Raw genomic sequence first — 57,671 nt, forward strand, 5'->3', positions numbered from 1 at the left:
ATCTATTGACATCTACGGTGTTCGTGAAAGCATTCACAAGCAACCGTGCGGAAACATTCGAGTCGCACAAGTGAACGGACCACAAACCCGAAGGGCACAGCCATGTGTGCCCTAGCAAAGGAGCAGAGGAATGGACTGGCGCCACAAGGCCATCTGTCGCGACGAGGACCCCGAGCTGTTCTTCCCGGTGGGTAACAGTGGTCCGGCGCTCGCGCAGATTGCCGATGCCAAGCTGGTCTGCGCTCGCTGCCCGGTCACTGCCGATTGCCTGTCCTGGGCCCTGAAATCCGGACAGGATGCCGGCGTGTGGGGTGGTATGAGCGAAGACGAGCGGCGTGCGCTGAAGCGTCGCAACGCCCGCACCCGTACCCGCACCGTCGTCTAACTGCAGACGACAGGCGTTAAGGCCGAGCCCCCAGCCCCCGGCCATAACGCAATTCGGCCCGGCACCACCACAGGTGCCGGGCTTCAGTGTGTTTGGGCCAACTCTCGGAACTCTCAGGGGCTCCGCCCCCGAACCCCCGGAACTCTCGGGGGCTCCGCCTCCCGGGGCTCCTGAGGGCTCCACCCCCGGACCCCGAATAAGAACTCTGAGAATTCGTTGAGAACAATTCCCGCTCAACGGGATTTTGTTTCGAACGAATGATCGGACGCAGTATTTCAGCGCGCGGACCGGCGGCCCAAGGGAACTCGCAGAACGGCGTCGGTGCCGACGTCGGCGCCCGGATGCAATCCGATCGAGCCGCCTAGCTCGGCGGTAACCAGAGTCCGGACAATTTGCAGGCCCAACCGGTCGGAGGCTTCCAGGCTGAAACCGTCCGGGAGGCCGCGGCCGTCATCGCTGATGATCACGTCGAGCCAGCGCGCGGAACGTTCGGAGCGAATGGTGACGGTGCCGTTCTCGCCGGGATCGAATGCGTGCTCGATGGCGTTCTGCACCAATTCGGTGAGGACCATGACCAGCGGGGTCGCGCGTTCGGCGGAGAAGACGCCGAGGGAACCGGCGCGGCGCACCTTGATGCGGGCGGTGTGCACGGTGGCGACATCGGCCATTATCGGCAGCAGGCGGTCGACCACCTCGTCGAGATCGACTTCCTCGTCCACCGACATCGACAGCATTTCGTGCACCGATGCGATGGAGGTGACGCGGCGGACCGATTCGGTCAGCGCCAGGCGGGCCTCTTCGTTCTCGGTGCGGCGGGCCTGCAGCCGCAGCAGCGCGGCCACGGTCTGCAGGTTGTTCTTCACGCGATGGTGGATCTCGCGAATGGTCGCGTCCTTGGAGAGCAGGGCGCGGTCGCGGCGCTTGACCTCGGTGACATCGCGGACCAGGACGGCGGCGCCGCCGAGTTCACCGTGCGGGCGCAGCACCAGGGTGCGCAGCAGCACGGTCGCGCCGCGCGCCTCGACTTCCATTCGGCGACCGGCCTTTCCGGCCAGCGCCGCCTGAATGTCGCCGACCACTTCCTGCGCGTCGAACGGGTCGGTGATGAGCGAGCGGGTGGTCAGCGCCAGGTCCTGGGCGACCAGATCGTTCTGCAGGCCCATCCGGTGATAGGCCGAGAGCGCATTGGGGCTGGCGTAGACGACCAGGCCATCGGTGTCCAGGCGGATGAAACCGTCGCCGGCGCGCGGGCTGGAGTGCGAACCGGTGCGATCCTCCAGGGCCGGGAAGGTGCCGTCGGAGACCATCTGGCACAGGTCGTCGGCGCAGGACATGTACGCGATCTCCAGGCTGGAGCGCATCTTGCGCCGCTGCAGATCGGTGTCGCGGCCGAGAATGGCGATCACATCGCCGCCGATGCGCACCGGAATGGCTTCGCGCAGTGCGTGAACCGGATGCGGATGGTAGACGCCGGTGGTCTCCACATCGGAATCCGAGCGCACGATCTCACCGGTGAGCAGCGCCTCGAAGATATCGGGATGGGAATCCTTGGTGGCCAGCGAGCCGACCAGGTCCTCCGGGTGCACGGTGGGCGCGGTGGTGGGGCGGCACTGCGAGACGCACACGATATTCGCGCCCTCGGCGATCGGCCCGGTGCCCACCCACAGGGTCAGGTCGGCGAAGGACAGATCGGCCAGCAGCTGCCAGTCGCCCACGACTCGCTGCAGATGATCGACGGCCGCACCCGGTAGATCGGTGTGCTCGGCCAGTAGATCGCTCAGTGTCGACATTCACCCACGCTCCTTGCACCGCATCACGCGTAATCCTCGCACGCCGCAAAACGGTTGGCGGAATCGCGCGGTTCCGGACGCGGGTGTGCGCCACCTCTCAGCTGATGACGGCGATCAGATCGCCCTTCTGGAGCACGTCGCCGGGCTTGACATTAATGGATGTGACGGTGCCCTCGGTCTCGGCGACGACCGGAATCTCCATCTTCATCGACTCCAGCATGATCAGCTCATCGTTGATCTCGACGTGGTCGCCGACGGAGACGCTGATCTTCTGCACGGTCGACACCATCTCCGCGAGGACTTCCTCAGCCACTGACTCTCCTAGTTGCGTTGCCCTGGTCCGCTGAAGTTACACCCAACCACACATGAAAGAATGGCCTCCAATCAGAAGGGAGACTACCTATGGGTAAGCGTGGACGTAAGAAGCGTGGCCGCAAGAAGAGCGCAGCCAACCACGGCAAGCGGCCGAATTCCTGAGCTGTTCGCTGAGCTCGAAAAGCATTGAGCGGCATGGCTTCCCCCTCCGGGGAAACCATGCCGCTCTGGCATTTCCGGGCCTAGTCGGCCGATTCGACGCGGCTCTCCACCTGGGTGTAGGTGGTCCGGATCTCCATGGTCAGCCGCTGGCGCAGCGACTCCGGAGCGCGCTCCCCGCCGCACTTGCGGTTGAGCAGCGACTTGAGCTTCTCCTCCAGGCCGTAGGCCTCGATGCAGGGCGAGCAACGGTTGATGTGCTCCTGCAGCCGGGCCTTGGCCGTCTCGTCGCACTCGTTGTCCAGGAGCAGCCAGACGTCGGCCAGCACCGACGAGCAGTCCAATTCCATATCGTCGCTCACTGGGTTACCTCCTGACGCGCGGCGCTGCCCGACCGGTTGAATCCACGTTCCCGCGCCACATCGGCGAGCAGGCCCTTGAGCTGCTTGCGCCCGCGGTGCAGACGGGACATGACGGTACCGATGGGAGTCCCCATGATGTCGGCGATTTCCTTGTAGGGGAAGCCCTCCACGTCGGCGTAGTACACCGCCATCCGGAATTCCTCGGGAAGTTCCTGCAGAGCGGCCTTGATGTCGTCGTCCGGCAGCGCCTCCAGGGCTTCCATCTCCGCCGAGCGCAGACCCGTGGAGGTGTGCTCGGCGGTGGAGGCCAACTGCCAGTCGGTGATCTCGTCGGTCGGATACTGCGCGGGCTGGCGCTGCTTCTTCCGATACGAGTTGATGTAGGTGTTGGTGAGGATCCGGTACAGCCAGGCGCGCAGGTTGGTGCCCTCCCGGAAGGAGCGGAACCCCTGGTAGGCCTTGGCGAAGGTCTCCTGCACCAGATCCTCGGCATCGGCCGGATTGCGGGTCATGCGCAATGCCGCGCCGTACAGCTGGTCGAGCAGCGGCAGTGCGTCGCGCTCGAACCGCCGGGCCAGGTCGGCGTCGGAGTCGGCGCTTCTGGCGCCGGTCTCGTCCGCTTCGTCGTGTTCCACGGCCAGATCGTCGCTGTCGATGCCCTCGTCGATATTCGAGTCGTCATCGCGATCGACCACCATGTCGTCGTCGCTCGTCACGCTAATCCCTTCGATCGCGGTAGCAATTGAATCTACCGTGCGAGGGGTGAGCGCCAGGAAACCGGCATCGAGCGCCGTGAGAGATGGCCCGGTCCGCACCGGGGGATCGAGGACCAGAACGGTCACGGACTCCTCCTTCGATGAATGAGTGTGGCGCTCGCTCACCGTGGGCCATTCGGTTTCGGCGAAACGCGTAATGCGTGCAACAGGCCGACCCGTCGCCCTGTTCCCGCCTTTGTCCAACTCTCGGAACTCTCAGGGGCCTCGCACCCGAACGCCCAGGTGATCTTGGGGGCCGCGCCCCGAAACCCCCGCGAGAAGATCAGCGCGGGTGGCTAAGGTGAGGCGCATGGCGGCTGCTTCGACTCCCGCGATCAAGGCATTGGTACAGGCCAAGGTCGATCACCGGGTACACGCGTATACCCATGACCCGCGCAGCGATTCGTATGGCATGGAGGCCGTGGACGCGCTGGCCGAGCAGCTCGGGCTGACCGGCGAGCAGATCTTCAAGACGCTGGTGATCGAGTTGAGCTCGGGCGGGCTGGCGGTGGCGGTGCTGCCGGTGCCGACCACGCTGTCGTTGAAGGCGGCGGCCGCGGCGCTGGGCGGCGGGAAGGCCGCCATGGCGGACAAGGCCAAGGCCGAGCGCACGACGGGCTATGTGCTGGGCGGGATTTCGCCGCTGGGACAGAAGAAGCGGCTGCCGACGGTGGTCGACGAATCGGCGTTGCAGTGGGATCGGGTGCTGTGCAGCGCGGGGAAGCGGGGGCTGGAGATCGAGCTCGCGCCGGCGGATCTGGTGCGGTTGACGGGTGCGGTCACGGCGTCCGTCGCGGTGAGCTGAGCCACCTTTCCGGAAAAACTGTTTGCCTTCTAGCAACTATCTCCACATACTTGCACGGTACAACTAGTTGATTAGTGCAAGCAGTTGATAGATGCAAGGAGGTGGTCGGCTGTGTCCGATGACCCCGTCACCGATGAGTTGCTCGATATCGTCGGCTTTCAGATGACCCGGCTGAGCAGGCTGCGCGACCGCACCAACGCCCAGGTCGCGGCCACCACCAATGGCGAGATCGAACCGGCGGCCTTCGCCATCCTGTTCCAGTTGCTCCATTGCGGGCCCATGCGCTCCGGCGCGCTCGCCGATTCGCTCTACTCCGACGCCTCCACCATCAGCCGCCAGGTGGCGAGCCTGGTCAAGCGCGGGGTGCTGGAGCGCCGGGCCGATCCGGCCGACGGGCGCGTCAGCGTGCTGGCGGTGACCGAGCTGGGCCGCACCGCGGCCGCCGAGATCCGCGCCCTGCGCAATCAGGCGCTGCGCACGATCTTCGACCAGTGGGCGCCCGCCGAGCGGGACGCCTTCGCGGGACTGTTCGAGCGCTTCGTGGACGACTACGAGGCCGGCCGCCAGGCCATGCTCACCGAGCTGGCGTCCCGATCCCTTCTTTTCCCGAAACCTGAATCCGCAGAGAGTAATTCGTGACCACGACCGCAGAAAACACAGAGGCAGAGGCGAATCCCGCAGGTTTCACCCACAAGCAGATCATGGTCGTGCTGAGCGGCCTGCTGCTCGGCATGCTGCTGGGCGCGCTGGACCAGACGATCGTGTCGACCTCCATCCGCACCATTGCCGATGACCTGCACGGGTATTCGATGCAGGCGTGGGTGACCACCGCGTATCTGATCACCGCCACGCTGGCCACTCCCCTCTACGGCAAGCTCTCGGACATGTACGGCCGCAAGCCGTTCTATCTGGCGGCCATCACGCTGTTCGTGGCCGGTTCGCTCCTGTGCACGCTGGCGCAGTCGATGTACCAGCTGGCGGCCTTCCGGGCCTTCCAGGGCCTGGGCGCGGGCGGTCTGATGTCGCTGGCGCTGACCATCCTCGGCGATATGGTCGGCCCCCGGGAGCGGGCCCGCTACCAGGGCTACTTCCTGGCCGTGTTCGGCACCTCCAGCGTGGTCGGGCCGGTGCTGGGCGGCGTGCTGGCCGGGCAGGACCAGATCCTGGGCATCTCCGGATGGCGCTGGGTGTTCCTGGTGAACGTGCCGCTGGGCATCATCGCGCTGGCCGTGGTGTCGAAGGTGCTGAAACTGCCGAAGGTCGCGCGCGCCAAGCAGGCCGTGGACTGGTTCGGCGTGCTCACCATCGCGCTCGGCATCGTGCCGCTGCTGGTGGTGGCCGAGCAGGGCCGCGAATGGGGTTGGGGCAGCGCCAATTCCATCACCTGCTACGTGGTGGGCGGACTCGGCCTGATCGGTTTCGTGGCCGTGGAGGCGAAACAGGGTGACGCCGCGCTGATTCCACTGCGCATGTTCAAGAACTCCACCTTCGCGCTCGGCGTGGTCATCTCGGTCGTGGTGGGCGCGGCCATGTTCGGCGGCATCACGCTACTGCCGCAGTACCTGCAGGTGGTGCGGGGCGCGAGCCCGACCCTGGCCGGCATGCAGATGCTGCCGCTGGTGGTGGGCATGATGGTGGCCTCGGTCTTCGCCGGTCAGCTCATCGCGCGCACCGGGCGCTATCGGCTGTTCCCGCCGCTGGGCGCGGGCCTGCTGGTGCTCGGGCTGTTCCTGCTGCACTTCGTGCACGTGGACACGCCGCTGTGGGTGACCATGTCGTTCATGCTCATCACCGGGCTGGGCCTGGGCAATCTCATGCAGCCGCTGACCCTGGCCATCCAGAACGCGCTGCCGCCGCAGGACATGGGCGTCTCGACCGCGGCCGCCACCTTCTTCCGGCAGATCGGCGGCACGCTGGGCGTGGCGGTGTTCCTGTCCATCCTGTTCGCGCAGGTCTCGCCGAACATCAGCACCGAGCTGCAGGCCGCGGCGACGCAGCCGGAGTTCAAAGCCGCTGTCGCGCAAGGCGTGCACAGCGCCAATCCGGTGGACGCGGCGCTGGCCACCGGCCTGGCGCACCAGGACACCTCGGCGGCGGCGCAGGTGCTCGAGGACAGCTCCGTCATCCAGCAGCTGAATCCGACGCTGGCGCAACCGTTCAAGGCCGGTTTCGCCGACGCCATGGACACCGTGTTCCTGTCGGCGGCCGGGGTCGCGCTCATCGCCATGGTGCTGGTGCTGTTCTGGAAGGAGGTGCCGCTGCGCACCGCGGGCGGTATCCAGGCCCGGCGCGAGGCCGTGGTGGAGGCCGATACCGAGGCCATCGGCTAGGCGAGGCGGCCGCGGTGGTCGTCGTCGGTCAGTGCGTGGGCCGCGTGGTGAAGCGGGAGTCGCGCCAGTGGCCCAGATCGAAGTACAGCGTGGTCATGGTGTCCCACAGGACCGGCCACGGCTGCTTCGGCCCCTTGCAGGTCCAGACGGCGACCATGCGGTCGATGCCGGGGATGCCCATGGGGTCGTCGAGTTGCACCACGCGTTCGACCTCGGCGAAACGGGAACGCAGATCGGGTTCGGCGGTGTCCAGGCCGACGAAGACGACCGTGGTGACCGAATCCGGTGGCGGGCCGAAGAATCCGAAGCCGCGGCTGGGGCTGTAGGTGGCGGGCAGGTCGTACTTGCCGCCGAACTGCTCGACCGCGCCGCCCTGCCAGTAGCCCTGGGTCATGATGGCGGAGTGCGCCTTTTCCTCGGGCGTCAGCGTCTGGTAGCCGGTGTCGACCGCCGCGACCATGCGGTCCCAGTTGGTGGTTCCCCAGAACGCCGACCGGATACCGAGATCGATGGGGGTCTCGGTCACGCTGCGCCAGCTGGGCGGCAGCGGCAGCAGGGTGAGCGTGCCGATATAGGTGACCACCGTGAGCGCGACGATCGGAATCATGGCGCGGTTCATCCACCGTTTCCGGGGGTACTGCCACAGGCCGACCGCCCCGATGGCGAACATGGCGGGGAAGAAGCCCGTCGGGTAGTAGGGCCGGCCGTGCGTGATGACCACGAACGCGGTCATGAGCAGCAGCGCCAGCGCGATGAAGCGATACGGTTTCAGCGATTCCTGCTTGACCACCGCGTAGAAGCCGACCGCGATCAGCAGGCAGCCGGTGAACCCGGCGAAACCGAGCCACTGCGGGAAGAATCCCGGCGGACCGTAGCCCGTGGCGTCCTGTTCCGCTCCGATGATCGGGCCCATCGCCAGCTGCGGCCAGTTGTGCTGCGACTGCCAATACAGAATCGGCAGCACGGACAGGCCGAGAATGCCGGTGCCCACCCACAGCGCGGGGCGGCGCAGGATCTCCCGCGGACCGCACAGGATGACGGCCAGCCCCAGGCACGCCCACACCAGCGGGATCATCCACTTCACCTGCATGTCCAGCGCCGCGACCACACCCGCCACCACGAGCAGCCAATCCTGGCGGGTGCGCACCCAGCGGATGAGCAGCCAGGTGATCACGGCCGTGAGCGTGGCGTCGAAGGAGAAGGTGCTCAGCGCGCACTGGGTCACCAGCAGATAGGACGTCCCGTAGGTGAACGCGGCGAGCAGCTGAACCCGCCGATTGCCCCGCAGTTCGTAGGCGATCAACGCCGACACCACGATCGCGCCCACGGCCATCACGACGGCCGGAATCCGCACCGCCGTCACCGATCCCGGCGCCAGCACATCCGCGATGTGGGCGAACAACGCCACCACGACACCCTGATCGGCGTACGTGTAGTCGAGCCGCCGTCCGGCGGAAAGGAAATAGAGCTCATCACCGAAGAACTCGTACCGCCCCGCCGTGACCGTCAGCACTATCAACGAGAGCGCGGACATGATCGCGACGCCACGAAAAGCGAACGGCGGATGAGTATCCGATAGGTCTGCCGGCTCGGTACGAACCGCAACGACCGCTGTCATGAACTGCCCCTGACACTTTCCGACAGACGCGTCCGACGCCCCACTCCCATTGGTGGCATCGCATCTGTTCGCCGACGAACTGATTCCTCCCCGGCAGCGAACTTGATGAGCGCGAGAGCTCGCGATCCTGCTCGGATTATGCGGATTCAGACATTAATGCCTGCCACCACGCTTCGCAAATGCAGAACCCGCCTTCCAGCACTGACCAATTCAATGACGGATTCAATGACCTATGCACCGACAGATTCGATGACCGATACACGAACGAGCCACGCCGCGTTCGAATTCGGCGACTGTTCTTTACCCGTTCACCCACGTCATCCCCGGCGGCAAGCAGCCGATTCGATGACCGATTCGATGACGGATCCGATCAAGCGGTCGTGTGATAACGCTTGTCACCGAAACAAAGCTCCACCAATACATTGGCAGTTAGGAACACAGACCATCATGGAAATTCTCGGATTCCTCGTCGATCTGTTCGGCAAGGGCGCCCACCTGCTGGCCGCGGGATCGGCCTATGCGAGCACTGAGCATCGCTGACGGGGCTCGCGCACCGGCCCCTCGCAGGGGCCGGTCGCAACCGCGGGCTACGCCCGCGCGTCCATCTTGGCGATCAGACGATGACCGAGGCCCTGGAAGGGTTTCTCGATCGCGTAGTAGGTCAAGGTAGCGAGCGCGATCGAGCCGACCATCCAGGTGCCCCAGGTGAGCCAGGTCGCAGGTATTCCGGCGACCGACTCCGTCCAGGGGGAGATGGCCTGCAGTACGAGGGCATGCATGAGGTACAGCGAGTAGCTGATTCGGCCCAGGAACAGCAGCGGGCGCGGGAAAGCGTACCGGCGCAACAGCAACGCCGCCCCGAACAGCAGGTAGGCGCCGATAATGGTGATGGCCTCCTTCTTCCAGGTGACCACGGCGCCGGTGTGCGGATCCAGATAGGGCTGCTGGAGGAGCTTGAGCGCGAAGAGCAGGCATACGGCGAACCCGAATACTCCCCAGCCGAGCTTGGCGCCGATCTCCCCCGCTGTCATTCGGTAGAGCACCGTGCCGACGAACATCGTGGCGAAGATGGCGGTGGTGTATCCGGACGGTCCGGGCTGGTTGAGCACCAGCGGGACCACGATCGATGCGAGCAGCACGGCGGCGACGGCCGCGCGCCCGGTGGCCGCCCGGCGCGCGAAGAACACCGCGATGGCCACGGTCACAACCACGACCAGCACGCGACCGGAAAGGTTCGCGTCAGGCCCGTTGACCATCCTGACCGGCAGGAGCAGCCCGGCAGGCAGGATCAAGCCGAGGGCGAGGAAAGCCAGCGGCACCGATCGGCGGTTCAGTCCGGCGAGGAACAGCAGCGAAACCATCATGTAGAACACCAGCTCATAGGTGAGCGTCCACGCGGCGCCGATGACCTGGGTATCCGGCGCGCCGAGGAAGAACTGCGCCATGGTGGCATTCGTGACCAGGTTCAGCACGGGATCGGCCGCGAAGCCCGACTGCAGGCTGAATCGGCCTACGGCATAGAGGGCCATCGCCGCGACCAAGCTGCCCCAGAAGAGCGGGTACAAGCGGAAGAATCGGCCCACCCAGAACGCGCCCAGCGATCGCCCGCGTTCCAAAGACGCCGGAATGATGAAGCCGCTGACCATAAAGAAGACGAAGACCCCGAACATACCGGCCCCGAAATACGATGCCGAGAACCGCGCGTACTCGGGCCACAGCCGCTCCGAGCAATGCCCGATCACCACCGCCAGTGCCGCCACACCGCGGAGCGCGTCCAGAAACTCGAACCGGCCACGGTGGGTGCGTACTTTTTCCTCGACCGGTGCGGCCGGATCGGCAACGACGTTATCTGGTTTCGTCACACCGTACCGCCGAGAATTCGACCTGGATCCACTGAACACATAGCTGGTGATCGTAACCCCGGTCACGATGCCGACAAGCAATCGATATTTTTCCGTCCGTTCACAACGATTCAAAGCCGGTCGCTATCACCATGGCTCGCAGCGCGTTTGCAGGCGCCGATGATGCACACTAATCTCTCCCGAAGTTGCACAATCCGGAAAGTCTTTTGGGGGAAGTCCTGATGATCGGCGGGACATAGTGTTCGCGCGCTGGGGCAGCCTCGTGTACCGACAACGGTTCGGGGTGCTCGGCATTGTCGTCGCCGGATTGCTCACGCTGGGCGTGTACGGGTTCGGGCTGGGGAATCATCTCGGTTCCGGGGGGCTCGATGACGCCGGGTCGGAATCCGCACAGGCCGCATGGCTGATCGGGGCGTCATTCCCGCAGAGCCACGATGCGGACATTATCGCGATCTATACGGCGCCCGAGGAAGGGACCGTTGATGATTCCGAGCTCAGCCGAAAGGTCATCGACAGCCTGAACAGCTTGCCGCGCAAGTACGCCGGGCAGATCGCGGGGATCAACGGAGCCTACTGGACCACCGAGACGGGCAGGGCCAGCGGGCCGCAATTCGCTACGCCCGATAAGAAGTACGCGGTCGCGTCGATCGCGATCCGCGGTGACAGCGAATACGCGATGCTGTACAACTACCGGCTGGTCAAAGACGCCTTCGATATCCCGGGTGTGACCGTGCAGGTCGGCGGGTTGAAACCGGTGGCGGGGGCGCTCAACGACACCATGGCCGAGGACATCCGGCGTATGGAACTGCTCGCCTTTCCCGTGGTGGCGGTGCTGCTGTTCTTCATCTTCGGCGGCCTGGTCGCCGCCGCGTTGCCGTTGATCGTGGGCGGGCTGACGATGGTCGGCGCGAACGGGATCATCCGCTTCCTGACCAAGTACTTCGAAGTCAATTCGTTTGTCCAGCCGGTTGTTTCGATGATCGGCTTGGGGTTGGCCATCGACTATGGGCTGTTCATCGTCAGTCGTTTCCGGGAAGAGCTCGCCGAGGGGTACGACACACAGGCGGCGGTGCGGCGCGCGGTGATGACCGCCGGGCGCACGGTTGTGTTCTCCGCGACGATGATCGTCACGAGCGCCGGCGGCATGCTGTTGTTTCCGCAGAGCTTTCTCAAATCGATTGCCTATGGCGCTATTTCGGCGGTGTCACTGGCGGCGCTGACCGCGATCACGGTGCTGCCCGCGATGCTGGCCGTGCTCGGTCCGCGGGTGGACATGCTGGGGATCAAGCGGTTGCGCAAGACCAAGACGGCGGAGGAGGTCGAGAACGGGTTCTGGGGCAGGTGCACGCGCTGGGTGATGCAGCGGCCGTTGAAGATCGGCGGCACGCTGACCGTTGTGCTGCTGTTGCTGATCCTGCCGGTGCGGGATCTGGCCTTCGGGGGGTTCAGCGAGCGGTATCTGCCGCCGGACAATGAGACTCGGCTCGCGCAGCAGCAGATCGATACGGCGTTTCCGGGGCGCCGGGCCGACCCGATCGAACTGGTCATCGTCGCCGCCGACAGCACGAAGGTCGGCGCGGTCTGGAATCAGGCGAACGACGCACCGGGGCTGTCCGGGAAATTCGGTATGCCACAACGGTCCGCCACCCAGCCGGCCGTCTACCGGACCAGTGCGCTGCTGACCGACTCCCGCCGCGCCGACGCCACCATCGACTATTTGCGGTCGATCGAGACCGCCGACGGGGTGAGCCTGTTCGTCGGCGGGGTGCCCGCGGTCCAGAAGGACAGCATCGACGCCCTGCTGGACCGGATGCCGCTGATGATCGCGCTGGTCCTGCTCGTGACGACGCTGCTGATGTTCCTGACCTTCGGCTCGCTGATCCTGCCGATCAAGGCGGCGATCATGAGCGCCCTCGGGCTCGGCTCCACCCTGGGCATCCTGACCTGGATCTTCATCGGCGGCCACGGCGCCGGGCTGATGAACTTCACGCCACAGCCGATCCAGGCGACGGTGCTGATCCTGATCATCGCCCTCGTCTACGGCCTGTCCACTGACTACGAGGTCTTCCTGATCTCGCGCATGGTCGAGGCCCGCGCGCAGGGCGCCTCCACCACGGAGGCGGTCCGCATCGGGACCGCGCACACCGGCCGCATCATCACCGCGGCCGCGCTGATCCTGCTCGTGGTCACCGGCGCCTTCGCCTTCTCGGATCTGGTGCTCATGCAGTACATCGCATTCGGCATGGTGGCCGCCCTGCTCATCGACGCCACCGTGATCCGCATGCTGCTGGTGCCGGCGACGATGAAACTGCTCGGTGACGACTGCTGGTGGGCGCCGGGCTGGATGCAGAAGATCCAGCGGAAGATCGGCTTCGGCGAACTGGTCCTCGACGACGAACGGCCCGGCAACCGCCCCATCGTCGACCTCGTGAAAACCACCCCGATCACCGATCCGGTGACCATGCAGATCCCGGTCTTCACCGAATCGCGGTCCGCTCGCTGAGCGCGGGGCCGACGGCAACAATCCGGCGTACATCGCCGCGCACGCGGGCGCGAATCCACGGTTCGCGCCCGCATGTGTGCATTACTGGACTGCGTGCGTACCGACCGGATTCGTTCGACCCGAGGATGTGATGCGGTTATGTCCCCCCATCTGCGTATTCGAACCATCGTGGTCGCCGGTTCCGCCGCGCTGCTGCTGGCGCTGGGGTCCGGCCCGCTGACCGTCACCGCGGCCTCGGCCGCGCCCATCGTCGATATGCCGGCGCAGGCCCCGCAGTATCCGCTAGCCCCGAATCCGGGCACGCCCGGGCAGCCGCCGAAGGAGGACAAGACCGCCGAGAAGGCGGAGTCGCTCGGCAGCGGCATCATGACCAAGGCCATCGACACCACCGCCGGCCTGCTCAAATGCGGGCTGGGATTCGCGCTGCCGTCGATGAAATGCAATATCTGATCGGTCGAATCGAGTGCGCGGGCCGGGCCTAGATCAAGCTGATCTGCCCGGCCTGTTCGTCTGCCGAGCCCAACAGCTCCGGGCCGTTGTTCTTGGCGCTGTTCACCAGCGACGGCACCTCGCGCACGACGATATCCGCGATATCGGCGGGCGCGGGCGTCTCCAATAGCTCGGCGGGCGCCGGATGATCGGGATCCAACCAGGCCTCCCAGTGCGCCCGCGGCATGGGCAGCGGCATGCGGTCGTGGATCTTGGTGAGCTCGCCGACGGCATCGGTGGTGAGAATCGTGCAGGAGAGCAAGGGTTTGGCCGCATCGCCCTGATCGCGGTCGCGCCACACCGACCACAGACCGGCCATATAGAGGCGCTCGCCGTCGCCCCGGGACATGAAATAGGGCTTCTTGACGGCCTTTCCGAGCGCGTCCTGCTCGGTCACCCACTCGTACCAGCCGTCCATGGGCACCAGGCAGCGCCGCTTCTTCACCGCGTCGCGGAAGGAGGCGGTGGTGGCGGCCTTGTCGGCGCGGGCATTGAACAGCGGTTTGCCCTTGACCGGCACACCCGGTTCGGACGCCTTGGTCCACGGCGGGATCAGACCCCACCGCATGGCCCGCAGCCGCAGCGTCGCCGGGTCCTCCGGATGGTCGCGATCGTGTCGTTCCACCACCGTGAGCACCTGATTCGTGGGCGCCACGTTGTAGTTGGGGTCGAAGCCCTTGTCGCCGGTCTCGTCGATGGCATCGAGCTCGGCGGCCAGCGTGGCGGGATTCGTCGTTGTCGCGTATCTGCCGCACATGCCGACCATGCTGCCACCGGCAACCGACAGTTGCGAGGCGGCGGCGCGCGGGAGGGACCGGCAAAGGATCTGATGGCGATTGACTTCAGTTGTGACCTGTGAGACGTTCGTCCCATCACACTCTCATTAGGGGACTGCCGCCATCATGTCTGCTTCCGACACCGCCTCGATCGACCACGCCGCCACGCTGACATCCGTCAACCCGGCCACCGGCGAGGCCCTCGCCAGTTACCAGATCGATGACGAGGACGCGGTCCGCGCCGCCGTGGCCAAGGCGCGCACCGCCGCCGCCACCTGGGGCGCGCTGACCTACGCCGAGCGCAAGAAGCATCTGCTGCGCTGGAGCAGCAAACTGGTCGCCAAGTCGGACGAACTGTGCGAGCTCATTCACGCCGAGAACGGCAAACCCGTCGACGACGCCTTCCTCGAGCTCATGCTGGCGCTCGAGCACATCAAGTGGGCGGCCTCCAATGCCGAGAAGGTGCTCAAGCCCAAGAAGATCGCGCCCGGTGCGCTGATGGCCAACTTCTCCGCGCATCTCGAACAGCGGCCGCTGGGCGTCATCGGCATCATCGGGCCGTGGAACTACCCGGTCTACACGCCGAACGGCTCCATTGCCTACGCGCTCGCCGCCGGCAATGCCGTGGTGTTCAAGCCGAGTGAATTCTCCACCGGCATCGGCAATTTCGTGGCCAAGTGCTTCGCCGAGGCGAATCCGGAACTGCCGGACGGCGTCTTCGTCACCGTCAACGGCTTCGGCGCCACGGGCGCGGCCCTGGTCCGCGCGGGCGTGGACAAGGTGGCGTTCACCGGCTCCGCCGCGACCGGTAAGAAGATCATGGCCGCGGCCGCCGACACGCTCACCCCGGTGCTGCTGGAATGCGGCGGCAAGGACGCGGTCATCGTGGCCGCCGATGCCGATATCAAGGCCGCCGCCGATGCCGTGGCCTGGGGCGCGACCGCCAATAGCGGCCAGACCTGCGCCGGCGTCGAGCGGGTGTACGTCGACAAGTCGGTGGCCGATCAGTTCATCGCCGAGGTCAAGCGCATCCTCACCGATGTCAAGCCGGGTTCCGAGGCCGGCGCCTCCTACGGTCCGATGACCATGCCCAGCCAGATCGACATCGTGCGCCGCCATATCGAGGACGCGCTCAAGAACGGCGGCAAGGCCGTGCTGGGCGGCCCGGAATCGATCAAGGGCCCCTTCATCGAACCGGTCATCATTGTCGACGCCGACGAATCCTCCGCCGCGGTGTGCGAGGAGACCTTCGGCCCGACCGTCACCATTCGCACCGTGAACGGTGTCGACGAGGCCGTGGAGCTGGCCAACAACAGCACCTTCGGGCTGGGCTCGGCGGTCTACTCGCGCAAGCAGGGCCTGGAGATCGCCCGCCGCCTGAAGGTCGGCGCCACCTCGGTCAACTCGGTGCTGGGCTTCGCCGCCATCTCCGGGCTGCCCTTCGGCGGCAGCGGTGATTCCGGCATCGGCCGCATCCACGGCGCGCCGGGCCTGCTGGAGTTCACCCGGCCGCATTCCATTGCGGTGCAGAAGTTCACGATCCCGGGCATGGCCCTGCTGTCGTACTCGCGCACCGACCGCACCATGAAGCTGCTGCGCAAGATCGTGCCGCTGATTCACGGGCGCGCCAAGTAAGCGATGCCAGAATTGCCCGGAAAGGGGGCGTGCGCCCCCGCCGGGTATCCATCGTTTGGGAAGATGGAGCGGTGACTTTCTGGCCCGCGCCCCATGTCGAACTTCCCGTGCACGCCACCGTGACCCTGCCCGGGTCCAAATCGATCACCAACCGGGCGTTGATCCTGGCCGCCCTGGCCGACCGGCCGTCGACCCTCACCGGAGCGCTGCGCAGTCGCGACACCAACCTCATGATCGAGGCGCTCCGGGCCATGGGCGCCACCATCGAAGGGGACGGCGACACCCTCACCGTCACGCCCCCGAAGGAATTCGGCAGCGCGGTCATCGATTGCGGGCTCGCCGGCACGGTCATGCGCTTCGTGCCGCCGGTGGCGGCGCTGGCCACCGGCGATGTGGCCTTCGACGGCGACGAGCAGGCGCGGGTGCGGCCGCTGGGCACCATTCTGGAGGCGCTGCGCGGGCTCGGCGTCGACATCGACGGCAACGCACTGCCTTTCGTGGTGCACGGCACCGGATCGCTGCGCGGCGGGCCGATCACCATCGACGCCTCCGGATCCTCGCAGTTCGTCTCCGGGCTGCTGCTCTCGGCGGCGCGGTTCGAACACGGCATCACCGTGAACCACAGCGGTGCGGCGCTGCCGTCCATGCCGCATATCGAGATGACCGTGCAGATGCTGCGCGAGGCCGATGTGCGGGTGGACGCGCCGACCGATCCGCGCAAGGCGCAGACCTGGACGGTGTCGCCCGGCCCGATCCGCGCGGTGGACTGGGAGGTCGAGCCGGATCTGTCCAATGCCACCCCGTTCCTGGCGGCCGCCGCCGTCACCGGCGGCGAGGTGAGCATTCCGCACTGGCCGCGGTACACCACCCAGCCCGGTGACGTGATTCGCGAAATCCTGGTACGGATGGGCGCGGAAGCGCGCATCTTCGACGGGACGCTGACCGTGCGCGGGCCGGAGCGGCTGGCCGGTATCGATATCGATCTGCACGATGTCGGTGAGCTGACGCCCACCGTCGCGGCGCTGGCGGCGCTGGCCGATTCGCCGTCCCGGCTGCGTGGCATCGCGCATCTGCGCGGGCACGAGACCGACCGGCTCGCAGCGCTCTCCACCGAGATCAACCGGCTCGGCGGCAAGGTCACCGAGACCGAGGACGGGCTCTACATCGTGCCCGCGCCGCTGCACGGCGGGCAGTGGCACTCCTACGCCGACCACCGGATGGCCACCGCCGGCGCCATCATCGGCCTGTCCGTGCCGGGCGTCGAGATCGAGGACATCGGCACCACCGCCAAAACCCTCCCGAACTTCGTCGAACTCTGGCAGGGCATGCTGGGAGCGGACTCTGCTGATCGTGGAGACGACCACTGAGGCGGCGGGAGTACGACGAGACCGATGTCCGGGTCCGCCCGGGCAAGGGCACGCGCCCACGCACCAAGACCCGCCCCCAGCATCTGGATGCCGAAGCGGCCATGGTGGTTTCGGTCGACCGCGGCCGCTGGGGCTGCGTACTCGACGGCGATCCGGACCGGCACATCGTCGCCATGCGCGCGCGGGAGCTGGGCCGCACCCCCATTGTGGTCGGCGATCAGGTGGACGTGGTCGGCGATCTGTCCGGCAAGCCCGACACCCTGGCCCGCATCGTGCGGGTGACCGATCGCCGAACGGTGCTGCGCCGCACCGCCGATGACACCGACCCGTTCGAGCGGGTGGTCGTCGCCAATGCCGAGCAGCTGTTCATCGTGGTGGCCCTGGCCGATCCCCCGCCTCGCACCGGTTTCGTCGAGCGCGCCATGGTCGCCGCGTATGTCGGTGGCCTGCAACCGATTCTGTGCCTGACCAAGCACGATCTCGCCGCCGAGTCCGAATTCGCCTCGGCCTTCGAGGATTTGGACCTGACCATTGTCTACGGCGGTATCGAGGACCCGCTGGAGCCGGTCCTCGATCTGCTGGACGACCGCCTCACCGCCTTCATCGGCCACTCCGGCGTCGGCAAGTCCACCCTGGTGAATCGCCTTGTCCCCGACGCGGATCGCGCCGTGGGCGAGGTCTCCGGGGTCGGCAAGGGCCGCCACACCTCCACCCAGTCGGTCGCCCTCCCGCTGCCCGACGGCGGCTGGGTCATCGACACCCCGGGCGTGCGCTCCTTCGGCCTGGCGCACATCACCCCCGACGATGTCATCAGCGCCTTCTCCGACCTCGCCGAAGCCATCGAGGACTGTCCCCGCGGCTGCACCCACCTGGGCCCGCCCACCGACCCGGAGTGCGCCCTGGACAACCTGCCCGGCAAGGAGCGCCGCGTGGCCGCCATCCGGCTGCTGCTCACGGCCCTCAACTCCAACGACCCCTGGTTCCGCACCCAGACCGCACCCTGACGACCGATACGACGGCGGATTCGGCGACCGATTCCGTGGCCGATGCCCCGCGCGCCGGGCGCCGCTACCGTGCGAGCCGTTGTCGATGGAGGGGTCAGGATCTTTTGCTAGCTCGTAGAACCATTGCCGCACTGGGTATATCGGCGGCACTCGGGGTGGCGGCGGCGCCGGCCGTCGCGGCCGCGGATCCGGTGGGCCGGTGGCTGTGCGAGGTGGGCTCGTCGGCGTGCGCGGTGGCGCCGCTGCGGCCGCCGCCGGCGACCGCGCCCGGAAATCCGCCGTACGATCCACCCGTAGAAATTCGATGAATATCGAATGCCATGACTGGTTATAACCATTCATGGCATTCGGCGTTTCACCGGGTGACCGTCAAATCGGCCGGATGATCCGCATGCCGTTCTCGAAATCGATGGCGGCGAGTTCGGCGCGGCCGCTCAAGCCGAGTTTGCCGAAAATGCGGGAGAGATGGTGACCGACGGTGCGGGGGCTGAGCAGCAGTTCCGCGCCGATCTCACGATTGGTCATACCCTGCGCGGCCAGCAGGGCCACGCGTAATTCCTGAGTGGTCAGCAGCGAGCCGTTCTCGGCCACGGCGGGGCGCTTGCCGGTCAGGTCCAGTTCCAGGCGGGCGCGGGTGGCCCACTGGTCGGCGCCGGCGCGCTCGAAGGCTTCCACGGCGGCGCGCAGCTGTTCGGCCGCGTGGCCGCGACGGCGGTTGCGGCGCAGCCATTTGCCGTAGTGCAGTTGGATGCGGGCGTGGCGGACCGGGCCGTGGCGGACATCACCGACGGCGAGGGCGCGGCGGAAGTAGTGATCGGTGCGATCGTCGGCGCCGAGCAGCGCGCGGCAGGCGTAGGCGTCCGCGATCGCCCAGGTGGCCCGGGAGTGCACGGCCCAATCGCGAATGAGCTCGTAGTATTCGGCCGCCTCGTCGAACCGGCCGACCCGGCAGGCGGCGTCCACCATGTCCAGCGCGGCGAGCCGGGCATAGGTGGGATGGCGGGCCTCGTGACCGGGCTGCATCAGCGCGCGCAGCCGCAGATGCGCGGTCTCCACATTGCCGGTGCCCAGGGCCAAAAAGCCGAGCTGCCAATAGGACTGGGCGATCAGCACATTCGCGCCGCTGGGCCGGGCCAGCGCGAGCGCGCGATCCACGCTCTCGGCGACGGTGTCGGCATCACCGCGCAGCGCGGCCAGCCGGGCCCGCAGATTCCAGCACTGGGCCAGCATGTTCCGCACGCCCCCGGAGTGGGCCAGCTCGAACGCCTCGGCCAGGGTTTCCTCGCCGGCCGCCCAGCGGCCGTTCGCGAATTGCAGGGTGGCCAGCTGGGGCAGCAGGCAGACCGCGCCCGGGGAGGTCTCGGCGGTGTGCCAGCGCGCGGCCTGGGTGTAGGGCTCGAGCGCCCGATCCGCCATGCCCCACATCAGCACCAGCGCGGCGGGCGGGAGCAACCGCTGGGCGGTGCGCGGATCGGGCTCGGTATGGAAGGCCGCGAAATCGGGGCGGTCGATATCGTCGTGACCGGCCGCCCAGCGGGCGCGGCGGGCCAGGGTGCGCAGGCTCACCGCGCTGGCCGGATCGACGATCTCGGCATCGCGCAACAGGATCCGGCTCGCGCGCTCGGGTTCGCCGGTCACCAGTTCCAGGCGGCCCGCCAGACCGCCGCTGGCGACGGCCAGCCGGTCGGCGGGCACACGTTCGGCGGCGCGGTCCAGCAGCCGGCAGGCCGACTCGATATCGCCGCCCTCCCAGGCCTGCCGGGCGGCCGCGGCCAAGCGGAGCCCGGCGGCCGCCGGGTCCGGGGTGATGGCGGCGGCCCGGCGCAACATGGCCGCGGCGGTCGCCGGATCGGTCTCGGCGCGCTCCGCGCCCGCCGCCAGGGCGGCCGCCAATTCCGCGTCGGGACGATCGGCCGCGATGGCGCGATGCCAGTTGGCGCGGTCGGCGTCCGCCGGGCAGGTGAGCGCCGCGGCCACGGCGAGGTGCACCCGCCGCCGCTGCGCCGGGGTCGCGGCGTCGTAGACGGCCGTGCACAGCAGGCGGTGCCGCATCTCGACCCGGCCGTCGCCGACCTCCAGCCAGCCCGCCGATTCCGCCTGTTCCCAGGCGGATTCGGGAATATCGAGGGCGGTGGCGACGGTGGCGACGACGCCGATCACCCCGCGCGCCTCGGCGGCCACCACGAGCAGCAGCGTGCGCACCGGATCCGGCAGCTCGGCGATCCGGTCCCGGAAGGCGGCGCGCAGCCGCGGTCCCAGCGGGACGGGCCCGCGGGCGATGCCCGCGAACTCCTCGGCCTCGATCGGGAGTTCGCGCAGCGCCAGCGGATTGCCGGTGGCCGCCTGCAGCGCGCGGGCGGCGCGCTGGCTCGCAATGCCCGGGTGGCCGTCCTCCAGCAACAATCGCGCATCCGCATCGGACAGACCGGTGAGCGGCCTTGCGCACAGTTGGCTCCACACCGTCGCCGCCGGATCGTCCCGCTGCGCGCACAGCAGCACCACGGGCGCGACGACGAGCCTGCGGACCGCGAAGACCAGGGCGCGGGCGGTGGCATCGTCCACCAACTGCGCATCGTCGACGATCAGCAGCACCGGGCCCTCGGCGGCCAGGGCGGACAGCAGGGCGACCAGCGCCGCCCCGACCAGGAAACCGTCGGCGGGACCGGATTCCGCGCCCAGCGCGGTGCCCAGGGCGGCGGCCTGGGGAGCGGGCAGCGCGGCCACCCGGCCGGCGACCGGCAGCAGTAGTTCGTGCAGCGCCGCGAAAGGCAGTTCCGACTCCGAACGGGAGCCGCGGCAGCGCAGTATCCGGAATTCGCCGGCACGGTCGGCGGCGGCATTGAGCAGCGCGGACTTGCCGATGCCCGGATCACCCCACAAGACGACAGCCGATCCACTTCCGGATCGCGCCGCGACGAGCATTCGATCCAGCTCGTCCTGTTCTTGTCCCCGCCCATAGAGCACTTGTTTCTCGCGCACGACGCAAGTTACCGCGTTTGTCAACCTGTAATCAATTTCAAGTCCACATCTTGGGCAATTAAATGTGCAAAGTCGCGCACATAAGTGCGCGGCGCGCCGGGTCGGCCGACGCCGCGGCCGCGACGCCGCGAGACCCCCGCCCGAGAGTGATCTACATCGCTCTGAGCAGCGGGTAAACCTACCGACAGATTCAGTGACCGATACAGCGGCCGATCCCCTTCGGCACCATGGACCGATAATGTCCGTCCAGCGGCCGACCGGCCGTCACACACGAGCTTTCCGGAGGGGGATGCCGGCGGCGCGCACCGCGGGGATTGCGCATCGAGGCAAAGAATCGCCACACAAAGTGACCCATTTCGTACCACCGCCCGGCGCTTATCGGCATCGGGCCGTATTCGCATGCGCGAAATAGTTCCGCATTCCGCTCAGTTACATTCTATTTCGATTCGCATTGCATCCCGAATAGCGCGTGATACGCATTCGAGAGCCAGCGCAATTCGGCGCGGATTTGTTTGATTCGAGTAGCGGCATTGCGCACGATGGCGCCGCCGCGACGGAGAGACACCCTGCCGCATCGAACCCACCCCTTGCACAGTAAATTAGCCAGAAGATTGCCAGCTTGGTTCTGTCCGGAATCGAGGAGCAGCGAGGGATCGCATGAGCAATGGTGACGACGACGTCGAGGGCACCCCGCTATCGGAGGACAAACCGGAAGGAACGTCCCCGGAGTCCCCCGAGGACGAAGCACCCGACGAGGACGGCGACCTGCCGCCCGGGGCGGCCGACCCGGATGACTGGCAGGACGAGTGGGATCGGGCGCGGTGGGCGCCCTGAGCACCGCCCTCGGCATTCGGCGTGCCCGGCGTTCAGTGCCGCCCGCGCAGCCGCAGCGGCGCCGCGGCGATCGCGGCGAGCAGGAACAAGGCCACCGACAGCCAGGCGAACCAGTCGCCGAAACGGGCGTACACGGTGCGGGATTCGGTCAGGGGAATATCGGCCAGGGCGGTCGCGGTCGCGGAGATGTCGGCGCGCACCGAAGTCAGGACGCGCCCGCGCGAATCGCTGGCGACGAGCTCGCCCAACTGCGCCGACCGGGCCACACCCACACCGGATTCCACACCGCGCACGACGGCCATGCGGCTGTGCAGCCAGTGATCATCGGTGAAATCGAGGGCGGGGACCAGCAGTAGCGTCGCGCCGCGGCGGTGGTTCTCGCGGACCAGGTTCGGGCGGTCCAAGTCGAAACAGACTGCCAGAGCCCAGGGTTCACCCGGGACGAGCTGGAATTCCGTACCGGGGGCGAGCTCGTCCTCCAGGCCGGGGACCAGGTAATGCTTGGCGTAGGTCGCCCCGGACGGGAAGTCGATCGCGGCGTTGACGCTGGTCCCGCCCCGGGTGAGGACCAGGCCCGCCACCACGTGGATATCGCGCCGCGCGGCCACCTCCGAGAGCGGCCCGGACAGCAGCGGCAGACTGGATTCATCGGCGCGCCAGGCCTTTTCGGGAAGCACCACGGCGCGCGCACCCTGATCGGCCAGCCGTTCGACCTCGGCGACCGCGCGGGCCACCATATCCCGCCCGTCGGCCGTATCCACCGGAACATAGTCCGGCGGTTGGGAAATCGCCGCCAGCCCGACGCGGACGTGCTCTCGGTCGTAGGGCGCGGTGAGCCGCCACACGCCGAACGCGGTCACGGCCACCAGCACCACCCCCAGCCCGCCGCCCACCCGAATCCGTTGCGCCCGTGTGGTGGCCGGAGCGGTCACGGCCGCGATGGCCGCGGGCACGAGCAGGATCAGGAAGGTCAGCCCCCAGACGCCGGTCACCGCGGCCGTCTGGATCAAGGGCAACACCTCGGCCTGCGTATAGGCGATGCTCCACCAGGCGCCGGTCGAACCCACCAGCGACAGCACGTATTCCAGCGTCACCCAGCCCGCGGGCACCACCAGCGCCGCCAGCACGGGCCGGTCCCACAGCAGCAGCACCCGCAGCAACGCCGCCAGCGCGCCGAAGACGAGCGCGGAGCCGCCGAGCAGCGCCGCGGTGAAGGCCGCCGGTTGTGCGAGCGTCACGGTGAAGTACGACCACATCTGCGCCTGACCGCCCAGCCAGGCGAGCAGCCCCGCCAGGAAGGCCGTCGCCCCGTTGACGCGCAGCGCGAGCAAGAGCACCGGGAGCGGTGCGAGAAAGGCCAACCCCGGCAGCGGATGCAACCCGGTGCCGAAATGCCAGAGCGCCGCCGACAATAGGACCGCCGCCGAGATCACCACCGCACGCCTCATCACGAGCCCACCTCTCCCTCAGCGAACCCTGACCGCCGCCGAGCCGTCCTCGATCATGGGTCCGCACAGGCGATCCGAGGACGCTACCCCGGGGTGATCTCCCACTACGACCATACGGTGAGCCGACCGTTAGGCCCCCTACATCCGTACCGGTAGCGCCCGCTTTCGGAAGTCGCTAGCCTGCCGACGTGGAAGACCATGAGCGCAAGGAGTTCTCACCGCTCCTCGACGCGGCCCTCGGCCCCGGCGCACCGGTAACGCCCGAGGTCCGCATCGGCCGCAACGACCCCGCGAACGCCCTCCCCGACTGCGTCCGCTGCGGCAGACCCGCCGCCATGTACCTGCGCGCCGTCTGGCTCTCCACCCGCGCCGTCCTGAACGGCGACACCGACGTAGACAGCCACATCCACGTCGACGCCTGCGGCACCTGCACCGGCAGCGTAGCCGGAATGATCCTGATCAACTGGGACCCCCGCTACTGGGGCGAATCCGTCAACCTCGACTAGCCACCCTCGCCTCCCCGACCCGCCCACTCGAGCTTGTCCGCCGAAGACGAACCCCCAACCGCCCTGACCGGGTTGCCAATCCGAGTTTGTCCGCCGCAGGCAAACCGTCAAATGGACGACACGTATGCCGGTGGTGCATCCACTGGCAAGGGGCAGGGGCGTCTCGATTGCACCAATGGGCTGGTGCGATCTCGAGCTGTTCTGGTCACCAGCCGGTGCAGTGATCAGCCCCTCTGCCTGTGCGTTGGTCCGCCGCAGGCGAACTGTCACTAAACGGCGGGGACGACAGCTGGTGCACTCGCCGTGTGGGTTCGGGACCGTCTCGATTTTGGACTGAGCGGAGCGGATGCGCCCAGCGGTAGTCCGAGCGCAGTTGAAGAGTTCCCACCAGCCCAATCGGTTGCCCAGCCCCGTGCGGCAATGGGCTGGTGCGATCTCGAGCTGTTCTGGTCACCAGCCAGTGCGGTGATCAGCTCGTCTGCCCGTATGTTGGTCCGCCGCAGGCGAACTGTCAATCAACTGTAGGGATGACAGTTGGTGCATCAACTGTGTGGGTTCGGGGCCGTCTCGATTTTGGACTGAGTGGAGCGTGCGTCGGAGCGGGGGAGCGAAGCGGAGGAGCTCCGGCGTGCGCGGAGGGAGGGAAAAATCGAGACCTCCAGGCCCCGAACCCCGCCGGAGCGAAGCGGAGGCAAATCAAACACAGCCACGAGCGTCCCTGATCAGAAGACCTCCCACCCTCAGTCACACCATCACACAAAAGCACTGACCCCCTGGAGCACCCAGGGGGCCAACACTCTTCAACGCCTTCAGATCACCGCCGACGCTTGGACTTCGGCGCCTTGTCCAGCTTCCCCTGAGACCGCGCAGCCTCACGCCGCTCGCGCCGCGTACCACCCCCGCCCCCCTGCTGCCCGTACTCCTCGGCGTCACTGTGCACAGCCGCCCGACCACCCTCGTCCGGCCCCGAGTAGCTCAGCCCCCGCGGCCCCGACTCGTCGATCCCCTTGGCACGCAACGCCGCCGGAGCGCCATTGCCCGCAGTAGGCGCGGCTTCCTGGGTAGGCAGCGGCCGGTTGCCGACCGGCGACTGCAGCCCCGCCCCCACATTCACACCCGCCGGCTGCGGCTGCTGCACCTCGACCTGGAGGTTGAACAGGAACCCGACCGACTCCTCCTTCAACCCGTCGAGCATGGCGGAGAACATGTCGAACCCCTCGCGCTGGTATTCCACCAGCGGGTCGCGCTGCGCCATGGCGCGCAGGCCGATGCCCTCCTTGAGGTAGTCCATCTCGTACAGGTGCTCACGCCACTTGCGGTCCAGCACCGACAGCAGGATCTGCCGTTCCAGATTGCGCATGCTGCCCTCGCCCGCGAGCCCGTCGATCTCGGCTTCCCGGCGTTCGTAGGCGGCGTGCGCGTCGTCGAGAACGGCTTCCAGCAGTTCCTCGCGCGACAGTTCGCCGAATTCGCCGTCGGCGTTCTGGCCGCTGAGTTCCCGGTAGTCCAGCCCGATGGGGTACAGCGTCTTCAGCGCCCCCCACAGCTTCTCCAGATCCCAGTCCTCGACGTACCCCTCGGCGGTCGCACCCTGCACGTAGGCGGTGATCACGTCGGTGATCATCTCCTGAACCTGCCCCTCCATATCCTCGCCGTTGAGGATGCGGGCGCGCTCGGCGTAGATGACCGTGCGCTGCTGGTTCATCACCTCGTCGTACTTCAGGACGTTCTTGCGGATCTCGAAGTTCTGCTGCTCGACCTGGGTCTGCGCGGACTTGATGGCGCGCGAGACCATCTTGGCCTCGATCGGCACGTCGTCGGGCAGGTTGAGCCGGGTCATGATGGATTCCAGCGCCGCGCCGTTGAAGCGCCGCATGAGCTCGTCGCCCAGCGACAGGTAGAACCGGGACTCACCCGGATCGCCCTGCCGGCCGGAGCGGCCGCGCAGCTGGTTGTCGATGCGCCGCGACTCGTGGCGTTCGGTGCCGAGCACATAGAGGCCGCCGGCCTCGCGCACCTCGTCGGCGTCCGCCTCGGTCTGCTCCTTCACCCGCTCCAGCGCGCCGTGCCAGGCGGCCTCGTACTCCTCGCGGGTCTCCACCGGGTCCAGGCCCTGCTTGCGCAGCAGCAGGTCGGCAATGATGTCCGGGTTGCCGCCGAGCACGATGTCGGTGCCGCGACCGGCCATATTGGTGGCCACGGTGACCGCGCCGGGCCGGCCGGCCTCGGCGACGATCTGGGCTTCCTGCTCGTGGAATTTGGCATTGAGCACCGAATGCGGGATGCCGCGCTTGGTGAGCAGCTTGGACAGGTATTCCGAGCGCTCCACCGAGGTGGTGCCGACCAGCACCGGCTGGCCCTTCTCGTGCCGCTCGGCAATGTCGTCGGCGACCGCGGAGTACTTGGCCTCTTCGGTCTTGTAGATGAGGTCGGACTGATCCTGGCGGATCATCGGCTTATTGGTCGGGATCGGCACCACGCCCAAGCCGTAGGTCTGGTGCAGCTCGGCCGCCTCGGTCTCGGCGGTACCGGTCATACCGGACAGCTTGTCGTAGAGGCGGAAGTAGTTCTGCAGCGTGATGGTGGCCAGGGTCTGGTTCTCCGGCTGGATCTCCACGCCCTCTTTGGCCTCGATGGCCTGGTGCATGCCCTCGTTGTAGCGGCGGCCCACCAGAATGCGGCCGGTGAACTCGTCGACAATGATCACTTCGCCGTCGCGGACGATGTAATCCTTGTCGCGGGTGTAGAGCTCCTTGGCCTTGATGGCATTGTTCAGGTAGCTGACCAGCGGCGAGTTGGCGGCCTCGTAGAGGTTGTCGATGCCGAGCTGATCCTCGACGAATTCGACGCCGGCCTCGTGCACGCCGATGGTGCGCTTCTTGATGTCGACCTCGTAGTGCAGGTCCTTCTTCAGCAGCGGCGCGATGCGCGCGAACTCGGCGTACCACTTCGAGGAGGCGTCCGCCGGGCCCGAGATGATGAGCGGGGTGCGGGCCTCGTCGATGAGGATGGAGTCGACCTCGTCGACCACGGCGAAGTTGTGCCCGCGCTGGACCAGATCGTCCAGCGAGTGGGTCATATTGTCGCGCAGGTAGTCGAAGCCGAACTCATTGTTGGTGCCGTAGGTGATGTCGGCGTTGTAGGCCGCGCGGCGCTCGGCCGGGGTCATGCCCGACAGGATGACGCCCACCTCGAGACCGAGGAAGCGGTGCACGCGGCCCATCCACTCGGCGTCGCGCTTGGCCAGGTAGTCGTTGACGGTCACGACGTGCACGCCGTCGCCGCTGAGGGCGTTCAGGTAGGCGGGCAGCACACAGGTGAGGGTCTTGCCCTCACCGGTCTTCATCTCCGCCACATTGCCGATGTGCAGGGCGGCGCCGCCCATGATCTGCACCTTGTAGTGCTTCTGGTTGAGCACTCGCCAGGACGCTTCCCGCGCGGTCGCGAAGGCCTCCAGCACCAGCTCGTCGAGGGATTCGCCCTCGGCGTAGCGCTGTTTGAACTCATCGGTCTTGGCCTGGAGTTCGGCGTCGGTCAGCGCCGACCACTCGTCCTCCAGGGCGATGACTTCATCCGCCAGGTTCGCAAGCCGCTTGACCGTGCGACCTTCACCAATCCGTAGCAACCTCGAAAGCGTCAGCGCAGGCACGGGTCTTGTCGTTCCTCTGGTCGGTGGTCGTCTGGGCGCCCGCCTCCGGCGGGAAAGGCGCACGCGGGCGCGCACGCATTGCCATGGTAATGCGCATGGCTGTGTAGCAGCTGTGTAGGCGTGGGTGAATTGCGTTCAGCCCCGGACAGCCTTCGTGAGCTGCGGCGATTCGCTCATGAATCGCATTGTTGGAGAAGGTGTTTCAGACCCGTCTGGCGTACCATGGACAAGGTCCGGCGTGCGGAGGCTTGCGCCCGCACACCCGGGCCGGGATCGCCGACGATGGCGCGCGGCGGGCAGTGGCGCCCGGACGGTTCCCCCTGGTGATCGGATTGCGATAGCTTGCTCACAATCGGCGCGCGACGCCGGACGCCGACGCCTCGGCAGGGGAAAAGCATGCGGGCGCAGGCAGGACAAGGGAGTACGGGGCAGCGTGATCACCAGACTGACGCCGCAGGACGCGTCGTTCTACCGGCTCGAGTCGAGCAGCAACCCGATGCACATCGGATCCCTGGCCATCCTGCGCAATCCCGTGCCGACCGGGAATTCCGGCAAGGCGCCACTGGACTACGACGGCCTCGTCGACCTCGTCGAATCGCGGCTGCCGCTGGTGCCGCTGTACCGGCGCAAGGTGCGCGAGATCCCGTTCGCCCTGGGCCGGCCGGTCTGGGTGGACGACGCGCATTTCGACATCACCTATCACATCCGGCGCTCGGCGCTGCCGGAACCGGGCACCGATGATCAGCTGCTGGATCTGGTCGCCCGGCTGGCCTCGCGCCCGCTCGACCACACACGGCCGCTGTGGGAGATGTACCTGGTGGAGGGCCTGTCCGAGGGGCGCACGGCCGTCTTCACCAAGACGCATTCGGCGCTGGTGGACGGCGACAGCGCGCTGGAGATCGGGCATGTGATCCTCGACACCTCGGCCGCGCCGCGCGAGGTCGCCCATGCCGCCTGGGGCGCACGGCGCGAACCCGCCGATCTGGAACTGCTGGTCGGCGCGGTGCTGCACCTGGCCACCCAGCCGCGCGAGGCCCTGGAGGTGGCGCGCCATCACAGCGCCGAGGCGTTCGCACTGTTCGACGCCACCGGCAAGGCCGTGAAGAAGATGGTGTCGATGCTGCGCACCGCCGCCATCGGCGCGCCCGACAGCCCCCTGAACACCCGGACCTCCCGCAATCGCCGGGTCGAGGTGGTGCGCACCGATCTCGAGGACTACCGCAAGATCCGCAAGCGGTTCGACTGTTCCATCAATGACGTCATCCTGGCCGTGGTCACCGGCGCGCTGCGCAATTGGCTGCTCTCCCGCGGCCAGGTGCTGACCGAGGCCGACACGCTGCGCGCCGTGGTCCCCATGTCGGTCTACGCCGACGGGGCGGAGCTGAAACCGGCCGGCGAGGTGACCTCGCTGCTGGTGGATCTGCCCGTCGGCGAACCGAATCCGGTGATCCGGCTGGCGCACATCAAGCACGCCACCGAGGTACACGTCCAGCATCAGCGCGGCGTGCGCGCGCGGACCCTGGTGCACATGGCCGGATTCGCTCCGGCGAGCCTGCACGCCATGAGCGTGCGGTCGGCGAGTACTTTTGCTGAGCACACGTTCAATCTGGTGATCACCAATGCGCCGGGTCCGCAACAGCCGATGTACATCGGCGGCGCGCGGATGCTGGAGATGTACCCGGTATCGCCGTTGCTGCGCTTTCAGGCTCTGAGTATCGGGCTCACGTCCTATGACGGACGGGTGTTCTACGGGCTCACCGCCGATCGCGATGCCATGGCCGATATCGCGGTGCTGACCGCTTCGGTGCACGAGTCGATGGAGGAGATGCTCGGTGCCTGCGTCCAGTGAGTCCGGCGTCACGAAGAAGCTGCGTGTCTACGTCCCGGCGACGGTGCCGATGCTGCGGGAGCTGGTCGCGGACCGGCAGATCCGGGCGATGAACGACACCGCGTTCGCCGTCACCCCCGCGCTGCGCGAGGCCTATGCCTCCGGTGATGACGAGGAACTCGCCGAGGTGGCCATGGCGGAGGCCGCGCGGGCGTCGCTGCGGCTGCTGGCCGATGAGCAGGCCGCAGCTGAGAATGCCGCCGAGTCCGGTTCCGAGGACGACGGCGAGGCGCCGGTGCGGCGGCCGATCTTCCGGCGGGCGGTCATCGCGGCCGATGTGGACGGTGCGACGCTGCGGCCGGATCTCGATGATGCGGTGGTGCGGTTGTCGGCTCCGATCGCCTATGACCGGATCGCGTCGGTGCACGTCGACCTGGCCGAGGCCGAGCCGGAAGTGGCCAAGGCCGTGGATGTGATCGATGCCGCCGATCTCGGTGACTCGGATGCCGAATTCGTGCTGGGGGATGCCGAGGATCACCAGCTCGCCTGGTATGCGGCGCAGGAACTGCCGTTCCTGCTCGACCTGCTGTAAGCAGTAAGGGAGATGGGGGCCAAGCCCCCAAACCCCCGGAGAGAGGGAGAGGGGGCTAAGCCCCCAAACCCCCTTAAGGAGGGGAGAGGGCTGTGCCCCAACCCCCTAACCCCGGACCCTTACTACGGCGCCGTAACCTACGATGCCGTAACCTTGCGGGGACGACCTCGCCGCAATCGACAGGAAAGCTCCGCAATCATGGGTTTGAAAGCTGGTGGATTCTCCGTGCGTGGGCTCAAGGAATGGCTGGAGGCTCCGGTCACCGAGAGCGCCATCGCGGGCCGCACGAAGCTCAACGCGCTGCGCGGGGCCGCGGCTCGGATCACCACTCCCCTGCTGCCGGATGACTATCTACACCTGGTGAATCCGCTGTGGTCGGCGCGTGAGCTGCGCGGGCGGATCGTGGATGTGCGCAAGGAGACGGCGGATTCGGTCACGCTGGTGATCAAGCCGGGGTGGGGGTTCGACTTCAAGTTCTCCCCGGGGCAGTACATCGGCATCGGCGTGCTCGTGGACGGCCGCTGGCACTGGCGGTCGTATTCGCTGACCTGCCCGCCGGATTGGACCGATCCCGAGCATCGCAGCAAGCGGCTCATCTCGATCGCCGTGAAGGCCATGCCGGAGGGTTTCCTGTCCAGCCATCTGGTCAACGGCGTGCCGGTGGGCAGCGTGGTGCGCCTGGCCGCGCCGCAGGGCGGGTTCGTGCTGCCGGAGCCGCCGCCGGCGCAGGTGCTGTTCCTGACGGCCGGTTCGGGCATCACGCCCGTCATGGCCATGCTGCGCACCATGGATCGGCGCGGCGTGGTGCCGGATGTGCGGCACATTCACTCCGCGCGCACCCCGGACGACGTCATGTTCGGCGACGAGTTGCGCGAATTGCACGACAAGCACCCGAGTTTCACCGCGGACCTGCATCTCACCGGTGAGCACGGCAAGTTCGCGCTCGCCGATCTGGATGAGCGCGTGCCGGATTGGCGCGAACGCGAGACCTGGGCGTGCGGTCCGGCCGCCATGCTGGACGAGATCGAAAAGCACTGGGCGGCTGCCGGAGTCGCGGACAAGCTGCACGTTGAGCGGTTCGAGATCGAGCGCAATGCCTCCGCCGAGGGCGGTACCGTCACCTTCGGCCGCACCGGCCGCAGCGTGGAAGTGGACGGCGCCACCACGCTGTTGCAGGCGGGTGAGAGCGCGGGCGTGCAGATGCCGTTCGGCTGCCGCATGGGCATCTGCCAGACCTGCGTGCTCACCGTCACCGACGGTCACGTCCGCGATCTGCGCAATGGCAATGAGCATCGCGCCGGTGACAAAGTGCAGACCTGCATCTCCGCGGCCGCCGGCGATTGCACCCTCGACGTGTGACGCGCGGACCGTGTGCGGCCGTCGCGCCGCCGAACGGCTACCCTCGATAGCAATCGAGCCTGAAGCGGTCGCCATTCGGAACCGCGCATCCGCCGTTCGGCGCGAGGCAGATCAACCACGGAAGGATCGCCGGTGGCCATCACCGACATCAAGGCTTTCGCTCATTTGACGGCGGCCGATATCGAGACCCTCGGTCAGGAGCTCGACACCATTCGCCGTGATGTGGAGTCGTCACTCGGCGAACGCGATGCCAAGTACATCCGCCGCACCATCGCCGCCCAGCGCATTCTCGAGGCGGCCGGGCGCGCCACCCTGTTCGGTTCCAGGAATCGCTGGGCCTGGCTGGCCGGCACCGCCCTGCTCTCGGTCGCCAAGATCATCGAGAACATGGAGCTCGGGCACAACATCAGCCACGGGCAGTGGGATTGGATGAACGACCCAGAGATCCACTCCACCACCTGGGAGTGGGATATGACGGGCACCTCGGCGCAGTGGAAGGCCGCGCACAACTACTCGCACCACACCTACACCAATATCCTCGACATGGACGAGGATCTGGGCTTCGGCATCCTGCGCATGACGCGCGACGAGGAATGGAAGCCGATCAACCTGGCCCAGCCGTTGGCGAATCTGATTCTGGCAGCGACCTTCGAGTGGGGCATCGCGCTGCACGATCTGTCGGCGATGAAGGATCAGATGGGGGTGCCGCGCAACCAGATCTTCTCCGAGCCCAACAAGGACTTCTGGAAGAAGGCCGGCCGTCAGGTCGCCAAGGATTTCGTGATCTTCCCGGCGCTCACCGGACCGGCGTGGAAGTCCACGCTGAAGGCCAATGCCACCGCGAACCTGATCCGCAATATGTGGGCCTACGCGGTCATCTTCTGCGGGCACTTCCCCGACGGCGCGGAGAAGTTCACCGTCGAGCAGTTCGAGAACGAGACGCACGGCGAGTGGTACCTGCGGCAGATGCTGGGCAGCGCCAATTTCAAGGCGGGTCCGGTCATGGGATTCATGAGCGGCAATCTCAGCTACCAGATCGAGCACCACCTGTTCCCGGATATTCCGAGCAATCGGTACCCCGAGGTGTCGGTGAAGGTGCGCGAGCTGTGCGACAAGTACGACCTGCCCTACACCACCGGCTCGCTGGGCAAGCAGTACCTGCTGGCGTTCCGCACGATTCACAAGCTGGCACTGCCGGACAAGTTCCTCAAGCGCACCTCCGACGATGCTCCGGAGACCTCCTCGGAGCGCAAGTTCGCCGGTATCACGCTGCCGACCATGCCCTCGCTGGCCAATGGCAGCGAGTGGATCGCCGAGCACAGCGAGTGGCTGTCCGAGCATCACTGGCCCGGCGTGGACCCGGTGACGGGCAAGCGGCGCGGGCTGCGCTCGGCGCTGCAGGAGGCCAAGGTGGCGCTCAAGGAGAAAGCCCAGCACGAGCAGGAAGTGCTGCGCGAGGCCAGGGTGGCGCTGCAGGAAAAGGCAAGGCAGGAAAAGGCTTTGCTGAAATCGAAGGCCAAGCGGGAGCGGTCGCTGCTGCGCGTGCTGGGTCGCAAGCTCTAACAGATTCGCATATCGAACGCAATGCGGTGTTCGACACGTTAGGGATTCATTCGTAGGTAACCTACGGAACCGTAACCTACGGTAGTGTAACCAGCATGGCGATCTCGGATGTCAAGGAATACGCGCACCTCACCCCGGAGGATGTCGAGGCCATCGGTGCAGAGCTCGACGCCATCCGCCGCGAAATCGAATCCTCCCGGGGCGAAGCCGACGCCCGCTACATCCGACGCGTGATCCGCCTACAGCGCGCGCTCGAAATCAGCGGGCGCGGCGTGCTCTTCTTCAGCCTGTTCCCGCCCGCGTGGCTCGCGGGCGTCGCCCTGCTCGGCACGGCCAAGATCATCGAGAACATGGAGATCGGCCACAATGTCATGCACGGCCAGTGGGACTGGATGAACGATCCGGAGATCCACTCCACCTCCTGGGAATGGGACAACGCCGGCCCGGCCGAGCACTGGAAGATCACCCACAACTTCCTGCACCACAAGTACACCAATGTGCTGGGCATGGACGACGACATCGGCTACGGCCTGCTGCGCGTCACCCGCGATCAGCGGTGGACGCCGTTCTACCTGGGCCAGCCGGTGTACAACCTGCTGCTGCAGATGTTCTTCGAATACGGCGTCGCCATCCAGCACCTGGAGCTGGGCAAGGTCGCCAAGAAGAAGTGGGCCAAGGACAGCCCGGAGTGGCAGCAGTTCGACGCCGACCGCAAGCTGGTGCTGAAGAAGATCGGCAAGCAGGTCGGCAAGGACTACCTGCTCTTCCCGCTGCTCACCGGTCCCGCCTTCTTCGGCACGCTGACCGCCAACTTCGCCGCCAATGTGGTGCGCAATGTGTGGACCAATGCCGTCATCTTCTGCGGCCACTTCCCCGACGGCGCGGAGAAGTTCACCCGCAGCGATGTGGACAGCGAGACCCAGGGCGAGTGGTACCTGCGTCAGATGCTGGGCAGCGCCAATATCTCCGGCGGCAAGCTCATGCACTTCATGACCGGCAATCTGAGCCACCAGATCGAGCACCACCTGTTCCCGGATCTGCCGTCCAACCGCCTCGCCGAGATCGCGGTGCGGGTGCGGGCCATGTGCGACAAGTACGACCTGCCGTACACCACCGGCTCGCTGCCGGTGCAGTACGCCAAGGCGTGGCGCACCATCATGAAGCTGTCGCTGCCCAACAAGTACCTGCGCCGCAGCACCCACGACGCCCCGGAAACCAAGTCGGAGAAGGTCTTCGGCGGCGCGACCGTCATCGATCCGGCGACCGGCAAGCGCCGCGGCCTGCGCACCGCGCTGGCCGCGGGCCGCAAGAAGCTCACCCGCCGCCGCGAACCGGCGCTGGTCGGCTGACACCGCTCCGAAACGCCCCCGCCGATCCTTCGGCGGGGGCGTTTTCGCGACCTGGTTGACTGGTCCCCGTGTGTTCCGAAGACCCGATCGCCCCAGCTGAATGTCCGAGCGTCTACGACGCCATCCGCCTGCGTCGCGACGTGCGGGCCGAGTTCACCGGGGAGATCGTGCCCGACGACACCCTGCTGCGGATTCTCGACGCGGCCCATCGCGCGCCCAGCGTGGGGAATTCCATGCCCTGGGATTTCGTCGTGGTCCGCGACCGGGCCGTGCTGGAGAAGTTCGCCGGGCATGTCGCGGACAAGCGCCGCGAATTCCACGACTCCCTGCCGGCCGATCGCGCTGCCACCTTCGACCCCATCAAGATCGAGGGCATTACCGAGTCCGGCACCGGCATCGTGGTGACCCATGACCAGACCCGCGGCGGCGCGCACGTGCTGGGCCGCGCCTCGGTGCCCGAAACCGGCATCTACTCAACGATTCTCGCCATCCAGAACCTGTGGCTGGCCGCCACCGCCGAGGGCATCGGCGTGGGCTGGGTGAGCTTCTACGACACCCCGTTCCTGGCCGAGCTGATCGGCGCGCCCGCGGAGGTGAAACCGGTGGCCTGGCTGTGCGTCGGCCCCGTCCACGAATTCCAGTCCGTGCCGGATCTGGAGCGCTTCGGCTGGCGGACGCGGCGGCCCCTGGAAGCCGCGATCCACTGGGAGAGCTACATCGCGCGCGACTGAACTCGCGAACTCACCACTGCCGGCCGACGATTCGCACGTCCTCCAGCATGACCACCGGATCGTTGAAACCGGCCCGCCCGGTAATGCTGATCGTGCCGGTGAAGATATCGCCCTGGGTGATCGGCTCGGCCGTCGGTCGCACGACCTCCGCCCGCGCACCGTCGATGGTGTAGAACTCGGACGGCTCATCGGTGACGTACACCAGGGTCCAGGCGGCGGCATCGGAGTAGACCAGCCCGTGCACCCGGAATCGCTCGCCGACATGCTCGCGATAATCCTGTAGCACCAGCTTCATATCCGGATCGGTCGGCACTGTCGTATCAGCCATGGCCACGGCGCTACCGGCGGCGCCGAGCGCGATCGCCGCACCCACGGTGGCGATTGCCTTCTTGCCGAACATATCTCGCACCCGTTCTGATCGATTCTCCGTTACCGAAGACTTCCCGAATCACGATCACCGAAACCCCGATCCGCCCGGGCGAATCGGAGTTCCGGCGGGTGCGCGGTGATCAGTGCTGCGGTGCGGTGGCGTACCCGACGCCCGCGCCGATGGCCGCGCCCGCGGCCGCACCGGCGGCGGCGCCACCGGCGGCGCCGATGGCGACCGGAATCGCTTCGCCCGCAGCGAATCCGAGAGCGGCGCCGACCGGAGCGCCGAGAGCGGCGCCACCGATGCTGACCGGAATGGAGACGATGGGAGCCCCGGCCTCGACCGGCGGCAGCGGGACCAGCACCGTGGACATTCCCACGGCCGCACCCAGCGCGCCACCGGCGGCCGCGCCGATCGGAGCGCCCACGGCAGCGCCGACCACGCCGGCGGGCAGGCCGACGACGCCACCGGCGACACCGCCCGCGACCCCACCGGTCACCGCGCCGATACCGGCGCCGATCGCGGCGTCCTGGCCCATGGTGTTCAGGGTCTCGACCGGGATACCGGTGGTGGGATCGCGCTGCACCTCGGCGGCGGGAGCGGCGGGCTGCGAGTCGACCGTCGCGGCGGAGGCGGAGCCCGCACCCGCGAGCGTCACGGCAATGGCGACGGGAACGGCAATAACAGCGGAGTAGGCAATCTTTCGAACGGACATGACGAAACGCCAGCTTTCATTTCGAGTTCTGAATCCCAATCCCGCTTTCAGACTAGGCTTGACCTGCCCAAACGCTCAAAATGAGCGCACTCAGTAAAGCGCGTGATCCACACGACAATTTCAGCCTTCCGCCGGCACGAATTCGCAGGTAGCAAACCTGTCGCACGACAGGAAGGCAATATCCGTCACATGTGATCGGAGAGTCAGACCCGCTCGAGTATGGCCGAGGCCCCGATGCCGCCGGCCGCGCAGATACCGAGCAGCGCCGTCGATTTGCCGGTCCGCGCCAGTTCGTTGGCCATGGTGGTGACCATGCGCGCGCCCGTGGCGCCGAAGGGGTGGCCGAGGGAGACGGAGCCGCCGTGCACATTCAGGACTGCCGGGTCGATCTCGCCGACCGCGGTATCGCGGTCGAGGCGGGTCTTGGCCCATTCCTCGCTGGCCAGGGCCGAGACCACGGACAGGGTCTGCGCGGCGAAGGCCTCGTGGATATCGACGAAATCGATGTCGGCCAAAGACATTCCGGCCTTGTCCAGAGCGCGGGGCATGGAGATGGCCGGGCCGATCAGCACCTGATCGCGGGGATCCACGCTGACATAGCTCCAGGACCGGAAGGCGGCGAGGGGTTCGAAGCCCAGTTCACGCGCCTTCTCCTCGCTCATGAGCAGCACCGCCGACGCGCCGTCGGTGAGCGGGCTGGCATTGCCCGCGGTGACGGTGCCGTTCTTCTCGAAAACCGGTGCGAGGGTGGCGAGTTTCTCGACGCTGGTGCCCGGCCGGACCAACGCGTCCCGGCTCACCGTCTTCCCATCAGGGGTGGTTACGGACAGCACCTCGCTGTCGAAGCGACCGGAATCGATGGCGGCGGCTGCCCGATGATGCGACCGCGCGGCGAACTCATCCTGCGCCGCCCGCGAAATCCCATGGATGCGAGCCATTTTCTCGGCCGACTCCCCCATGACCTCCCCCGTGGTGCGCTCCTCGATCTTGGGCCGTCGCGGCACCAGGTCATAGAAGGGCGCCAACTGCGCCGCCGCCGCGAGATAGTCCTTCGCCTTGGGCTTTCCCAAGGCCAGCGGAGCCGCCGCGTGCACCACCTTCTGCGGCAACTTCACCTCGGCATTACTGGTCGAGTCGCTACCACCGGCGATCATGATGTCGTACTCGCCGCGCTCGATGGCCGCCGCGGCCGAAGTCACGGCCTGCAACCCGGACGCACACGCCCGCGTCACCGTGTAGCCCTCACAGCCCGGATCGAGTTCCAGATCCAGCGCGATCTCGCGGGCGATGTTCGGTGCGGCGCTGGGCAGGATCACTCCGCCCCACACGATCGCCTGTACCTCGCCCTTCGGCAAACCGGTGCGCTCCAGCAGCCCGCGCACAGCGGTATCCGCCAGATCGATGGAATCCATCCGCGTGTAGTCGGTGAAGGCCCGGACGAACGGGGTCCGGACACCGGACACGATGACAGCACGGCGAGCGCCCCTGGTGGCCATGCGCATTCCTTTCTAGAACAAGTGGTATCACCAACTTACCGCGAAGTAAGAAAGAATGCGATACACCTTGTATCAGGAAGACGACCCAGTGATTTCGTGAGGGCCGGGTAACTCATCGGGTACGTCCAAATGCAGGCACCCATCCGACCGCCGGCACGCATGCGCGGCGCCGACGGCACTCAGGCCGGGCGCTGAAGTCTCGGGAAGGCGGGACAGCAAGCGACCGGGGCCCCTGCGGCCCCGGTCGGAAATGGTTGGAGTTGTCCGTTCCCTACGCCAGGCGGATGAGGCCGTAATCGAAGGCGTGGCGGCGGTAGACGACCGACGGTCGGTCGGTCTCCTTGTCCTGGAACAGGAAGAAATCGTGGCCGACGAGCTCCATTTGGTAGAGGGCGTCATCGACCGTCATGGGGATGGCCGGGTGGGTCTTGGTGCGCACCACATGGCCGGGACCGGCGTTCTCGTCGGCTTCCGCGGCGTGGTCGTGGGCATCGGACGTACCGTTCGACGAGGCGAAGAGGGCGTCGTCGATGAGACCGGCGGTGGCTTCCGAGACCGAGATCGGCGTCTTGTCCCCGTGATGCACGCGGCGGCGATCCTTCAGGCGGCGCAACCGGCTCTCCAGCTTCTCGACCGCCGACTCGAGGGCGGCGTAGAAGCTGTCCGCGCACGCTTCGGCCCGCACGACGGGCCCCTTGCCGCGGGCGGTGATTTCGATCCGCTGGCAGTTCTTGCGTTGACGACGGTTGCGTTCGTGGGTGAGTTCCACATCGAAGAGGTAGATGGTCGGATCGAAGCGTTCCAAGCGGGACAGCTTGTCCGCGACGTGAATTCGGAAGTGATCGGGCACTCCACCCTCACCGAGGGTTCGGCCCTTGACCACGACATCCGCGTTGGTGGCCCGAGCAGGAGTCTGCTCGTCTGACAAGTAAGCGTCGTCCAGCAGCACCGCGGTGTCTGTGTTCTTCGCTGAAGGTCGTGAAGTAGTCGTCACGCGTACCTCCCGGATCTGGCCGCACAATCCGCTCGTGCGGCGGGATTGAAACGTGTGCCGATCGAAATTCGCTCGGCACATGATGTCCGAGGCGCCACCTCCAAACGTTCGAGTTCGGGTGTCTGATCGCCACGCTAATGCGCCAGCGACCTGTCCGCCAGTGTTCACGCAAATTTCGAAGAATCAAGCGTGGCAGGTAACCAGCACGGCACGAACGGCCACCCCGGCCGCCGCCAGCGTGCGCACCGACTCGCGCATGGTGGTGCCCGTCGTGAGCACGTCATCAACCAGCACTACCTCGGCATTTGCCGCAAACCACCCGGTCGGCGGACAGTCGGGCGCCACGACGATCCGCCCGCACAGATTGTGCTGGCGGTCACCGGAGCCGAGGCCCACCGAATCCCGCACACCGGGCCGCATGCGCAACGTGCTGAACAGTCGGCAATCGGGTAGCCAACTCGCCGCGACGCCCGCCGCGCGCAACACCGGATCGCCGCCGCGCCGCCGCGCCGCGGTCCGGCGGCTGGGCGCGGGCACCAATAGCAGCGGCCGGGCGGTGTCCCGCAAATGATCCAGCCCCCTGGCCAGGGCCAGCCCCAGCGGGGCCGCCAGATCCCTGCGCCGGTGTTCCTTGGCGGCCAGCACGGCCCGCCGCGGCGCGCCCCGATAGCCCGCCAGGGCCCAGCACGGCACCCCGGGATCGGCCCGCGGGCGAATCCGGATCGGTGGACCGGAGAGCGCGCCGGCGCAGTCCGCGCACCACCCGGTTCCGCTCGCCCCGCAGCCGCCACAGTTGCGCGGCAGGATCAGATCCAGCAGCTCCCCCATGCCCTCCAGTGTGCGCGGCCGACCGGCCCGCGAGCTCACATTTCCCACGAATGGCCCGAATTGCGTGCCTCTTCCGCCTCTCCGGGACTTCGGCGCCCGGCCAAGAGCCGTTGACCGTCCCATTCGCGTGCTTACGGTGGGTGCGGACCAAATTTTGGCCGTACCCGGCGAGTTACCCGGATCTCACGAAATCAGTGGGTCACGTTGGCATTTGGAGGCGCTCAGCCGGGCAGTACCGGGACAGCGTTCCCGCCCAGCCCCGGCACCTCGCGCCAATAGCGTTCGCCGTCTTCGGCATTGCTCGCCAGCTCCAGCACCGCACGGGAGTCTGCGACGTACTGGTGTTCCGGGGAGGCGCTGACCAGGCGGACCGGGGGCGTCAGGTTGCGGCTGGTGAGTTCGGACAGCCCGGAGCCGTCGACCTGCACGGTCCGCACCGGCACCACGTTGCCCTCGCGGGCGATGACGAGGGTGTCGCCGCTGAGCCAGTCCACCGACACCACCGAGGTGCTCAGGCCGGGCGCGATGGGCAGCGGCGCGGTCAGCGCGTACTTGCCGTCGGCCTGCCGCACCACCACGGCCACGTAGATCCGCCCGCCCGCGATGATGGCGGCACGGGCCCCGGTCCGCGAGATGCGCAATTCGGTAATGGGCGTGCGCGGCGGGTCGGCCCCGGCCACCTGCGAGGTGAACAGCCCGGAGATGTCGACGTCCTCGCGCGACACATTGCCGGTGGCACGGTCGTTGACCGCCCGGATGACCTTGTCCCCGTCCACCACCGCCCAGACCGAGCCCCCGTCGGCGGTCCAGGACGGCCGCGAGATGCTGCCGCCGGTGGCCACCGGGAATCCGGTGCCGTCGTAGGTGCCGATGATGAGGGTGCGCGCCGGTTCGGGTTCGGGCCGCCCGGAGTCGGCGACGGCCGCGACCAGATTCCCGTCCGGGGTCAGCGCCACCGATTGCAGGGTGCGGGTGGAGCCGAAGAAGCCGGGCGCGGGCACGATGCCGGACTCGGCGACCTTGACCAGCGCGCCGTCGCGAATGGCGTGCAGCCCGATCTTGTTGCGGGCCAGCACCTCCGGGCTGAACTGCTCCACATCCGAGCGATTCCACCCGGTGACGGCCTTGCGCTCGTCGAGCGGCTTGCCCTCGGCATTGAGCATGTACGGCCCGATGATCTCCGCGCCCGACAGGGTCAGCACCACCTGCGCGGCGAGCAGCTCCTTGGCCTTGGGATCCAGGTTCGCCGCCCCGGCGAAGTCGATCTGCACCCCGCCCGCGCCGATGCCCACGCCCGCGGGTTCGCCATTGGCCTTGGTCACCGGACCGCGCAGCGCCACCGGGTCGGCCATGGGATTGCGCACCGCCGGGCCCAGCGCGGGCTGCGGCCCCTCACTGAGCAGCCCGAGCAGCCGCTGGGTCAGCGTGTCCTTGCGTTCGGAGACCCACCGCAGGTCCGGAACCATGGCATTGCCGGCCGCATTGGGGAAGAACAGCGAGAAGCGCTTGTACGCCTTGCCGAAGGCACTCTGCTCCACCACGACCCCGCCGGGTAGTTCGTCGACCCGCCATTCGCCGTCCACCTTGACCATCTCGATCTTGGTTTCGAAGGTGCCCTCGGTGGCGCGGTAGGAGCCGTCCGCGACCAGTTCACCGATCTTGCGGGCACGCACCACATAGCTGGCGGTGGTGTCGGTGCGCGACTCACGCAGCGTATTGGGCGTATCCACGATGGTGATGCCGGCCGAGTCGTCCCAGCGCACATTGGCCGCCGGCGAGAGATACTGCCGCGCCGCCTGATGCCGGTTGGTGGGATCGGCGGTGGCCTGGAAGAAGTCCTGCAGCAACCGATCCGGCTCCCGCCCGGTGATGGGCGGGGCCGGGTCGGCGGAGGTCGGCTGCCGGTCCAGGGTGCCGAGCGCCTGCGGCGCGGACGAATCCGGCAGGCTGGCGCACCCGGTCGGCAACACCAAGCATCCGATTACGACCAGCGCCGTTGCCAGTCGTAAGGACCTCATCCTCATGGCTTTCCGTCCCCTGGGTCGGCGAGCACGCTGTCGTCGGGAGTGTCTCTGTCCGGTGCGGGCCCTTCCCCGTTCGCTCCCGAGGCCGCGGCGCCGGGCGCGGAATCGGGTGTGGCGGGCGTGGATTCGAACTCCACGAAGGTGGCGGTCTCGGCGCCCGCACCGTCGGCGGCGGCGGGCGCGGCCTCGATGGCCGGCTGTTCGGCCACCACCGCGCCGCGCACCTTGGGCGGTTCCAGGGGCAGCGGGCTGAGGCCGAGCTTGCGGCCGCGCACCAGCGGCAGGGTCAGCCGGAAGCTGGCGCCGATGCCGACCTCGCCCCAGGCCTCCAGTTTGCCCTCGTGCAGGTTGGCGTCCTCGACGCTGATGGACAGGCCCAGGCCGGTGCCGCCGGAGCGGCGCATGCGAGACGGGTCCGAGCGCCAGAACCGGTTGAAGACCAGCTTCTCCTCGCCGGGCCGCAGGCCCACGCCCTGATCGCGCACCACGATGGCGACCGCATTGGCGTCGGCGTCGCCGCGCATGCGCATGAGCACCGGCTTGCCCTCGCTGTGGTCGATGGCATTGGCGAGCAGATTGCGCAGCACCCGCTCCACGCGCCGCGGATCCACTTCCGCGACAAGGGGTTCCTCGGGCATGTCCACCACCAGCTCGACGCCGGATTCCTTGGCCAGGTGCCGCACCGTGGAGACCGCCGCCCGCGCGCACATGCGCACATCCAGCGATTCCACTTGCAGCTCGGCCACACCCGCGTCGTGCCGGCTGATCTCGAGCAGATCGTTGAGCAGGCCCTCGAACCGGTCGAGCTCATTGACGAGCAGTTCGGCCGAGCGCGCCAGCGCGGGATCCAGGTCGTCACTGGAGCCGTGGATGAGATCGGCCGCCATGCGCACGGTCGTCAGCGGCGTGCGCAATTCGTGGCTCACATCGGAGGTGAAGCGCCGCTGCAGATTTCCGAACTCCTCGAGCTGGGTGATCTGATTCGACAGGCTCTCGGCCATCTCGTTGAACGACATGGCCAGTCGCGCCATATCGTCCTCGCCGCGCACCAGCATGCGCTCCTTGAGCCGCCCGTCGGCGAACCGGCTCGCGATGCGCGCCGCGGAACGGATGGGCAGCACCACCTGTCGCGTCACCAGCGCGGTGATGGCGGCCAGCAGCACCAGCAGCACGATGCCGCCGATGAGCATGGTGCCGCGCATGAGCCCGAGGCTGCGCTGTTCGGCGGTGAGCGGGAAGATCAGGTAGATCTCCAGCGTCGGGATATCGGCGGCCGGGCTGCCGATGATGAGCGCGGAGCCGCGGTAGCCATTGGGATCGGAGACCGTGGCGAACTGATAGCTGACCTGCCGCTCCTGCACGAAATGCCGCAGCTCCGGCGGGATTTCCTGGATCGGCCCGGCGGTCAGCTCGGCCTGCGAATCGCCGACCATGGCCAGCGCGGAGTCGTAACTGCCTGCGGCGCCGCCGGATTGGGAGCCGCCGCCCCCGGTCAGGGCGCGGCGGGCATCCTCCAGGCGAGCCAGCTGAGTACTCGAATCGTGCACGCCGGTCAGGGTGGCCTGCACGGTATTGCGGGCGCGGGTCATCTCCTCGACGGCCGCATTGATCTTCGCGTCCAGCAGCCGGTCGGTGATCTGACCGGTGAGCACGACTCCGAGAATCGTGATCACGATCAGCGACAGCGTCAGGGTGGACACGACGACGCGCAACTGCAGCGAACGTCGCCAGACGTGGCCCAGCTGCTCACCTACATTGCGAAACCAGGCCACCACTACCGCCAGCAACCGCTGAACGCGGTTTCTGGAGCCAGCGATCACGGCGGTCCGGCCTTGTAGCCAACACCTCGCACGGTCAGCACGATCTCCGGGTTCTCGGGATCCTTCTCCACCTTGGCGCGTAACCGCTGCACGTGCACATTGACCAGGCGGGTGTCGGCGGCGTGCCGGTATCCCCAGACCTGTTCGAGCAGCACCTCACGGGTGAACACCTGACGCGGCTTGCGGGCCAGCGCCACCAGCAGATCGAACTCCAAGGGAGTCAGCGAGATCTGCTGTCCGCCGCGGGTCACCTTGTGCGCCGGCACGTCGATGACGATATCCGCGATGGAGAGCAGTTCCTGCGGCTCCTCCTCGGTGCGGCGCAGGCGGGCCCGCACCCGAGCGACCAGTTCCTTCGGCTTGAACGGCTTGACGATGTAATCGTCGGCGCCGGATTCCAAACCCAGGACGACGTCGACCGTATCGGTCTTCGCCGTCAGCATCACGATGGGCACTCCCGAATCGGCTCGCAGCACCCGGCACACGTCGATGCCGTTCATGCCGGGCAGCATGAGATCCAGCAAGACCAGGTCCGGGCGCAGCTCCCGGACCGCAGTCAGCGCCTGCGTGCCGTCGCCGACGACGTGGGGGTCGAAGCCCTCGCCGCGCAAGACGATCGTGAGCATCTCTGCGAGAGCCATATCGTCGTCGACGACCAGAATCTTGGGTTTCATAAGACTATGTTGTCACCTCTCCGGCTCCAATCAGGCCGCCACGCCAACACTCGTGACCTGTCGGCGCACATCCAACCCTATCCAGCAACAATTTCCGCCATCCGAACTGCGAGTGTTGCCGGATCGTCACCGCTCCGATGCACCCACCACGGTCCGTGCCAGCCGGTTTCGGCGAGTTCACGGTAGACCTCACCGGTCCGCCGCTGTAGTCCACCGTCTTTCTCATAGGCGTCCAGGGCGCGCGTTTCGTCCGCTTCGCCGCGCAGCCGGGCCCGCTCCTCCGCCACATCAACCGGGACATCCAGGTAAATCTGGACATCCGGGACAGGCAGCCCGAAACGGCCGAACTCCAATTCCGCTACCCAGGCCGCGATTTCACCGGTCGCATGCTGATGCAGCCGCGCCGCGTTGTAGGCGGCGTTCGAGGCGACGTAACGGTCCAGTAGCACGATGTCGTTGTCCGCCAGCAATTTCGACAGCTCGTCGCGCGCGTCGGCCCGGTCGAGGGCGAACAGCAGCGCCATGGCATTCACCGAGGCGGCCAGGTCGCCGTGCTGACCGCGCAGCGCCTCGGCGGCGAGGTCGGCGTGCACCGAACGGCCGTAGCGCGGGAAGGCCAGCGTCGCGACCCGCAGTCCGCGAGCGCGCAGCACGGCGAGGACGGCCTCGGTCAGCGTGCGTTTACCCGCACCGTCGAGCCCTTCCAGCACCACCAGCGCACCCATGCCCGCGAGACTACCTGACCAGCGCGCTTGGCAAGTTTGTGCGCCCGATTCGCCCCACTTGAATTTGCCTTCGGATTGCTATAGTCCCGGCCATGACCTTCTCCCACCGGAGTTCCCAGCACGTCAGAAGGACAATCGCCCTCGCCGGCGTCGCGGTTGCCGCCCTCGGTATGACCGCCTGTGGCAATAGCTCGGACGACAAGGGTTCGACCTCGGCCACCGCCACCGCATCGGCCGATCCCGCCCGCCCGTTCGACCTGCAGGCGCATCGCGGCGGGCGCGGCATGACCATCGAGGAATCGCTGCCCGGCTTCGCCAAGGCCATCGAACTCGGCGTCACCACGCTCGAACTCGACATCGTGCTGACCAAGGACAATGTCCCGATCATCTGGCACGACCCGAAGATCCAGGAGCAGAAGTGCACCGACACCGCCCCGGCCTTCCCGGATGACCCGCAGTACCCGTATGTCGGCAAGCTCGTGCACGAGCTGACCTACGACCAGATCCACACCCTCGACTGTGGCAAGAAGCTCGCGGACTTCCCTGAGGCGCAGGAGCTTCCGGGCAACAGGATCGCCCGGTTGCCGGAGCTGTTCGAGCTGGTGAAGACCTACCCGGGCGCCTTCGAGAGCCTGCGCTACAACATCGAGACCAAGCTCGAGGCCGAAAACCCGGACCAGTCGGCCACACCCGAGGAATTCGTCGACGTCATCCTGGGCGCTGTCAGCGCTGCCGGAGCCACCGACAAGATCGAGATCCAGAGCTTCGACTGGCGCAGCCTGCCCCTGGTGAAGGCCAAGAACCCCGCCATCCCCACGGTGGCGCTGTACGACGACTCCACCTTCAAGCCGAACAGCCCCTGGCTGCAACCGATCCGCTACGAGGACCACCCGGACGATCCGCTGGGCGCGATCAAGGCTCTGGGCGCGGACATCTCGTCCCCCAGCTACGTGAACCCCTGGGACAGCGACGCGAAGGTGGGCGATCCCGGCTTCAAGCTCACCACCACCAGCGAATACATCGGCAAAGCCCACGACATGGGCATCAAGGTGATCCCCTGGACGGTCAACAACAAGGAGACCATCGCCCTCGTCCTCGACCAGGGCGTCGACGGCATCATCACCGACTACCCCAACCGGGCGCGAGAGGTCATGGAAGAGAAGGGCTACCCCCTCCCGAAGCCCTACAACAAGTAGTCCCTTCCGCCCAGCCCGACCACGCGACACACCCCGTCGCAGTTGGTCATGCGATCACCGGGAACTGGTGGCGGCATCCGCCGAGAAGAGTCCGCCACCAGTTCCCGGTCGACGGTGCTTCACATCGAGCTCATCGACCGAGGCGCGACCGAGGCAACTGAATGCCCGGGCGAGATCAGCCGTGCTCGGGGTACCCGCCCGCTGCCACGTCAGCTGTAGATGGGCAGTCCTGCGGTCTTCAGGGTGGGCAATGGCGGTGGGAGCGGAATGTCGTCGCCGTACTTGCCGTTCAGGACGCCCTGATACTCACCTTCACGCGGTCGCGTGTACAGGGTCCAATTGCCATTGCGCGGGTCGATGTTCAGCAGGGTGGTCACACCGGCTGCCGCATACCAGTTCGTCTTGTCCAGAATCGTCTTCGCACGTTCGGATGTTGAGATCACCTCTATGGCGAGAGCGACATCGGCAGGGTCGGCGAGCCATTCGTCGTCAGCAGCCCATTCCTTCGGCAGTACCGTCAGGTCGGGTGTGGAATAGTCGTCGGCACTGCCGGGCATGAGGATCGAGGAATTCTCGAACGCGCGCAAGGCCGGTCGAATGGTCGGGTCGATCTGATCCTTCATCTCGAGGATGGTTCCCGCATGCTTGCCACGGGGGGTCGGTGACATCACCAGCGTCCCTCCGATGATCTGCACCTTCATACCGGTGCTCCGCTCGATGGCTTCGGCCGCTTCCCGCAGATTGCCGGGGCGCACAGGGATATCGACGAGATGCACCGGCGTACTCCTTTACTTCCTGGTGCGGCTGGATGGTTCCAGATTAGTTCTGGTCGGACGATCCTGCCGCCGTCCAGAATAACGAGGTCCGGCCGGTCACCCAGGTGACCGGCCGGACCTCGATGCCTTCCAGGCTCTTCCGGTCAGTAGCGGTAGTGCTCCGGCTTGTACGGGCCCTCGACGTCCACGCCGATGTACTCGGCCTGGTCCTTGGTGAGCTTGGTCAGCTCGCCGCCCAGCGCCTCGACGTGGATGCGAGCGACCTTCTCGTCCAGGTGCTTCGGGAGGCGGTACACCTCGTTGTCGTACTCGTCGGGCTTGGTCCACAGCTCGATCTGGGCGATGACCTGGTTGGAGAAGCTGTTCGACATGACGAACGACGGGTGGCCGGTGGCATTGCCCAGGTTCAGCAGGCGGCCCTCGGACAGCACGATGATGGACTTGCCGGACTTGAACGTCCACAGGTCGACCTGCGGCTTGATGTTCAGGCGCTCGGCATCGGAGCGCTCCAGGGCGGCCATGTCGATCTCATTGTCGAAGTGGCCGATATTGCCCAGGATGGCCTGGTCCTTCATCGCCTTCATGTGATCGAGGGTGATGATGTCCTTGTTGCCGGTCGCGGTGACCACGATGTCGGCGTCACCGATGGCGGATTCCACGGTGACCACGTCGAAGCCGTCCATGAGCGCCTGCAGGGCGTTGATGGGGTCGATCTCGGTGACCTGGATGCGCGCGCCCTGGCCCTTGAGCGATTCCGCGCAGCCCTTGCCGACATCGCCGTAACCGCAGATGAGCACCTTCTTGCCGCCGATGAGGACGTCGGTGCCGCGGTTGATGCCGTCGACCAGGGAGTGGCGGGTGCCGTACTTGTTGTCGAACTTGGACTTGGTGACCGAGTCGTTGACATTGATGGCCGGGAAGGTCAGCTCACCCGCGGCCGCGAACTGGTAGAGCCGCAGCACGCCGGTGGTGGTCTCCTCGGTGACGCCCTGCACCGATTCGGCGATCTTGCCCCACTTGCCCTTATCGGCTTCCAGGCTGGCGCGCAGCAGGTTCAGGAACACCTTGTACTCGGCCGAGTGGGTCTCGTCCTCGGGCGGCACCACGCCGGCCTTCTCGAACTGGGCGCCGCGCAGCACCAGCATGGTGGCGTCACCGCCGTCGTCGAGGATCATGTTCGCGGGCTCGCCCGGCCAGGTGAGCATCTGCTCGGCGGCCCACCAGTACTCCTCCAGGGTCTCGCCCTTCCACGCGAACACCGGGACGCCCTTGGGCTCCTCGACGGTGCCGTGCGGGCCGACCACGATGGCCGCGGCGGCGTGATCCTGGGTGGAGAAGATATTGCAGGAGGCCCAGCGGACCTCGGCGCCGAGCGAGACCAGGGTCTCGATGAGCACGGCGGTCTGCACGGTCATGTGCAGCGACCCGGAGATGCGCGCGCCCTTGAGCGGCTGCACCTCGTGGTACTCGCGACGCAGGGCCATGAGCCCGGGCATCTCGTGCTCGGCAAGGCGAATCTCCTTGCGGCCGAACTCGGCCAGTGACAGGTCCGCCACCTTGTAATCGATCCCGTTGCGGACGTCAGGCGTCATATTGCTGGACACTGCGGTCGTCATCTGCCTCTCCTGGTCGGCTGCTTCCCCTGGAAAGGCTAGCTGCTCCGCCTCTCCGCGACATCAGCGCACGGCTGAGATGCGCTGCACCTTGGGCACGCGTGCCAGCGGTCGGGAGCCGAAACCTATTTCGGGCGTCCCCGACGAGTAACCCGGCCCTCGCGAAATCAGTTGTCGCCTACGCCGCCACCCCGTGGCGGACGAGGATCCGTTCGCGCTTGCGGGGCTGGATATTGGCGCGGCGGACGTCACCGTCGTAGTGGGCGAGCAGGCGCGGGTCCATGACGTAGCGCCACAGCGGCGGGATCAGCGCGAGCACGATCATGGTGGCGTAGCCGGCCGGGAGTTGCGGGGCCTCTTCCGACGTGCGCAGGGTCTGGTACCGGCGTCCCGGATTGGCGTGGTGGTCGCTGTGCCGCTGCAGGTGGAACAGGAAGATATTGGTGACCAGGCGGTCGCTGTTCCAGCTGTCGCGGGGCGAGCAGCGGGCCCAGTTGCCATTGGGGCGACGGCGGCGCAGCAGGCCGTAATGCTCGACGTAGTTGACGGTTTCGAGGAGGGCGGCGCCGATCGCGGCCTGCAGGAACAGGTACGGGAGGATGGCGGGACCGTAGGCGAGCAGCAGCGCGCCGAACAGGACCAGAGTCATGCTCCACGCCTGCAGAATGTGATTGTGGATACTCCACCAGCGCTTGCCCTTTCGGTGCAGGCGCTCGCCCTCCAGGTGGATGGCGGAGCGGAAGCCGCCGATGACGCTGCGGGGCAGGAATTCCCAGAGGGATTCGCCCATGCGGGCGCTGGCCGGATCCTCGGGGGTGGCGACGCGGGCGTGGTGGCCGCGATTGTGCTCCACGAAGAAGTGGCCGTAGCCCGATTGCGCCAGTGCGATTTTCGACAGCCAGCGCTCCAGGCTCTCGACGCGGTGGCCGAGTTCGTGGGCGGCATTGATGCCGATGCCGCTGACGAAGCCCAGGGTGGCGGCCAGGCCCAGTTTGTCGACGACCGAGAGGTCGTCGCCGGCCCACATCCAGGCGGCGATCCACAGCCCGACCATCTGGATGGGCAGGAACAGGTAGGTGCACCACCGGTAGTACCGGTCGTTGGAGAGCAGTTCGTAGTCCTCGTCGCGGGGGTTGCTGCCGTCCTCGCCGATGACCCAGTCCAGCACCGGAATGACGATCAGCACCAGGATCGGCCCGATCCACCAGAAGACCTCGGAGCCGGTCCGCAGGACCAGCTGCGAGGGCAACAGCGCAGCCCCCGGGGCGATCAGCCCCAACACCCACAGGTGGCGTTTCGGGTCCGGCGAACCCGACCGTTTGCCAACCATTTGCACGTTCGCCCCGCTAATTAGAAACCTCAGAACTTCGAAGCTAGATATATACAAACCCTAGGCTTGTTACGACACCGTTCGTCGCTCGAGGGTGGCAACTGTTACATCATCGGTAGGACCTGCTCGGGCAACTAGCCATGTGACCCGCGTCACCGCACCTCACGGGCAAACGGCTGGTGAATCCGAGCTCAGTGCAACCACGTATAACGAACCTGTGGCCGCCCCGTGCGACCGTAGTCGGTCCGGCGATCCACCACACCGTCTTCGGCGAGACGTTCCAGGTATCGCCACGCGGTAACCCGCGAAACGCCGACGACTCGCCCGACTTCACCGGCGGACAGTCCGGCGGCGGCCGATCGCACGGCGCGCGAGACCTCCTCCATCGTCTGCGGCGCAATGCCTTTCGGGGTGCTCGCCCGCTGCTCGGGGGTGCGCAAGGCGCCGAAGGCGCGGTCGATGTCCTGCTGCGAGACCGCCGCCTCGCCCGCCGGCAGCGCCGCGCGGTACTCGAGATAGCGCTCGAGCTTCTCCCGGAATGCCGAAAACGTGAACGGCTTCAGCAGATACAGCACCACGCCGTGCGCGACGGCGGCGCGCACCATGGCCAGATCGCGCGCGGAGGTCACCGCGATGACATCGGGGCGCGGCCGCAATCCCGCCAGCGCCGCTGCGACCGCAAGACCGCTCATATCCGGTAAACCAATGTCCATCAACACCAGATCGACGGGTTCGCCGGATTCCTGTGACCTTTTCGCCGCCGCGATGGCCTCGCGCCCGGTGTGCACCACGGCCCGCACGTCGAAACCGCTCAGCCGGTTCAGGTAGGAGCGATGCGCCTCGGCGATGAGCGGCTCGTCCTCCACGATCAAGACGCGGATCATGCCGGATCCACCCCGCGTCGCGGAAACCGCACCAGCACCGCCGATTCCGGCTCGCGCTGCGCCCGTAGCTCCCCGCCGTGCCGCGCCACCAGCCGCCGCACCAGGGCCAGTCCCAGCCCGTGGTGGTCGGTCTTGGTGGAGTAGCCGCGCTCGGTGGCCTGCTCGAATACTTCCTCCGACATTCCCGGGCCGCTGTCGGCCACCTTCACGTACAGGTCCTGATCCTCCCGTCGCACGGTCACTTCCACCCAGGCATCCTCGTCGTGGCCGACGGCCTCCAGCGCGTTGTCGATGAGATTGCCCAGCAACGTCACCATTTCGTGCGCGGTCAGCGGATCGGTGGAATCCAGCAGGGTGTCGCCGGTGACGGTCAGCTCCACACCGTATTCGGCGGCCTGCTCCACCTTGCCCAGCAGCAGGGCCACCACCGCGGGCTCGGCCACCGCGCCGGTGAGCCGGTCGATGAGGGCCTGGGACAATTCGAGTTCCGCGGTGGCGAAGTTCACCGCCTCCTTGGCGCGGCCCAACTCCACCATGGTGACCACGGTGTGCAGGCGATTGGCGGCCTCGTGCGCCTGGGCGCGCAGCGATTCCGCGAACCCGCGCACCGAATCCAATTCGCCCAGCACATCCCGTAATTCGGTGTGGTCGCGCAGGGTGAGCACGGTGCCGATGTGGCGGCCGTCGTGCTCCACCAGGTCCTGGTTCACCACCAGGACCCGGTCGGAGGTCACGTGCATCTCGTCGCGCACCACCCCGGTTCCCAAGCGCTGCAAGGAGACCGGCAGATCCGCGCGCGTCACCTTGCCCTCGGGTAATTCGAGCAGCAGCCGGGCCTGATCGTTGACGACTTCGGCCCGCTCACCGGTCCGGTCGAAGACGATCAGCCCCTCGTGCACCGAATGCAGCACGGCGTCGTGATGCTCGTACAGGGCCCGCAGCTCCCGCGGACCCATGCCGTGCGTCTGCCGTAGCAGCCTGCGGCGCAACAGGAACGAGGCCAGCGTCAGCAATGCCAGCCCGGCGGCGGCGATGGTCAGGATGCTGGGCAGCTGATCGCGCACCTGATCGCCGATGTGCGCGCGGGTCACCCCCACCGATACCAGCGCGATGATCTCGCCCGCCTCGTCGCGCACGGGCGTGACCGCGCGAATGGAGGGACCCAGTGTCCCGGTGAAGGTTTCGGTGAAGGTCTCGCCCGCCAGCGCGCGATCGATGGTGCCGCTGAACGGATGCCCGATGCGCGAGGGATCGGTGTGGGTGTAGCGCGTCCGGTCCGGGGCCATGACCACGATGAAATCGACCTCGGTCGATTTGCGGGTGCGCTCGGTCACCGGCTGCAGCTGCCCGGTCGGATCCGGACCCTGCACCGCGGCGATGGTGAACGGCGATTCGGCCACCGTCACCGCGATATCGGTGACCTGCACCCGGGTGGCGTCGTCCTGTGCCCGCCGCGCCTGCACCACCGCCAGCGCGGTGCCCGCGGCGATGACCGCCGCCAGCACCACCAGCTGGACCACGAACACCTGCCCGGCCAGGGTGCGGCGGGCCCGCGTTCTCCGTCCTATCACTTCGCCTCCGTGCACGACCGCGTCCGAACCGTTCCTCTCCGTGAACAAAACTTACGAAACAGTGACCTGCATCACTGGGCAAACCATCATTCTTCACAACCACGTGAGCGGGCTCACGGCAGTACCCGGAGGGCAATTCCCTGATGAGTGATACGACGACAGCAGAGCGGCACGACGAGCCCGCGCAACCTACCCCGAAGAAGCGCGACCGCACGCACTGGCTCTACCTGGCGGTCATCGTCGCGGTGCTGGCGGGCATTCTGGCCGGCTGGCTCGCGCCCGGCTTCGGCAAGCAGGTGGGCGAGCTCGGCACGCTGTTCGTGAATCTGATCAAGATGATGATCTCGCCGGTCATCTTCTGCACCATCGTGCTCGGCATCGGCTCGGTGCGCGCGGCCGCCAGCGTCGGCCGGGTCGGCGGCATGGCCATCGCCTACTTCCTGGCGATGTCCACCGCGGCGCTGGGCATCGGCCTGGTGGTCGGCAATCTCATCCAGCCCGGCACCGGACTGGATGTGGCCGCGCACGCCAAGGACGCCGCCAAGTACGTGAAGGACGCCGAGGGCGCGGGCGGCACCTGGGACTTCATCAAGGAGATCGTTCCCACCACGCTGTTCTCCTCGCTGACCGCCGGCAAGGTGCTGCAGACCCTGTTCGTGGCCCTGCTGGTCGGCTTCGCCATCCAGGCCATGGGCAAGACCGGCGAGCCGCTGCTGCGCGGTGTCGCGCTGCTGCAGAAGCTGGTGTTCCGCGTGCTCACCATGATCCTGTGGCTGGCCCCCATCGGCGCCTTCGGCGCCATCGCGAATGTGGTGGCCCGCACCGGACTCGACGCGGTGAAGCAGCTGGCCCTGTTGATGGTGGCCTTCTATCTCACCTGCATCGTGTTCGTCTTCGGCATCCTCGGCGTGCTGCTGCGCGCGGTCTCCGGCGTCTCGATCTTCAAGCTGTGCCGCTACCTGGCCCGCGAATACCTGCTCATCGTCGCCACCTCGTCCTCGGAATCGGCGCTGCCCCGCCTGATCGCCAAGATGGAGCACGTGGGCGTGGAGCGCACCACCGTGGGTGTGGTCGTCCCGACCGGCTATTCGTTCAATCTGGACGGCACCGCCATCTACCTGACCATGGCGACCCTGTTCGTGGCCGATGCCATGGGCAATCCGCTGACCCTGGCCGAGCAGTTCAGCCTGCTGCTGTTCATGATCCTGGCCTCCAAGGGCGCGGCCGGCGTCACCGGCGCCGGATTGGCCACGCTCGCGGGCGGATTGCAGAGCCACCGCCCGGACCTGCTCGATGGCGTCGGCCTGATCGTCGGCATCGACCGATTCATGTCCGAGGCCCGCGCCCTCACCAACTTCTCCGGTAATGCCGTCGCCACCCTGCTGATCGGCACCTGGACCAAGACCATCGACCCCACCCGGGTCCGCGCCGTGCTCGACAAGGAGATCCCCTTCGACGAGACGACCATGGTCGACGACCACCCAGTCGAATCCCCTGCCATCGACAAGGGGGAGAAGAACTTGGTTTCGGCTTGAACCCCCGGGCCGGGACCATACGACCGCCGCCGCGCAACCCCTTTGCGCGGCGGCGGTTTCCATCCGCTCGGTGAGCTCGATGCGAAACACCATCGACCGGGAACTGGTGGCGGACCCTTCTCGACGAATGCCGCCACCAGTTCCCGGTGATCGCATGACCAGCTGGGCGCGGGGTGTCGCCCACGGGTCGGCTGCCTGAGCGGAAGATCCTGTAGGGCATAGAAGTCAGGTCGGTCACCTACGTGACCGACCTGACCTCCTTCGGAAAACCCATCCGCGTGAGACCGCTACCGATCGGGTACGGAGTTCATCGCACCGAGTTCCGGCAGCTCGCCCGTCGACCACCTCGCATAGGTGTGCCGGTCGTCCACGGTGATCACATCGGCGGCTCGGACGAGTTCGGCCGGGACTTCGCCACTCTCGAAGTGGGAGACGGACGGGACGAATACGGCTTCCGCGCCGGTAGTGCCGTTGCGCCCAGCTACGTTCCGCCAAGATGGCTGTGAACCCAGCGCGCCGGCGAGCACGATGCGCAGGAGGGAGATCTGCCACGAATGCCCGGCGAGGCCTATGGCGGCGGCGCCGACGATAAGCACACCCACGGCCAGCCAGAAGCTGGGACGGTGCACCGGTCTCGGTGTAGTGGTCGCGTACCGTGAATCGAGCCACTGGCCTGCGTTGTCAATGCCCGGCGGAGTGTCGGGCCGGTCACGATAGTGACCGGCCCGAGTGTCTTCGTCAGACGGTGACGTCGAGACCCAGTGTGGCCACGATGGCGCTACCGAGTTGTTCGCCCTTGACCGCGAAGTGCCGGCCGAAGTACGTCTGGTGTTCCTCGTGCTCGTGGAAGTGGTGCGGGGTCAGCACCGCCGAGAAGACGGGCACATCGGTGTCGAGCTGGACGCGCATGAGCGCGTCCACGACGGTCGCCGCCACGAAGTCGTGCCGGTAGATGCCGCCGTCCACGACCAGTGCGCAGCCGGCGATGGCGGCGTATTCGCCGCTGGCGGCCAGGCGCTTGGCGCGCAGCGGGATTTCGAAGGCGCCGGGGACCTCGATGACATCGACGTCGCGATAGCCGTTGCCGGCGAGGGTGATCCGGCAGGCTTGCACCGCCTGGTCGACGATATCGGCGTGCCAGCGCGCGGCGATGAGGGCGATTCGATTGGGTGACATGAGATCTTCTCCTGTTCGCTATGTCACCCAGGGCATGGCGACGCGAACAGGACCGGCCGCGTACGACCGGACTGCACCGTGTCGCGTTCTCTTTCATCCGGACTGTGACCGTCGGCTCCGGAATCACACCGGGATCTGCTCGACCCGCACATCCGTGGATGTGCGGCGCTCGCGGGCTCGTGCGCTCCGGATCGGTCCGGACGCCATTACCGCCGGTGGGGAATTCCACCCCGCCCTGAGAACGTGTACAGACCGGACTCTAACACGGGCACGGCGGGGTGGAATCTCTACCGGATCTCAGAACAGCAGCACGTCGGCATCGGCGGGCAGCGCGTCCAGCGGCCACCAGCGCAGGTCGTCGGATTCCGAACTGCGGACGGGGACAGCACCTTTCGGAGCCTTGATCTTGAAGAGCAGATCCAGGTGGCGAGTGGGGACGCCGAGCGAGCAGGTGATGGGGTGCGCCTGAGCGCCATAGAGGCCCGGTTCGAGAACCAAGCCGTCGATGCCCGATTCCTCGGTGGCCTCCCGGAAGGCCGCCGCGGCGACCGTGTCATCGAATTCCTCGCAGTGCCCGCCCAATTGGATCCAGCGACCCACGCGCGGGTGCAGGGTCAGCAGGACCTCGCGCTCGTCGTGGGAGAGCACGATGGCCGAGGCGGTGATGTGCCCGGGGGCGTGCTCGCGCAGGCAGCCGCGCGGGGCGGAGCCCAGGAAGGCCAGCATGGCCTCGCGCAGGGACTGCTCCGGACCCGTTGCCGGGGACCAGGTTTCGAGCAGTTCGGTGGCGGACTTGTGCAGCGATTCGGCGCTCACAGCTCCACCAGCCCAATGCCCGATTCGCGAATCTCGCGCGGTGTGAGTTCCTCGGTCGGGTAGCCGATGGCAATGGCGCCCAAGGGCGTCCAGTCGGCTTCGAGGCCGAGCACGTCCCGGGTCACCTCGGGCGCGAAGATGGTGGACCCGATCCAGCAGCTGCCCACGCCCTTGACCGCCAGCGAGACCAGCAGCCCCTGCACCGCCGCGCCGACGGCCACGGTGAACATGGTGTGCTCGGCCGCGCGGCGGCGCTCGTCCGGATAGTCGTGCGCGCCATCGGGAACGCAGAACGGAATGATCACCTCGGGGGCGTCGAAGAGGATGCGGCCGCGCGCGACCCGCCGTTCCACGCTCTCCGGGCTGCGGCCGTCGGCGGTGAGATCCGCCCGCCACTTCTCCGCCATGGCCTCCAGCAGCTGATCGCGCAGCCCGCGCTTGCGCAGCCAGACGAAGCGCACCGGGCGGGTGTGATGCGGGGCCGGCGCGGTGAGCGCGGCCCCGACCGCGGCCCGGATGATGTCGGGTTCGACCGGGGTGTCGGCGAATTGGCGCACCGAGCGGCGCATCAGGACGGCCTGATCGCGGCCCAGCTGGATGGATTCCTCGGTGCCCAGCCAGAACAGGTCGTCCACGCCCCGGCGCGGGATATCGGCCGCGGTGGAGCCGTCGTCGTCGTATTCCAGCCCGCGCACCACCGCGATCGGGACGCCGCCGAGCTTGCCCTTCACCAGGTCCGCGGCGGCGGCCAGTTCGTCGGCGATGGCGACCAGGGTGACGTGCAGTTCATTGCCCTGCCCGTCCACCGCGCCCTCGTAGTCGTGCAGCACCCGCAGCCCGGAGGAGCCGATGGCGGCGTCGATCTGCCCGGCCCGCCAGGCCCGGCCCATGGTGTCGGTGACGACCACGGCCACCCGCACCCCGAGCCGTTCGGCCAGGGCGGCGCGCAGCGCCTTGGCGCTGGCGTCCGGATCGACCGGCAGCAGCACCAGTTCGCCCTTGTCCACATTGGACCCGTCCACGCCCGAGGCGGCCTGCACGATGCCCAGCCGGTTCTCGGTGATGAGGGTGCGGTTCTTGCGGGCCAGCACCCGCACCGCCTCCCGCGCCACCAGTTCCCGGCGCGCGGCGTCGCGCTCGTCCGGATCGACGGGCGCGGCCACGATGCGGCCCTCGACCTTGGAGACGATCTTGCTGGTCACCACCAGCACGTCGCCGTCCCGCAGCCAAGGCGCCTGTGCCGCAATGTGTTCGGCGAGATCGTCGCCGGGCCGGAACTCGGGCAGGCCGAGGATGGGCAGAATGCGCAATTCGCCGCCCGCGGCATGATCGCCCAGCGGGCTCGATTCTGTGGTCACGCGTCCCTCCCGCGATGAAGTGGTGTAGCGCTTATGGTTTCACGCCCCCGATGTCGAGGGCTTCCCGAACCATCTCGGCGGTGGCGGCGGGATCGCTCATGAGCAGCGGGACGCTGCGCACCTCGACGCCGGGCACATCGGCGGTATCCGTGCTGTGCACAAGCCAACCGTCCAGGATGCCGGTAGCCGAGCGCGCGCCGTAGTAGTTGCCGACGGCCTCCGCGGTGGTCTCCACCCCGATCACGGACAGGCATTCATCGGCCATGCCGCGCAAGGGCTTTCCGCCGATGACCGGAGACAGGCCGATCACCTTGGCGCCGGAGGTGCGCAGCGCGCCCCGGATTCCGGGCACGGACAGGATCGCGCCGATGCTCACGACCGGGTTCGACGGGGCCAGCAGGACGACGTCGACCGAATCTATGATTTCCGTCACACCTGGCGCCGGTTTTGCAGCATCCGCCCCAATAGTCACGAATCCATGGGTCTCGACGTTCGCCCGGTACCGGACCCACCACTCCTGGAAATGGATCGCGCGTCGTTCGCCAGGGTTCTCCGGGTCTCCGATAACAACATGTGTTTCACATCTGTCGTCGGTTGCCGGAAGCAGTTTCACACCGGGTTGCCAGCGGTTGCAGAGCGCCTCGGTGACCGCGGAGAGCGGGTATCCCTGACGCAACATTTCACTGCGGATGAGATGCGTGGCGATATCGCGATCACCCAGCCCGAACCAATCGGGCTGAGCCTTGTATTTCGCCAGCTCCTCCTTGGCGTTCCAGG

At 67.2% G+C, this 57,671-nt stretch carries 49 protein-coding genes and 1 riboswitch (1 of these 50 cut by a window edge); of the genes, 20 read left to right on the forward strand and 29 right to left on the reverse strand.

What is annotated here, in order from left to right; all coding sequences use genetic code 11:
• The first annotated feature begins 130 nt into the window (after positions 1 to 130).
• Positions 131 to 385 (forward strand): WhiB family transcriptional regulator, encoded by a 255-nt coding sequence (locus tag ACYQ5L_RS31345; protein WP_011211115.1) that lies wholly within the window; start codon positions 131 to 133, stop codon positions 383 to 385.
• 275 nt (positions 386 to 660) lie between these two features.
• Here the strand turns inward: ACYQ5L_RS31345 and ACYQ5L_RS31350 are convergent, their stop codons facing one another.
• Together ACYQ5L_RS31350 and ACYQ5L_RS31355 are read right to left on the reverse strand one after the other, a co-directional pair.
• Positions 661 to 2,175, reverse strand: a complete 1,515-nt coding sequence (locus ACYQ5L_RS31350; protein WP_459961815.1) for a sensor histidine kinase — start codon at positions 2,173 to 2,175, stop codon at positions 661 to 663.
• A gap of 97 nt (positions 2,176 to 2,272) precedes the next feature.
• Complete coding sequence (locus ACYQ5L_RS31355; protein WP_459961816.1) at positions 2,273 to 2,488, reverse strand: biotin/lipoyl-binding carrier protein; 216 nt, start codon at positions 2,486 to 2,488, stop codon at positions 2,273 to 2,275.
• Positions 2,489 to 2,577: 89 nt separating this feature from the next.
• Between ACYQ5L_RS31355 and ACYQ5L_RS31360 the strand changes: the two genes are divergently transcribed.
• Positions 2,578 to 2,652: a 50S ribosomal protein bL37 gene (locus ACYQ5L_RS31360; RefSeq protein ID WP_379200796.1), complete on the forward strand. Its 75-nt coding sequence runs from the start codon at positions 2,578 to 2,580 to the stop codon at positions 2,650 to 2,652.
• Between the two features lie 80 nt (positions 2,653 to 2,732).
• On the opposite strand, the gene rsrA is transcribed toward ACYQ5L_RS31360, so the two are convergent.
• Positions 2,733 to 2,999 (reverse strand): mycothiol system anti-sigma-R factor, encoded by a 267-nt coding sequence (gene rsrA, locus ACYQ5L_RS31365; RefSeq protein WP_459963596.1) that lies wholly within the window; start codon positions 2,997 to 2,999, stop codon positions 2,733 to 2,735.
• An 8-nt stretch (positions 3,000 to 3,007) separates the two neighbouring features.
• Complete coding sequence (locus tag ACYQ5L_RS31370) at positions 3,008 to 3,733, reverse strand: sigma-70 family RNA polymerase sigma factor (RefSeq protein ID WP_459963597.1); 726 nt, start codon at positions 3,731 to 3,733, stop codon at positions 3,008 to 3,010.
• A 343-nt stretch (positions 3,734 to 4,076) separates the two neighbouring features.
• On the opposite strand from ACYQ5L_RS31370, the gene ybaK reads away from it, so the two are divergent.
• The 3 genes from ybaK to ACYQ5L_RS31385 all read left to right on the forward strand — a co-directional run bounded on the left by ybaK (position 4,077) and on the right by ACYQ5L_RS31385 (position 6,901).
• The gene (gene ybaK, locus ACYQ5L_RS31375) at positions 4,077 to 4,571 is read left to right on the forward strand and encodes a Cys-tRNA(Pro) deacylase (RefSeq protein ID WP_459961817.1); all 495 of its coding nucleotides are present in this window, start codon (positions 4,077 to 4,079) and stop codon (positions 4,569 to 4,571) included.
• Positions 4,572 to 4,682: 111 nt separating this feature from the next.
• On the forward strand, positions 4,683 to 5,210 hold the full coding sequence (locus ACYQ5L_RS31380; protein WP_459961818.1) for a MarR family winged helix-turn-helix transcriptional regulator: 528 nt from the start codon (positions 4,683 to 4,685) through the stop codon (positions 5,208 to 5,210).
• Positions 5,207 to 6,901 carry an MDR family MFS transporter gene (locus ACYQ5L_RS31385; protein ID WP_459961819.1) on the forward strand — a complete coding sequence of 565 codons (1,695 nt, stop codon included), beginning with the start codon at positions 5,207 to 5,209 and terminating at the stop codon, positions 6,899 to 6,901. Before ACYQ5L_RS31380 ends, ACYQ5L_RS31385 begins: the two co-directional genes overlap by 4 nt.
• Before the next feature lie 28 nt (positions 6,902 to 6,929).
• Here the strand turns inward: ACYQ5L_RS31385 and ACYQ5L_RS31390 are convergent, their stop codons facing one another.
• Together ACYQ5L_RS31390 and ACYQ5L_RS31395 are read right to left on the reverse strand one after the other, a co-directional pair.
• Positions 6,930 to 8,435: an ArnT family glycosyltransferase gene (locus ACYQ5L_RS31390; RefSeq protein ID WP_459961820.1), complete on the reverse strand. Its 1,506-nt coding sequence runs from the start codon at positions 8,433 to 8,435 to the stop codon at positions 6,930 to 6,932.
• A gap of 671 nt (positions 8,436 to 9,106) precedes the next feature.
• Complete coding sequence (locus tag ACYQ5L_RS31395) at positions 9,107 to 10,381, reverse strand: acyltransferase family protein (RefSeq protein WP_459961821.1); 1,275 nt, start codon at positions 10,379 to 10,381, stop codon at positions 9,107 to 9,109.
• A gap of 238 nt (positions 10,382 to 10,619) precedes the next feature.
• Between ACYQ5L_RS31395 and ACYQ5L_RS31400 the strand changes: the two genes are divergently transcribed.
• Together ACYQ5L_RS31400 and ACYQ5L_RS31405 are read left to right on the forward strand one after the other, a co-directional pair.
• Positions 10,620 to 12,884: an MMPL family transporter gene (locus ACYQ5L_RS31400; protein ID WP_459961822.1), complete on the forward strand. Its 2,265-nt coding sequence runs from the start codon at positions 10,620 to 10,622 to the stop codon at positions 12,882 to 12,884.
• Positions 12,885 to 13,022: 138 nt separating this feature from the next.
• The gene (locus tag ACYQ5L_RS31405; RefSeq protein ID WP_459961823.1) at positions 13,023 to 13,334 is read left to right on the forward strand and encodes a hypothetical protein; all 312 of its coding nucleotides are present in this window, start codon (positions 13,023 to 13,025) and stop codon (positions 13,332 to 13,334) included.
• 28 nt (positions 13,335 to 13,362) lie between these two features.
• On the opposite strand, the gene ACYQ5L_RS31410 is transcribed toward ACYQ5L_RS31405, so the two are convergent.
• Entirely contained in the window at positions 13,363 to 14,130 is a 768-nt protein-coding gene (locus ACYQ5L_RS31410; RefSeq protein ID WP_459961824.1) for an SOS response-associated peptidase, read from the reverse strand.
• A gap of 145 nt (positions 14,131 to 14,275) precedes the next feature.
• On the opposite strand from ACYQ5L_RS31410, the gene ACYQ5L_RS31415 reads away from it, so the two are divergent.
• From ACYQ5L_RS31415 to rsgA, 3 genes are all read left to right on the forward strand, one after another.
• A complete protein-coding gene (locus ACYQ5L_RS31415) occupies positions 14,276 to 15,784 on the forward strand; it encodes an aldehyde dehydrogenase family protein (RefSeq protein ID WP_459961825.1) in 1,509 nt (502 codons plus the stop codon).
• 71 nt (positions 15,785 to 15,855) lie between these two features.
• Positions 15,856 to 17,151 carry a 3-phosphoshikimate 1-carboxyvinyltransferase gene (aroA, locus tag ACYQ5L_RS31420; protein ID WP_459961826.1) on the forward strand — a complete coding sequence of 432 codons (1,296 nt, stop codon included), beginning with the start codon at positions 15,856 to 15,858 and terminating at the stop codon, positions 17,149 to 17,151.
• Positions 17,148 to 18,155, forward strand: coding sequence for a ribosome small subunit-dependent GTPase A (rsgA, locus tag ACYQ5L_RS31425; RefSeq protein WP_459963598.1), 1,008 nt, complete (start codon positions 17,148 to 17,150; stop codon positions 18,153 to 18,155). Before aroA ends, rsgA begins: the two co-directional genes overlap by 4 nt.
• A gap of 369 nt (positions 18,156 to 18,524) precedes the next feature.
• Here rsgA and ACYQ5L_RS31430 read toward each other — a convergent pair whose 3' ends face one another.
• Complete coding sequence (locus ACYQ5L_RS31430; protein ID WP_459961827.1) at positions 18,525 to 21,134, reverse strand: helix-turn-helix transcriptional regulator; 2,610 nt, start codon at positions 21,132 to 21,134, stop codon at positions 18,525 to 18,527.
• A 657-nt stretch (positions 21,135 to 21,791) separates the two neighbouring features.
• Between ACYQ5L_RS31430 and ACYQ5L_RS31435 the strand changes: the two genes are divergently transcribed.
• Positions 21,792 to 21,968, forward strand: coding sequence for a hypothetical protein (locus ACYQ5L_RS31435; protein WP_459961828.1), 177 nt, complete (start codon positions 21,792 to 21,794; stop codon positions 21,966 to 21,968).
• Positions 21,969 to 22,000: 32 nt separating this feature from the next.
• Here the strand turns inward: ACYQ5L_RS31435 and ACYQ5L_RS31440 are convergent, their stop codons facing one another.
• Positions 22,001 to 23,416, reverse strand: coding sequence for a nitrilase-related carbon-nitrogen hydrolase (locus tag ACYQ5L_RS31440; protein ID WP_459963599.1), 1,416 nt, complete (start codon positions 23,414 to 23,416; stop codon positions 22,001 to 22,003).
• Between the two features lie 188 nt (positions 23,417 to 23,604).
• On the opposite strand from ACYQ5L_RS31440, the gene ACYQ5L_RS31445 reads away from it, so the two are divergent.
• A complete protein-coding gene (locus ACYQ5L_RS31445; protein WP_459961829.1) occupies positions 23,605 to 23,922 on the forward strand; it encodes a hypothetical protein in 318 nt (105 codons plus the stop codon).
• Positions 23,923 to 24,736: 814 nt separating this feature from the next.
• Here the strand turns inward: ACYQ5L_RS31445 and secA are convergent.
• Complete coding sequence (gene secA / locus ACYQ5L_RS31450; protein WP_459961830.1) at positions 24,737 to 27,571, reverse strand: preprotein translocase subunit SecA; 2,835 nt, start codon at positions 27,569 to 27,571, stop codon at positions 24,737 to 24,739.
• Between the two features lie 433 nt (positions 27,572 to 28,004).
• Between secA and ACYQ5L_RS31455 the strand changes: the two genes are divergently transcribed.
• The 6 genes from ACYQ5L_RS31455 (at position 28,005) to bluB (ending at position 34,993) form a co-directional block, all read left to right on the forward strand.
• A complete protein-coding gene (locus ACYQ5L_RS31455; protein WP_459961831.1) occupies positions 28,005 to 29,420 on the forward strand; it encodes a WS/DGAT/MGAT family O-acyltransferase in 1,416 nt (471 codons plus the stop codon).
• 49 nt (positions 29,421 to 29,469) lie between these two features.
• Complete coding sequence (locus tag ACYQ5L_RS31460; RefSeq protein WP_459963600.1) at positions 29,470 to 29,991, forward strand: DUF6912 family protein; 522 nt, start codon at positions 29,470 to 29,472, stop codon at positions 29,989 to 29,991.
• 198 nt (positions 29,992 to 30,189) lie between these two features.
• Positions 30,190 to 31,350: a ferredoxin reductase gene (locus ACYQ5L_RS31465; RefSeq protein WP_459961832.1), complete on the forward strand. Its 1,161-nt coding sequence runs from the start codon at positions 30,190 to 30,192 to the stop codon at positions 31,348 to 31,350.
• A 132-nt stretch (positions 31,351 to 31,482) separates the two neighbouring features.
• The gene (locus ACYQ5L_RS31470) at positions 31,483 to 32,913 is read left to right on the forward strand and encodes a fatty acid desaturase family protein (RefSeq protein ID WP_459961833.1); all 1,431 of its coding nucleotides are present in this window, start codon (positions 31,483 to 31,485) and stop codon (positions 32,911 to 32,913) included.
• A gap of 95 nt (positions 32,914 to 33,008) precedes the next feature.
• Positions 33,009 to 34,262, forward strand: coding sequence for a fatty acid desaturase family protein (locus ACYQ5L_RS31475; protein ID WP_459961834.1), 1,254 nt, complete (start codon positions 33,009 to 33,011; stop codon positions 34,260 to 34,262).
• A 68-nt stretch (positions 34,263 to 34,330) separates the two neighbouring features.
• Positions 34,331 to 34,993 (forward strand): 5,6-dimethylbenzimidazole synthase, encoded by a 663-nt coding sequence (gene bluB, locus ACYQ5L_RS31480; RefSeq protein WP_459961835.1) that lies wholly within the window; start codon positions 34,331 to 34,333, stop codon positions 34,991 to 34,993.
• Between the two features lie 10 nt (positions 34,994 to 35,003).
• Here bluB and ACYQ5L_RS31485 read toward each other — a convergent pair whose 3' ends face one another.
• The 9 genes from ACYQ5L_RS31485 to ACYQ5L_RS31525 all read right to left on the reverse strand — a co-directional run bounded on the left by ACYQ5L_RS31485 (position 35,004) and on the right by ACYQ5L_RS31525 (position 44,639).
• Entirely contained in the window at positions 35,004 to 35,393 is a 390-nt protein-coding gene (locus tag ACYQ5L_RS31485) for a hypothetical protein (RefSeq protein WP_459961836.1), read from the reverse strand.
• A 109-nt stretch (positions 35,394 to 35,502) separates the two neighbouring features.
• On the reverse strand, positions 35,503 to 36,078 hold the full coding sequence (locus ACYQ5L_RS31490) for a hypothetical protein (protein ID WP_459961837.1): 576 nt from the start codon (positions 36,076 to 36,078) through the stop codon (positions 35,503 to 35,505).
• A gap of 203 nt (positions 36,079 to 36,281) precedes the next feature.
• Positions 36,282 to 37,574, reverse strand: coding sequence for an acetyl-CoA C-acyltransferase (locus ACYQ5L_RS31495; protein WP_459961838.1), 1,293 nt, complete (start codon positions 37,572 to 37,574; stop codon positions 36,282 to 36,284).
• A 271-nt stretch (positions 37,575 to 37,845) separates the two neighbouring features.
• Positions 37,846 to 38,520, reverse strand: a complete 675-nt coding sequence (hpf, locus tag ACYQ5L_RS31500; protein ID WP_459963601.1) for a ribosome hibernation-promoting factor, HPF/YfiA family — start codon at positions 38,518 to 38,520, stop codon at positions 37,846 to 37,848.
• A 231-nt stretch (positions 38,521 to 38,751) separates the two neighbouring features.
• Positions 38,752 to 39,396 carry a ComF family protein gene (locus tag ACYQ5L_RS31505; RefSeq protein WP_459961839.1) on the reverse strand — a complete coding sequence of 215 codons (645 nt, stop codon included), beginning with the start codon at positions 39,394 to 39,396 and terminating at the stop codon, positions 38,752 to 38,754.
• A gap of 221 nt (positions 39,397 to 39,617) precedes the next feature.
• Positions 39,618 to 41,420: an MtrAB system accessory lipoprotein LpqB gene (lpqB, locus tag ACYQ5L_RS31510; protein WP_459961840.1), complete on the reverse strand. Its 1,803-nt coding sequence runs from the start codon at positions 41,418 to 41,420 to the stop codon at positions 39,618 to 39,620.
• The gene (mtrB, locus tag ACYQ5L_RS31515; protein ID WP_459963602.1) at positions 41,417 to 43,192 is read right to left on the reverse strand and encodes an MtrAB system histidine kinase MtrB; all 1,776 of its coding nucleotides are present in this window, start codon (positions 43,190 to 43,192) and stop codon (positions 41,417 to 41,419) included. Before mtrB ends, lpqB begins: the two co-directional genes overlap by 4 nt.
• A 44-nt stretch (positions 43,193 to 43,236) precedes the next feature.
• On the reverse strand, positions 43,237 to 43,914 hold the full coding sequence (gene mtrA, locus ACYQ5L_RS31520) for an MtrAB system response regulator MtrA (protein WP_029931579.1): 678 nt from the start codon (positions 43,912 to 43,914) through the stop codon (positions 43,237 to 43,239).
• 77 nt (positions 43,915 to 43,991) lie between these two features.
• A complete protein-coding gene (locus tag ACYQ5L_RS31525; RefSeq protein ID WP_459961841.1) occupies positions 43,992 to 44,639 on the reverse strand; it encodes a dTMP kinase in 648 nt (215 codons plus the stop codon).
• Between the two features lie 92 nt (positions 44,640 to 44,731).
• Here ACYQ5L_RS31525 and ACYQ5L_RS31530 point away from each other — a divergent pair, with 92 nt between their 5' ends.
• Positions 44,732 to 45,835 carry a glycerophosphodiester phosphodiesterase gene (locus tag ACYQ5L_RS31530; protein ID WP_459961842.1) on the forward strand — a complete coding sequence of 368 codons (1,104 nt, stop codon included), beginning with the start codon at positions 44,732 to 44,734 and terminating at the stop codon, positions 45,833 to 45,835.
• Between the two features lie 209 nt (positions 45,836 to 46,044).
• Here the strand turns inward: ACYQ5L_RS31530 and ACYQ5L_RS31535 are convergent, their stop codons facing one another.
• From ACYQ5L_RS31535 to ACYQ5L_RS31555, 5 genes are all read right to left on the reverse strand, one after another.
• Entirely contained in the window at positions 46,045 to 46,611 is a 567-nt protein-coding gene (locus tag ACYQ5L_RS31535; RefSeq protein WP_459961843.1) for a Uma2 family endonuclease, read from the reverse strand.
• A gap of 143 nt (positions 46,612 to 46,754) precedes the next feature.
• Positions 46,755 to 48,227 (reverse strand): adenosylhomocysteinase, encoded by a 1,473-nt coding sequence (ahcY, locus tag ACYQ5L_RS31540; RefSeq protein ID WP_379200728.1) that lies wholly within the window; start codon positions 48,225 to 48,227, stop codon positions 46,755 to 46,757.
• Positions 48,228 to 48,402: 175 nt separating this feature from the next.
• On the reverse strand, positions 48,403 to 49,554 hold the full coding sequence (locus ACYQ5L_RS31545; RefSeq protein ID WP_459961844.1) for an alkane 1-monooxygenase: 1,152 nt from the start codon (positions 49,552 to 49,554) through the stop codon (positions 48,403 to 48,405).
• 191 nt (positions 49,555 to 49,745) lie between these two features.
• The gene (locus ACYQ5L_RS31550) at positions 49,746 to 50,438 is read right to left on the reverse strand and encodes a response regulator (protein ID WP_459961845.1); all 693 of its coding nucleotides are present in this window, start codon (positions 50,436 to 50,438) and stop codon (positions 49,746 to 49,748) included.
• A complete protein-coding gene (locus ACYQ5L_RS31555; RefSeq protein WP_459961846.1) occupies positions 50,435 to 52,009 on the reverse strand; it encodes a sensor histidine kinase in 1,575 nt (524 codons plus the stop codon). The genes ACYQ5L_RS31550 and ACYQ5L_RS31555 overlap by 4 nt, the downstream gene beginning before the upstream one ends.
• 143 nt (positions 52,010 to 52,152) lie before the next feature.
• On the opposite strand from ACYQ5L_RS31555, the gene ACYQ5L_RS31560 reads away from it, so the two are divergent.
• The gene (locus ACYQ5L_RS31560; protein ID WP_459961847.1) at positions 52,153 to 53,544 is read left to right on the forward strand and encodes a cation:dicarboxylate symporter family transporter; all 1,392 of its coding nucleotides are present in this window, start codon (positions 52,153 to 52,155) and stop codon (positions 53,542 to 53,544) included.
• 287 nt (positions 53,545 to 53,831) lie between these two features.
• Here the strand turns inward: ACYQ5L_RS31560 and ACYQ5L_RS31565 are convergent, their stop codons facing one another.
• The 5 genes from ACYQ5L_RS31565 to cofD all read right to left on the reverse strand — a co-directional run.
• A complete protein-coding gene (locus tag ACYQ5L_RS31565; protein ID WP_459961848.1) occupies positions 53,832 to 54,173 on the reverse strand; it encodes a hypothetical protein in 342 nt (113 codons plus the stop codon).
• Positions 54,174 to 54,282: 109 nt separating this feature from the next.
• Complete coding sequence (locus tag ACYQ5L_RS31570) at positions 54,283 to 54,720, reverse strand: 6,7-dimethyl-8-ribityllumazine synthase (RefSeq protein ID WP_459961849.1); 438 nt, start codon at positions 54,718 to 54,720, stop codon at positions 54,283 to 54,285.
• Between the two features lie 81 nt (positions 54,721 to 54,801).
• Positions 54,802 to 54,967, reverse strand: a riboswitch (FMN riboswitch).
• Between the two features lie 50 nt (positions 54,968 to 55,017).
• Entirely contained in the window at positions 55,018 to 55,536 is a 519-nt protein-coding gene (locus tag ACYQ5L_RS31575) for an NUDIX hydrolase (RefSeq protein WP_459961850.1), read from the reverse strand.
• Positions 55,533 to 56,894: a coenzyme F420-0:L-glutamate ligase gene (locus ACYQ5L_RS31580; protein ID WP_459961851.1), complete on the reverse strand. Its 1,362-nt coding sequence runs from the start codon at positions 56,892 to 56,894 to the stop codon at positions 55,533 to 55,535. The genes ACYQ5L_RS31575 and ACYQ5L_RS31580 overlap by 4 nt, the downstream gene beginning before the upstream one ends.
• Before the next feature lie 31 nt (positions 56,895 to 56,925).
• Positions 56,926 to 57,671, reverse strand: partial view of a 2-phospho-L-lactate transferase gene (cofD, locus tag ACYQ5L_RS31585; protein WP_459963603.1) — the 3' portion only. Its footprint extends 214 nt past the window's final position; only the last 746 of its 960 coding nucleotides appear in the window; the start codon falls outside the window, past its right edge; its stop codon occupies positions 56,926 to 56,928.

This window comes from Nocardia sp. IFM 10818, from assembly GCF_054655275.1.

Coding starts and splice junctions, on each gene's coding strand:
- ACYQ5L_RS31345 (WP_011211115.1), top strand. CDS start 131: ATGGACTGGCGCCACAAGGCCATCTGTCGCGACGAGGACCCCGAGCTG.
- ACYQ5L_RS31350 (WP_459961815.1), bottom strand. CDS start 2,175: ATGTCGACACTGAGCGATCTACTGGCCGAGCACACCGATCTACCGGGT.
- rsrA (WP_459963596.1), bottom strand. CDS start 2,999: ATGGAATTGGACTGCTCGTCGGTGCTGGCCGACGTCTGGCTGCTCCTG.
- ybaK (WP_459961817.1), top strand. CDS start 4,077: ATGGCGGCTGCTTCGACTCCCGCGATCAAGGCATTGGTACAGGCCAAG.
- ACYQ5L_RS31390 (WP_459961820.1), bottom strand. CDS start 8,435: ATGTCCGCGCTCTCGTTGATAGTGCTGACGGTCACGGCGGGGCGGTAC.
- ACYQ5L_RS31405 (WP_459961823.1), top strand. CDS start 13,023: ATGTCCCCCCATCTGCGTATTCGAACCATCGTGGTCGCCGGTTCCGCC.
- ACYQ5L_RS31410 (WP_459961824.1), bottom strand. CDS start 14,130: ATGTGCGGCAGATACGCGACAACGACGAATCCCGCCACGCTGGCCGCC.
- ACYQ5L_RS31415 (WP_459961825.1), top strand. CDS start 14,276: ATGTCTGCTTCCGACACCGCCTCGATCGACCACGCCGCCACGCTGACA.
- ACYQ5L_RS31435 (WP_459961828.1), top strand. CDS start 21,792: ATGAGCAATGGTGACGACGACGTCGAGGGCACCCCGCTATCGGAGGAC.
- ACYQ5L_RS31440 (WP_459963599.1), bottom strand. CDS start 23,416: ATGAGGCGTGCGGTGGTGATCTCGGCGGCGGTCCTATTGTCGGCGGCG.
- ACYQ5L_RS31460 (WP_459963600.1), top strand. CDS start 29,470: ATGCTGCGGGAGCTGGTCGCGGACCGGCAGATCCGGGCGATGAACGAC.
- ACYQ5L_RS31465 (WP_459961832.1), top strand. CDS start 30,190: ATGGGTTTGAAAGCTGGTGGATTCTCCGTGCGTGGGCTCAAGGAATGG.
- ACYQ5L_RS31475 (WP_459961834.1), top strand. CDS start 33,009: ATGGCGATCTCGGATGTCAAGGAATACGCGCACCTCACCCCGGAGGAT.
- ACYQ5L_RS31485 (WP_459961836.1), bottom strand. CDS start 35,393: ATGTTCGGCAAGAAGGCAATCGCCACCGTGGGTGCGGCGATCGCGCTC.
- ACYQ5L_RS31490 (WP_459961837.1), bottom strand. CDS start 36,078: ATGTCCGTTCGAAAGATTGCCTACTCCGCTGTTATTGCCGTTCCCGTC.
- ACYQ5L_RS31495 (WP_459961838.1), bottom strand. CDS start 37,574: ATGGCCACCAGGGGCGCTCGCCGTGCTGTCATCGTGTCCGGTGTCCGG.
- ACYQ5L_RS31505 (WP_459961839.1), bottom strand. CDS start 39,396: ATGGGGGAGCTGCTGGATCTGATCCTGCCGCGCAACTGTGGCGGCTGC.
- lpqB (WP_459961840.1), bottom strand. CDS start 41,420: ATGAGGATGAGGTCCTTACGACTGGCAACGGCGCTGGTCGTAATCGGA.
- mtrA (WP_029931579.1), bottom strand. CDS start 43,914: ATGAAACCCAAGATTCTGGTCGTCGACGACGATATGGCTCTCGCAGAG.
- ACYQ5L_RS31525 (WP_459961841.1), bottom strand. CDS start 44,639: ATGGGTGCGCTGGTGGTGCTGGAAGGGCTCGACGGTGCGGGTAAACGC.
- ACYQ5L_RS31530 (WP_459961842.1), top strand. CDS start 44,732: ATGACCTTCTCCCACCGGAGTTCCCAGCACGTCAGAAGGACAATCGCC.
- ahcY (WP_379200728.1), bottom strand. CDS start 48,227: ATGACGACCGCAGTGTCCAGCAATATGACGCCTGACGTCCGCAACGGG.
- ACYQ5L_RS31545 (WP_459961844.1), bottom strand. CDS start 49,554: ATGGTTGGCAAACGGTCGGGTTCGCCGGACCCGAAACGCCACCTGTGG.
- ACYQ5L_RS31550 (WP_459961845.1), bottom strand. CDS start 50,438: ATGATCCGCGTCTTGATCGTGGAGGACGAGCCGCTCATCGCCGAGGCG.
- ACYQ5L_RS31560 (WP_459961847.1), top strand. CDS start 52,153: ATGAGTGATACGACGACAGCAGAGCGGCACGACGAGCCCGCGCAACCT.
- ACYQ5L_RS31570 (WP_459961849.1), bottom strand. CDS start 54,720: ATGTCACCCAATCGAATCGCCCTCATCGCCGCGCGCTGGCACGCCGAT.